Here is a 57,671-nt window from a genome sequence, read left to right as displayed (position 1 = left end):
CGCCATCGCCAGCAGGCAACAGGCGATGGCCAATAAACAGCGCCGGCCGCTCAGGTGCCTAGTTCGCCGTGTCATAACCCGCCAGGCTGGCCATGCGTGAAAACAGCTCGAAGATATCGGTGACCGACTCCGTGGCGGAGAACTCCCGGTACAGGCTGTCCACGTTCACAGCAATGCGCTCCGGGTCCGACCAGGCATCGAAGTCGCGCAGGTCGATATCCCGGGCGGCGTCGAAGGCGCTGAGCCCGGCATCATAGCGTTGCCTTGCCTCGTCCCTGATGTACTCAAGGTAGGCGCGTACCTGCCTGACACCGCGTTTGTCGGTCAGTGGCCCGTGCCCCGGCACGATGTGGTCTACATCCATGTCCTCGATCAGGCGGCAGGCCTTGATCCAGTTGCCGACCGGGCCCTGCCACATGATGGGGGTGCCTTCGATGAACAGGATATCGCCGGTAAACACCGTGCGATCCACAGGCGAGTACACCAGTACGTCGCCGCGCGTGTGTGCCGGGCCCACCTCCAGCAAGTGCACGGGCTTGTCGCCCACCTGCAGGTCGAGCTGCCCGTTGAATGTGCGCGTGGGCGGGGTCAGGGCAATGCCGTCGAAGCGAAACTGGCCAAAGCAGTCAGTGAAATAGCGACCCAGCTCGCCCATCTCCCCGGCCGAGGCGATCAGCGCTGCCATGGTTTCCGGCGGCAGTTCGCTCATTTCCAGGGCGGACGCAGCCGAGGCGATAATTTCAGCATCGCTCACCAACTCGTTACCGTGGCAGTGATCGCCATTGGCGTGGGTGTTGACCACGGTCTCAATATGCCGGGCACGCGGCTCCGCATCGCGCATGTGGCTGAGCATGTCACCGGTTAGCTGCAGGTCATAGAGCGTATCCACCAGCAGTGATTCCTCGCCGTCGACGATGAGGCCGGCATTGCTCCAGCCCCAGCTGTTGCTGTGTGCGAGCCACGCCCACACACCGTTGCCAAGATCATTCAATCCCTGCCTCATGAGACCTCCTTCACTGTCTTCCGGGATATGGTAACCGCGCGACCAGCTGCTGGGTAAGCAATTGTTTGGTTTTCAGCAACGCGTCGCTCTGGTTTAATGCACGGCTGGTTATTTCCGGAAGTCACTGATGAATGCCATTCGCTCGCTGCTGGTCTTTACCTGGATCGTGTTGTCCCTGATCCCTATGGGCTTGGGGCTGCTGCTGTGCTCACTGTTCCTGGACGACAAGAAGCTGTGGTGGTGGTTTGCCGTGCCCTGGCTGAAGGGTGTGATCGGTGCGGCGCGGCTGGTGGGCGGGGTCAAGTACCGGGTGCACGGAGAGGACAACCTGCCGGCGCAGCAGGATATGCGCCGCGTGATCCTGTGCCCCAAGCACCAGTCCACCTGGGAGACCTTTTTCTTCCCCAGCATGACTTCGCATCCACTGTCCTACGTATTCAAGCAGGAGTTGCTGCGTATCCCGGTTTTCGGCTGGGCTATGGCCCGTCTGCGCATGGTTCATATCGACAGGAGCAAGCGCTCCGAGGCATGGAACAAGGTGGCGGAACTGGGTCAGCAGCTGATGGATGAGGGCAAGTGGATCATCATGTTCCCCGAGGGCACGCGCACAGAACGTGGCAGTAAGGGGGATTACAAAACCGGTGCCAGCCGCCTGGCGATCACCACTGGCGCCTACATTATTCCGATCGCAGTGACCTCGGGCCGGTGCTGGCCGCGGCGCTCGTTTTCGTTTATACCGGGGACCATCGACGTTTCGATTGGCGAGCCGGTATACGCGGACGGACGCGAGCAGGGTGAACTGATGGATGAGATCGAACGCTGGATCGAGGCGGAAATGCACCGCCTGGATGCAGAAGCTTACCAATAACAACAACTGGAAAAAGGGGGGAGCCGTGTCTCCGATAAAAATTGCACTGCTGGTTGGCTATATCATTATCGCGGGCATAGGCGTGGTCTACAGCGGTACCGCTGCGGCAACCTGGGCGTGGTCATTCCTGGCCTTGCTGGCGGTGGCGCACCTGGTGGAAATGGCGGTTTTTTATAGCCGTTGCCGCCAGGCCGGGGGCTCCATGGCCGGGCATATGCTGAACGTGTTCCTGTTCGGTGTTTTCCACATGCGGGAACTGAAAGAGATTCCCTGAGCCGCGCTCACAGGGCTGCCACAGCGGGTCAGTACAGTGCCCGCTCCAGCGCCTTGCACAGCGTCTTGATGATTTTCACGCGCGCATAGTACTTGTCGTTTCCGGCGACCAGGGTCCATGGCGCGTGGCGGGTGCTGGTGTGTTCGACCATCTGGTTTACCGCTCGCTCATATTGCGGCCACTTTTCGCGGTTGCGCCAGTCTTCCGCGGTGATCTTGTGTTGCTTGTGGGGCTCGCGTTCCCTGGCCTGGAACCGGGCCAACTGCTCGTCCTGGTCGATATGAATAAAGAATTTGGCGAGCACGCAGCCGTGCGCGGCCAGTTCGCCCTCCATTTCATTGATCTCGGCGTAGGCGCGCTGCCATTCGTGTTGCGCTGCCAGGCCTTCCACCCGCTCCACCATCACCCTGCCGTACCAGGACCGATCGAACAGGGTGGAGCGCCCATCCCGTTGCAGTTGTCGCCAGAAGCGCCAGAGGTAATGATGCGACAGCTCTTCGTCACTGGGCGCAGCGATGGGCACCAGTTTGTACAGCCGCGGGTCGATCGCGCCGGTCACGCGGCGAATGGCCGAGCCCTTGCCGGCACCGTCCCAGCCTTCAAACACCGCAACCAGTGAGCGTTTCTGTCGATACGCCTCCCAGGCCAGGTCCTGCAGCTTCGCCTGGTACTTGCGTAGCTTGCGCTTGTAGTCCCGTTTCGACAGCGCTTTTTCCAGGTTTACCTCGGCCAGGAAATCACCGGGCGGCGGCAGTGCGGGTGGCTGGGGAGGTACCTCTGGCTGCTCCAGGCGGCGCGTAATGCTGTCCAGGATTATCTCCCCGGCCTTGATTTCGCGGTAGTGACGATCTTCGGCGTCAATGATATGCCAGGGGTTCTGCAGGGTCTGGGTATTGCGAATCAGCTGCTCCGACACGTCCAGTGCGCGCTGGTACTTGCCGGTGAGTTCATAGGGATGGTCGGTCACGCGCGGGTTTTGCTGTCGGCGTGGCGCCTTTTCTTCCAGCTGGCGACGTTGGGTCTCTTCCGAAACGTGAAGCCATAGCTTGATGATAATGGCGCCGTCATCCGCCAGCTGGCGCTCGAATATGCTGATGCGTTCGCAGGCCTGCTTGAACTCCGCTGTGCCGATCTTTCCCTCCACCAGTGCCTGTGTGGGGTGCGTATACCAGGAGCCGAGAAAAATGCCGATGTGCCCGCGAGCCGGCAGTTTGTTCCAGTAGCGCCAGAAGTAGGGGCGTGATTCCTCCTCATCGGAGTGCTCCCAGAAGGTATTGGTCTCGATGCCGCGCGGGTCCATCCATTCGTTGAGTCGGTGCACCAGCACCCCTTTGCCGGCGCCATCCAGACCGGCCACAACGATGATCACCGGGTCGCGGGTGTCTTCCACGGTGAATTGTGACTGCAGCAGCTGCTGGCGCAGGGTCAGTGCACGCGCCTCGAATGAGGCTTTGTCCAGAGGAGTACTGGCTTCGAACTGGTTGAACATCCTGTGGTCAGATCCTTGACGCCGGGCAGCTCACTTTAACGTATTTTTGCCCCCTTGAACGCATTATAATCAGCCGTTTAGCCAGTGGAGCCAGACATGGGTTTTTACGAGAAGTATGTGTTACCCCGCTTCATCAACTGCGCCTGCAGTACCAAGCCAATGATGAAACAGCGCGAGAAGGTTGTTCCCCTGGCCAGCGGCACCATCCTGGAGATCGGCATTGGCACCGGGCTCAACCTGCCTTATTACCGCAGCGAAAACGTGGAACGCCTGATAGGACTTGATCCATCGGAGGCGTCCTGGGAGCTGGCTGGCGAGCGCGCCGCCCACCTCGATTTCGACGTCGAGTTCATAGGACTACCGGGAGAAGAGATTCCCCTGGACGCCAATTCGGTGGATACCGTGCTGGTGACGTTTTCCCTCTGCACCATTCCCGACCCGATAGCTGCGCTGGAGGGTATGCGTCGCGTACTCAAGCCAGGGGGGCGGCTACTGTTCGCTGAACACGGGCAAGCTCCCGACCCGGGGGTAGTCAAGTGGCAGGACCGGCTCGATCCGCTGTGGGGCAAAATTGCCGGCGGCTGCCATCTAAACCGTCCGATCCCTGCGCTGCTGGAGCAGGGCGGTTTCGCCATTGCCGAGCTTGAGGAGGGGTACCTGCCGGGCACACCGCGTTTTGCCGGCTACAACTACTGGGGTGGTGCCCAGCAGATTTGAAAATCCGTTTGTTCAGGGCGCTGGCACTGTTGCCGCTGCTGTGTACGCCCTTCGCCTGGGCGCAGATACTGTCGGTAGAAATAACCGGCATCGACGGCGAACTGCGCGACAATGTCATGGCCTGGCTCGGCGACGAACCGATCACGCCGCAGGCGCGTTCCAATTACCTGCACGCGGCCCGCGAAAAAGTACAACTGGGCCTGGAGGCACTTGGCTACTACCGCGCCGATGTGGATATGGACCTGGATCGCAGGTCCTCGCCGTGGGCGCTGCGCATTGAGGTGGATCCGGGTGAGCCGGTACGACTGCGTACTGTGGATATACGCATAGACGGCGCTGGTCACGATGACGCGGCGCTGCAGAAACTGGTGCAGTCCACGGAGTTGCAAGCCGGAGACCCGCTCAACCACGGGACGTACGAACGCATGCGACGCCGGCTGGCGTCACTGGCCCAGCAGCGCGGGTATTTTGACGGCCGCTTCACTCAGGCCCGGGTAGAGGTGGAGACCATCGGCGGAACTGCTGACGTCATCCTGCATTACGACAGTGGCCAGCGCTATCAGTTTGGTGAGCTGGTATATGACCAGACCATCATCCGCGAAGACCTGCTGGCGCCCCTGCTGACGGTGGCGGAAGGCCAGCCGTACGAGCAGCGCAAGATCAGCGAGACCCAGGCGCAGCTGCAGCGCACTGGCTATTTCGCCACCGTGATCCTGCGCCCTGAACTGGACCAGGCCAGCGATGGCGCTGTGCCCATGAATCTCCAGCTGTTTCCGGCAAAGCGCCACAGCTTTGATCTTGGCGTGGGTTTCAGTACCGACACGGAGGAGCGCGTATCGGTGACATGGCGCACGCCCAAGCTGAATCGGCACGGCCACAGCCAGGAGACGCGCCTGCAGTACTCATCCGTGAATCCGAGTGGTCGCTTCACCTACACAATTCCGATGTCACACCCGCTTAACGATGTGCTGCAGTTCCGCGCCCGCGTGGAAAATAACGAATTCGGCGACCTCGACAGCAACCAGAGAGAACTGGGCGTGCGCCGTGAAATACGCAACGGCGACTGGGTCAGGAGCTACTCACTGCGCGGCCTGAACGAGGCCTGGGATGCCCAGGGGCTGGACCGTGAGAACGATTACCTGCTGCCCGGTTTCTCGATTTCGCACCGCCAGAGGGAGGGGCCGCTGGTAAATCCCAGTCACGCCTTCAGTCAGTGGTATCGCCTGGAAGGGGCGCACAGTGACCTGGGGTCTGATGTGGATCTGCTGCGCCTGACCGCCAACTATGGATACATCCGTTCGTTTGGCCTGAAACATCGCGCGGTGCTCGGTGCAGACCTTGGCGCGGCACTTATCAGTGACCGCGATCGCGACCAGTTGGCGCCGTCACTCAACTTTTTCGCCGGCGGCAGCCAGACCCTGCGTGGTTACAGTTACCAGTCGATCGGTAACGAAGTGACGATAAAAAATGATGATGGTGAAGACGTCAACCTGGTAGTGGGTGGCGACCGCCTGCTGACCACCAGCGTGGAATATCAGTACATTGTCAATGACAGCTGGCGCGCAGCCGTATTCGTGGACGCCGGCGATGCTTTCGACGAAGGCGAGTTCGAACTCAATGTCGGCGCCGGCGTCGGTGTGCACTATGTCACCCAGGTCGGTGCTATCCGGCTGGAGGTGGCCAATCCAGTGACCAAGGACAACCCGTCCTGGCGCGTGCACTTCGCCATAGGGGCAGAATTTTGAAGGTTTTCACCTACCTGTTTGCGGGGTTACTGCTGCTGGTTGCGGTGGCCCTGGCACTGCCATTCACCGCTGGCGGTACCCGCATCCTGGTGCAACTGGTGGAACGCACGGGTGTGGTGCGCGCGGAATACACAGGCGGTACCCTGTTTGGTGAATTGCAGCTTGCAGAGCTGGAGATCGAGACTGCCGCAGTGCAGCTCAAACTCACGCAAGTGGCATCGCGACTTGACCCCCGCTGTTTTCTCGCCAGTACCTTCTGCCTCGACGCTTTGGCAGCGGAGACCCTGTCTATACAGGTAGCCGCCACAGAGGCAAACGCAGAGCCGGCGTCGCCGCAGATGATCGACATACCGTATCGTTACGAAATCCCGAACCTGCGCCTGCAGAGTGCGCTCATCGAATGGCCTGGCGGACACTGGCAGCAGGGTGCGCTGGAAGCCAGCGTGACCATCGCCGGCAGCCGGATTAGCGTCGAACAGGCGAGCGTTGCAGAGCCGGAACTGGTACTGCAGGCGCAACCAGACACGGGCGATAGCTACCAGGGCTTTGCGCCAACGGATATTTTTATACCCGTGGAGCTGGAAGTATGGCGCTTGTTGCTGCAGCGACCCCGGGTGCGCAGTGGCAGCTTCACGCAGGCCCTGGAAAGCCTGGAGCTGGTCGCGAACTGGGGCGGTACGCTATTGACCTTGCAGCATGTGGCGTTGAGTGCCATGGATATTGGTGAGTTACAGGTCAGCGGATCGCTGCGCTTTGAGAAGCAGTGGCCGCTGCAATTGCTGGCCGATGTGGCGTTTGCCCCCGAGTTGGCGGCACCGCAACTCAGCGGGCGCAGTGCCCAGGCCACCCTGGAGGGTGACCTGGGCCAACTGTCTTTCGAGCTGGATTCCCCGGGTGTTCCCGCAGTGACCGGCAGCGGCAGCGTGGACGTTACCGCACCGGCACTGCCATACCAGGTCACAGCCACCCTGGCCTGGCCCGCAGGTGCCACGCTGGGAGACGCCCTGGCGGTGGAGGGCACGCTGGCGGAGCTGACGCTGCAGTCTCCATTGGCCGCCGAGGTACAGGGCACTCTCGCGCGGCACGATGCAACACTTTCCACACAGCTCGGTGGCCTGGGTTATGAGTCGCTATCCGCGACGGCGCAGGCAGACTGGCAGGCGCCACGCCTGGTTGTCCGTGAGCTCAGGCTACGCGATACCGCCACCGACAGCGCCCTGCTGGCAAGTGGCGAGGTGGTGCTGGACGATGCATGGTCGCTGCGGGGGCAAGTATCCAGCGATGGCATGCAGGTACCGCCGCTGATCACGTCGCAGACGGGTCGCTTGCAGGGCGAGCTCGAAGTAAAGGCGAAGGGTGCGGAGGGCAGCTGGCAGCTTGAGTTGCCGGCGGTGGATATTCGCGGCGAACTCAACGGGCTGCCGGCGACGGTTTCCGGCGCGGCCGGCCTGACCTCGGATTTACGCTTGTTGCCCGGCCGTCTGCAGGCGAACGTCAACGGCGCGCAGTTGCTGGTAGATGCTCCGGTAGAGACAGGCAGTGACGCGCAGCTGAGCCTGCAACTGGATGATCTCGGGCGCTGGCTGGCTGGCGCTCGCGGCAGCATCGAATTGCGCGGGCAGGGGGGGCTGCGCGCACAAACGTTGTCGATTAGCGGTAACGCGCGCCAGATCAGCCTGGGCGGAATGGCGGTGCCGGAGCTGACACTGGCGGCCGTCTATGCAGGTGCGACCCGGGAGGGCAGCCTCGAACTCTCGGCACCGGAAATAGAGGGAGGCGGTTACGCGTTCGATGACGTGTCGCTGTCCCTTGCGGGTACGCCGGCTGCCCATCGACTGCGGCTGGAAACCGGTGGCCGCCTGAACGGCGCACTGGACATACGCGGCAGCTGGCAGCAAGGAGCTTGGCAGGGAGCGCTGTTGCCGACGGAACTGGCGACGCGAACTGGCAGTTGGTCTCTCGGGGAGCAGGTGCCTGTTACCTGGTCACAGCAGCAAAATGCTTTCAGCATGGCGGCGCACTGCTGGCAGCATCCGGAATTCGAGTTGTGTGCGCAAAAGCTGCAGGCTGGTGCCGACGGCGACATCGATCTGCGCCTGCGCGGTGACGTGCGCGCGTTCAACGGTTTCCTGCCGCGAGGGCTGGAGGTTCGCGGGGCCCTGCAGTCACGTCTTGAACTGGCGTGGGAGCAGGGCAGTATCAACAGACTCGATGCCGCCGCCGGCGTGCGCAAGCTGAACGTCATTCGGCGTTACGGCATGGGTGAGCGTGCCAGCGTCACCTGGGAATCAGCAGACCTTACGCTGGTTCGCCAAGGTCAGGAGCTGATCGTCGATGGCGACGTCGTGCGCGACGGCAGGCGTGTACTCACAGTCGACGCGACCTTGCCGGCAACACTGGCAGGTGAGGTTGGCGGCGAGCTGAGGCTCGATGCATTGCAGCTGGCAACGTTCTCTCCCTGGGTAACGGAACTGTCCACCCTGCAGGGTGCTGTCACGGGCACCGTTGCGCTGGCGGGTACACCGAATGACCTGCGACCCCGGGGCACGCTCAGGCTCGCGGACGGCAAACTGGTCGTCGTCGGTAACCCGACGGAGCTGACGGACCTGAACCTGGCGCTGGAGCTGGATGGCGACAGCGGCCGGGTCAGCGGTAGCGGGCTGCTCGGCGGAGGTGAAGTGAACCTGCGTGGCAATATCCTGTCACGTCCGCAGCTGAGCATCGAACTGGCTATCAGCGGTTCCCGGCACGAGGTATTGCTGCCACCCGCCTCCGAGCTACTGGTATCGGAGGAGCTGTCGCTGTTGTTGACGGAAGAGGGACTGCTGGATGTGGCGGGCGATGTCACGGTACACAGCGGCGTGCTGCGTTACGAAAACCTGCCCGAGGGCAGTGTGGCGGTCTCGCGTGACGTGGTGCAGGTGGATGTCAGCGGCCAGGTGATTGCCGAGAGCAAGCCGTTCGACGTGCGCGCGGATATACTGCTGCACGTGAGCGATGGTTTCCGTGTCGAGGGTGACAGTTTCAAGGCCACGCTTGGCGGTGACCTGCAACTGCGCCAGCAGCCGGGCCAGTCTTTGCAGCTGTTTGGCAACCTGAACCTGCAGGGCGGCGAGTTGTTTGTCTATCGGCAGCACTTGCAGATACGCAGGGGCACCGTTGCATTTTCCGGGCCGCCGGCCAACCCGGAGCTGAATGTTGCTGCAGAGCGGCGAATTCGCGATGAAGGTGTGACCGTCGGTGCCAGGTTGATCGGCAGTCTTGAAGAGCCCTCACTGGAAGTGTACTCGGAGCCGGTAATGTCCCAGAGCGAGGCCATGTCCTATCTCGTACGCGGACGCGGGCTGGATACAGGGGCCGCTGCAGACGGTACCGCGCTGGCGCTGAGCCTGGGCGCGGACGTGGTCAATCGCAGCGGCATTGTCAGCGGCTTGAACCGCCTGCCACTGCTGAACAATGTCGCCTTCGGTGCGATGGGGGAGGCCGATGACACCGCCGCCACCGTCAGCGGCTACATCGGCGATCGCATCTACCTGTCCTACGGAATCGGCCTCTACGAACCCATCAACGTGCTGACCGCGCGGCTCTACCTGCAGAGCCGCCTGTGGCTGGAAGTGGTCAGCAGGTTGGAGAATTCTGTGGACCTGTACTACTCCTTCGACATCCCCTAGCGTTTCCGTCTCCGCTCAGCCTGCGCGGGGCAGGATGTAGAGTTCCACCCTGCGGTTGGTGGCGCGACCCTCAGCCGTGCCGTTGTCGGCAATAGGCTGGTCAAAGCCCATGCCCTGGACCAGCATGCGTTCGCGCGCTACCTGTCGCGTGGCCAGGTAATCGGCCACGCTGGCAGCGCGACGCTCGGAAAGCGTCTGGTTGTACTGGCGGCTGCCGGTATTGTCGGTGTGACCGGTGACGCGCAGGGTGGTGTCTGCATATTTCGCCAGCACCTCGCCAACAGAGTTCAGCGTCGGGTAGAAATTACTGCGCAAGTTGTAGGAGTCGGTCTGGAAGGTGATCTGGCCGGGCATGATCAGGCGGATGTTGTCGCCTTCGCGGACCACCTGTACGCCGGTTCCTTGCAACTGCTCGCGCAGCTTGGCTTCCTGTACGTCCATGTAGGCACCTACGCCGGCACCCACGATGCCACAGCCAAGGGCCGCATTGCGGGCATGTTTGCCCGAGTCAATGGCGCCCACGAGGCCGCAGACTGCGGCGGCACCGGCGCCATAGGTTGCCGCCTTGCTGGCCTGTTGTTCCCCGGTGTAGGGGTTGGTGGTACAGGCTGTCAGCGCCAACAGGGCACTGGCGGCGGCAAGAGGTTTGAGTTTTTGCATGTATTGGTCTCCTTCTGGTCTGGCCTGTTCGACCGCATCGAATGCTGCGCGTTCGGTTTCTGGCGATGAAAAATAATAACTGAGACACGGTGGCCGCAGGGAAGGGTTTTCTGTAACTTACTCGTGTTTTATTCCTGGGCAGGGCTATGGATCCGTTAACACAAGGTGCGCTGGGTGCGGCTCTACCGCAATCGGCGAGTTCCAGCAAGCAGGTCGGCAGCGCTGCGCTACTCGGCTTCCTGGCCGGTATGGCGGCGGACCTGGACGTGCTGATCCGCTCCAGTGAGGATCCGCTGCTGTTTCTGGAGTACCACCGTCAGTTCACCCATGCGCTGGTGTTCATCCCGATCGGTGGAGCGCTGTGCGCACTGGTCCTGCACGCATTGCTGGGGCGCCGGCGTGGCCTCGGTTTCCGGGAGACTTGGCTGTTCTGTACCCTCGGTTATGCCACCCATGCGCTGCTCGACGCCTGCACCACCTACGGCACCATGTTGCTGTGGCCATTCAGCGAGCAACGCTTCGCCTGGAATACGATCTCGATAATCGACCCGCTGTTTACCCTTCCTCTCCTGCTGGCAGTGGTGCTGGCAGTGCGCCTAAAGCGCCCGCAGATCGCGCGCCTGGGGCTGCTGTGGGCGGTGTGTTACATGGGGTTGGGGCTGGTGCAACGCGACGCGGCCGAGGAGATGGGCCGTGCGCTGGCGGCGGAGCGTGGCCACGCGCCGCTGCGGCTGGAGGCCAAGCCCAGTTTCGCCAACATCCTGGTGTGGAAAGTTGTGTATGAAACGAATGACCGCTTCCATGTAGATGCCGTGCGCGCCTCACTGTGGCCCCGGGTTTTCCCGGGTGACTCGGTACCGAAACTGGATATTGATCGTGACCTGCCCTGGTTGGACCGCAATTCACAGCAGGCCCAGGACATCGAGCGCTTCCGCTGGTTCAGCAACGGCTACATCGCCAGGGACCCGATCTACACCAACCGCATCATGGACATACGCTACTCCTTGCTGCCCAACGATATCTCGCCGCTGTGGAGTATTGAGCTACAGCCCGATGCGGGGCGCCGTGACCACGTCCGCTATCGTACCCATCGCGATGCAGAGGCGAACAGCGCGGCCACCCTGTGGCAGATGCTCACCCGGCGTTGAACACGGCTGCCGCTGCATTCAGGGCGGCGCCGGTGCGAATGTCCGCACCCTGGCGTGCGAGCACGGCCTCGAGTGCGGTCAGGCAGGAAAGCACATTGCGCTCATTGCTGGCGTAACCCATCAGGCCGATGCGCCAGGTCTTGCCTGCCAGCGCGCCGAGCCCGGCACCAATCTCCAGGTCAAAGTCGGAAAGCAGTGCGCTGCGCACCGCTGCATCATCAACCCCCGCCGGGATATTCACCGCGTTCAACTGTGGCAGGCGGTGGGCGGCAGCGACGGCCATCGACAGGCCCATCGCTTCCAGCCCGGCTACCAGCGCCTGGTGATTGCGCAGGTGGCGCGCAAAGGCGTTCTCCAGGCCTTCTTCCTGCAGCATCACCAGCGATTCGTGCAGGGCGTACAGGTCATTGACAGGTGCGGTATGGTGATAGGCGCGCTTGCTGTCGCCACCCCAGTACCCCATGACCAACTGCATATCGAGGAACCAGCTCTGGACCTTGTGCTGGCGCTGCTGGATACGTTCCACGGCCCGCGGGCTGAAGGTGATCGGTGATATGCCGGGGACACAGGACAGGCACTTCTGTGTGCCGGAGTAGACTGCGTCCGCGCCCCATTCATCGACCTTCAAGGGAATACCGCCGAGGGAGGTCACGGCGTCAACAATCGACAGCGCGCCATGTTCGCGGGCGAGGGCACACAGCGCCTGCGCATCCGAGCGTACCCCGGTTGAGGTTTCTGCATGGACAAATGCCAGGGTCTTTGCCTGCGGGTGCTCGGCAAAGGCCGCGGCGACCTTGTCGACGCTGACGGGCTCGCCCCAGTTGTCCTCGACCATCACGGCAGTCGCCCCGCAGCGCTCAACGTTCTCGCGCATGCGCCCGCCAAAGACACCGTTCTGGCAGACGATAACGGTATCGCCCGGGGACACCAGGTTGACGAAACAGGCCTCCATGCCGGCAGAGCCCGGCGCCGAAATCGGCAGCGTCAGCGCATTCCCGGTCTGGAAGGCGTACTGCAGCAGCACCTTGATCTCGTCCATCAGTTGCACGAACAGCGGGTCCAGATGGCCGATGGTCGGCCGCGACAGGGCCCCCAGCACACGCGGGGAGACATCAGACGGACCGGGGCCCATCAGGGTGCGTTGCGGGGGGAAGAAACTGCTGGTCATGGTGTTGTTCCGTGAGCTGGCCAAAAAATGAGGCGCAAAGGTACCAGTTTTTCTGCAGCAGCTTAAGGGGTGCCGACGAATATCCCCCATTTGCGCAGTTGATGAGCGGCAGCCAGCCAGCGGTTGAGTAGCGCGATGATCCGTGGTTCACTTCCCCGTCGTAGAACCACCAGTACAAACCCGATATAAGAGGATAAGATCGTGAATCGACCCGGAATCGAACCCAATTTCGCAGGCGTCATGTTGCGCCGTGCTGCGCTCAACCCCGAGCGCACCGCGCTGGTATTTGAAGGCCAGGAACGAAGCTACGCCGAGTTTGCCGACCGGGTGAGGCGACAGGCGCAGTTATTGCGCGAACAGGGCGTCTGTGTGGGCGATCGCGTGGGCTACCTGGGTTTCAACCACCCGGCGTTGCTGGAAACGCTGTTCGCGGCGCAGACCCTGGGTGCCATCTTCGTGCCCCTCAATTTCCGCCTCACCGCCGAGGAACTGACCTTCATTATCAATGATGCCGGGATCCATACCCTGGTGGTGGACGACGCGCTGCGTCCGGTGCTGGAGCCGGCACGCGATAAGCTGTGCTGCCAGCATTTCTTCAGTTCCGAGAGCGAGGCTGAGGGCTGGCGTCACCTGGACAGCGAACGCGATGCCGCAGAGCCGATCGCGGGACCGGTTTCCGTTGACCAGCACGATATCGCCGTGATCATGTATACCTCGGGTACCACCGGCCTCCCCAAGGGCGCGATGCTGACCCACGGCAACCTGCTGTGGAACAACATCAACGCCAGCATGGCCTTCGGTGGTACGCGCGATGACGTTGTGCTGACGGCGGCGCCACTGTTCCATATTGGTGGCCTCAACGTGATGACGCTGCATGCTTTCCACCTCGGTTCCAAACTGGTGCTGCTGCGCAATTTTGACCCGGCGCTGGTACTGGAGAATTTCGAGAAGTACAAAGTGACGCACATGTTCGGCGCCCCGGCGATGTTCCTGTTCATGTCACAGCATCCGCAGTTCGAAAACACGGACCTCAGCTCTATCCAGACACTGATCTGCGGCGCCGCGCCGGTTCCGGAGTCGCTGATCGAGCTTTACGGCAGTCGCGGCGTTGACTTCTGCCAGGGCTATGGGCTCACGGAGACGGCGCCATTCTCCGCCTTCCTGACACCGGAGTTTGCCATCAGCAAACTGGGGTCAGCAGGCCTGCCCCCCATTTACAGCGACACGCGGATAGTAGACCCGGATAACAAACCGCTTCCGGCGGGAGAAAAAGGCGAAATCTGCCTGTACGGTCCCAATATCATGAAGGGGTACTGGAATCGTCCCGACGCCACAGCTGCGGCGATAGACAGTGAGGGCTGGTTCCACTCGGGCGACATCGGTTACCTCGATGAAGAGGGCTTCCTGTTTATCTGTGACCGCCTCAAGGACATGGTGATTTCCGGCGGGGAAAACGTCTACCCGGCCGAGGTCGAGGGCGTGCTGTACAAGCACGAAGCCATTGCCGAAGTCGCCGTCATCGGCATGCCTGATGAAAAATGGGGCGAGGCGGTGACCGCGGTGGTGGCGCTGAACGAGGGCAAGTCACTCGACCTGGAAGGCTTGCGTGACTTCGCCAAGGACCACCTGGCCAAGTACAAACTACCGCTGCGCCTTGAAATCGTGGATGCACTGCCACGCAACCCGGCTGGCAAGGTGCTCAAGTTCGTGCTCAAGGAAGAACTGGAAAGCTGAGCCCGGGTTTTCACCACAGGAGCGCCCGCGGGCGCTCCTGCAGAAAACTCATTCCTCCTGCGCTTGTTCCACGTTGGCCTGTGCTGCGGCAATGCGCGCGATGGGCACGCGGAACGGGCTGCAGGATACGTAATCCAGGCCGAGGTTATGGCAGAAGCGAATTGACCTCGGGTCGCCGCCGTGCTCGCCACAGATTCCGTACTTGATGCCCTTTTTCACCCGGCGACTTTCATTGACAGCCATTTCCATCAGCCTGCCCACGGCCCGCTGGTCCAGCGAGACGAAAGGATCTGCATCGACCAGTTTTTTCTCAATGTAGCGGGGGATGAACTTGCCGGCATCGTCGCGGGAAAAGCCGTAGGTCATCTGGGTCAGGTCATTGGTGCCGAAACTCATGAATTCCACTTCCGGTGCCAGGCGATCGGCTCCCAGGGTTGCCCGTGGCGTTTCCATCATCGTACCGACCTTGTAGGGCACCGATACCAGGCGTTCGCGTAGCACCGCCTGCACGCCGCGGTCGATGATCTCGCTGATCAGTCGAATCTCGCGTACATTGACCACCAGCGGAATCATGATTTCCGGCAGCGGGCGGTAGCCCTGCTCCACGGCGTCTGCGGCCGCGCTCATGATGGCCTGCACCTGCATTTCGGTAATCTCGGGGTAGACGATAGACAGGCGACAGCCGCGGAAACCGAGCATCGGGTTGACTTCCGCAAGCCCCTCGGTGATCTCGCGCACCTTCTCCAGAGGCTTGCCGATGGCTTCAGCCAGCGCCTGCATGTCTGCTTCCTCATGGGGCAGGAATTCATGCAGGGGTGGATCCAGCAGGCGAATGGTAACCGGCAGCCCGTCCATGACCTTGAACAGTTCCAGCATGTCTGCACGCTGGAACTCCAGCAGTGCGTCCAGGTACTTCTGGCGTTCTTCCTGGCTCTCGGCGAGGATCATGGCGCGCATCTGCTCGATACGCCTGGCCTCGAAGAACATGTGCTCTGTGCGGCACAGGCCGATACCCTCGGCGCCCAGCTCCCTGGCCTTGGCGGCATCTTCCGGCGTCTCGGCGTTGGCCCGCACCTTGAGCCTGCGATGCTTGTCAGCCCAGGACAACAGCGTCTGGAAGTCGTCGGAGGAGGAGGCTTCTGTCTTCGGGATGTCTCCGAGCATGACTTCGCCTGAAGCGCCGTCGAGGGTGATGATATCGCCGCGCTTGAGTTGCACGCCATCGTCGGTATGCGCGGTGCCCTCAGCATAGTTGATGTTCAGGCTGCCGCAGCCGGTGATGGCGCAGACGCCCATACCCCGCGCGACCACCGCCGCATGCGAGGTCATACCGCCGAGTTCGGTGAGAATGCCTGCCGCCACCTTCATGCCGTGGATGTCCTCCGGCGTGGTTTCCCTGCGCACCAGTATCACCGATCTCCCCTGCGCCGAGACCTGCTCGGCCTCTTCGGCGGAGAACACGATCTCGCCGGTAGCGCCGCCTGGGCTGGCCGGTAGTCCGCTGGCGATAATGTCCTGCTTGGCGTCAGGGTCGACCGTCGGGTGCAGGAATGCCTCCACATGCTCCGGGGATACCCGCATCAGGGCTTCCCTTTCATCGATCAGGCCTTCGCCGACCATATCCACGGCGATTTTCACCGCGGCGCGGCCGGTGCGCTTGCCGCTGCGTGTCTGCAGCATGTAGAAGCGGCCTTCCTGTACAGTGAACTCCAGGTCCTGCATGTCGCGATAGTGCTTTTCCAGCAGCGCCTGGGTGCTGAACAATTCGTCGTAGACCTCGGGCTGGCGTTCACGCAGCGCCTCCACTGGCAGCGGTGTGCGAATACCTGCCACCACGTCTTCCCCCGCGGCATTGAACAGGAACTCGCCAAAGAAATGGTGCTCCCCGGTCGAGGGGTTGCGGGTGAAGGCCACCCCTGAGCCTGAGTCTTCGCCAAAATTGCCGAACACCATGGCCTGCACGTTGACCGCGGTGCCGAGGGTGTCGGGAATGTTGTTCATCTCGCGGTAAATGATGGCGCGTGGCGTGTGCCAGGACTGGAAAACGGCCTCCACCGCCATCTTCAGCTGCTCGAAGGGGTCCTCGGGGAAGTCCACCAGCGTCTTGTATATCTCGATAATGGCCTGCCAGTCCTCGGCATCCATCTCCACGTCGGTCTTCTTGTTGTTTGCCGCTTTGTATTTTTCGATCTCGTGCTCGAATTTTTCCCCCGGTACGCCCATGACCACGTCGGCGAACATGGAAATAAAACGGCGGTAGCAGTCGTAGGCGAAACGCGGGTTGTTTGTCTTCCTGGCCAGCCCCTCGGCAATTTCATCGTTGAGGCCGAGGTTGAGGATGGTATTCATCATGCCCGGCATCGACACCGGGGCCCCGGAACGCACGGAAAACAGCAGCGGGTCTTCCGGGTCGCCGAAACGGGCGTCCATCTTCTTCTCCACCAGGTCCAGTGCCACGCGGTACTCCTGCTCGAGCAGGCCGGGCAGCTTGTTGCCGGCCTGGAAATATTCGCGGCAGGTGGCGGTGGTGATAATGAAACCGAAGGGTACTGGCAGTCCGAGGGAGGTCATCTCGCAAAGGTTGGCGCCCTTGCCGCCAAGCAGTTCGCGGTCGTCCTTGTTGCCCTCGTTGAAAAGGTAAACTCGTTTGGCCATGTTGTTGTCTCGCGGTGGTGGGTTCTTATGGTTGATCCGGGAGGCGCAGTATACGCCAGTTCACCGGCCTGCTACGACCGCGGATTCACGCCTGCTTCAACCCCGGCTGTGGAGAATATCCGCGAGGCCCTGTATCTCCACCAGTTCCGCGGTAGCGGGAACCAGGAACACTTCTTCGCAGCCCGCTGCTTCCGCGTTGTCCAGCGCCTTGACCAACTCGTCGGCGCCACTGCGATGCACGCTTTCGGCCATCATCCTGGCGATCTCCGGTCCGGCGATTGCCAGGTATTCGTAAACATAGTCATACAGCTTGCGTTGGCCGTCCTCGGCCAGGGTGTACCAGAATCCGCCCAGGCGATAAGGCGAGGCACCGCGGCCGGCGCGTTCCCAGGCCGCATCGGCCATGGCAAAGGTGCGCTGCAGCTCTTCTTGCTCGCCGTTGCCCGACCAGGCGTACAGGCCGTCGGCCCACTGGGCGCAGCGCTCGATGCTCTTCGGCCCCATCGCGCCAGCGAGCAGGCGCGGAGCTTGCGACCACGTGGGGGTGGGCCCGATGGGACCGCAACCGTCGATGATTTCCTGGCCGCCCCAGATTTTCTGCATCTGTTCCACCTGCCGGTCCATGCGCCCATAGCGGCCGTGGAAGCGTGCACCAACGGCCTCGTAATCCTGCTCCCGCCCCCCGTAGCCCACGGCGATATTTTTCACCCGGTTGCCAGAAAGGATATCGAGTGTGGCGACTTCCTTGGCCACGTTGGTGGCGCTGTGCATAGGCAGCACATAGAGCGTGGGGGTGATTTCCACGCGCCGGGTCGCCGCTGCGGCAGCAGCGAGCAATACGCGCATATCGTAGGTGGGACCGTGAACGCGCTCACCACAGGAGATGGAGTGGAAGGGGCCTTCATCTACGGCCCGGAACCAGTCCATGTAGTCCTCGCGCGTGAGTCCTGCTTTCATGTAGGGCAGGCAAATACCTATTTTCATGGCGGATGTCCTTGTTCGGGCGTTTGTTGAGGTTTTGCGTCCAGTTGCCGTGCAGGGGTGTTGCTGGCGCGTGGCCGTTCATGCAGCTTCGTGCATTGTGAAGATTTGTAATCCATCTCTCAATCGCTGCATGCTGAGGTACACTATCGCGGTCATGCGTTTCTATCCTGTAGTTCAATTACTCAGCAGTCTCTCGCTGGCCGGCTTGTTGCTTGCCGGCTGCGCGCAGTCGCCTGAGCGCGCCGCGCCGCCAGCGACGCAGCCGGAGGTAAACTTGTCCGGCGCCTGGCAAGTGGATTACAGTGAGAGCGAGAACATTCGCGAGTCCTACGATGCACTGATTCGGGACTTGCAGCGCAGGGCATCACGCCAGCAGCGCGGTATGAGCCAGGGCGGGGGCACGCTGGCAGTGGGCGGCGGGTCCGCCAGCGCCGGCGCCAGCGTTTACGCGCTGGCCAGGATGGCCGAGATCGTCACCGAGCCGCAACTGCTGGATATCACACAGGGCGACGGGCGTATCAATATCAAGCGCGAGGGCAGCTTTGCGCTGGATTGTGAATACCACTCCGCACAAGCGGATCGACGGGTGTCGCCGCTGGGCAGTGAAATCTGCGCTTGGGACGGACACCAGCTGCTGTTCCAGATCAGCCTGCCCGAAGGGCTTACCATCCAGCATCGCTTTACGCTGGGACCGGACGGCGAACGCATCAAGGTGGCGACGACGCTGCACTCCAGCGGGGTGTCACAGCCTTTCACCCTGGACCGAGTGTACCGTCGCTATGATCCTGACGCCGACGGGATTCGCTGCACGCAAACTCTGAGTAGCGGGCGTGTCTGCACCACCGAGAAGCCGCAGCCGTGAGTTGGCGTTCCCTGTTATGCTGCTGCTGCTGCCTCGCGCTGGCATTTGCTGCTCACGCCGACACACACCTGGATGTGGGCGTGGTGGTGTTTGACCCCGGTATTCCCGCGGATGTTGCCACCCATACCGAGCTGCGCATCTTCCCGCGAATCCGCGAGGCCGAGGCGCAATACCTGCCGGTCAACCTGCAGCGTGCGCTGCAGGACGCCGGGCAATGGGGAGCCGTCCGTGTGGTGCCACGCCCCAATGCGCTGTATGAGTTGTTGCTGGAAGGGCGCATCGTTGAATCAACCGGGCAGCGCCTGCGCCTGCATCTGTCAGGGCGCGACGCAAGCGGTCGTGTCTGGCTGCAACGTGAGTACGTCGCCGAAGCTGCAGAGGACGACTATCCGGTGCCCCCTGGAGCTGACCCTTTTGCCGGGCTCTACCGGGAGATTGCCGCAGACCTGGATGCGGTTCGTCTGCAGCTGGATGCGGCAACGATCGCAGCCATCAGGCATATTGCGCTGATGCGCTATGCCGCAGCACTGGCGCCGGAAGCTTTCGCCAGTTACCTGGCAGGCGGTGAAGCGGAGCCCTACCGCCTGCTGGGCCTGCCCGCCGAGGGTGATCCAATGATCGAACGGGTACTGCGCATCCGCAACCAGGAGTACCAGTTCATTGACCACGTAGATGAACAGTACGGGCAGTTGCACGACCGCATGGCAGAAACCTACTCGCTCTGGCGTCAGTACGACCGCGAGCAGTCATTGTACAAGGAGGAGTACCTGCAGCGCGCGGCGACGCGTGACAGCGCCGGCCGGCGCGGCAGTTTCTCGGCGATGCAGCAGAGCTATTACGCCTACCGCGCCTACCGCTTGCAGGAGCAGGACCTGGCGGAGCTGGCCGGTGGCTTCAACAATGAAACGGCACCTACCCTGATCGAGGCGAGCGGCCAGGTGTACAGGCTGACGGGAACGCTGGATAACCAGTACCTGGAGTGGCAGGGGATATTGCGCGATATCTTTGCCATTGAGGTAGGACTGCCGCCGTCAGCCGGGGCAAGCAAGGATTTCGCGGTGCCCTCACAATAGGCTATCCTGTACCCATGGCAAAAGACGACCAAGACCACGACACGCTGATTGCTTCCCTGCGCCGACTCACCGGGCAGGTCGCGGGCAGCACCTTTGAACTGGCAAAGAACACGGCGACCATGACGGCGATGTTCGGCGAGACCTGGCTGCGCACCACTGTGCTCAACCAGCTGGAGCCGGAGCGGCTGGAGGCGATGGCGGAAGCCGGGCACTTCCTGCGCGACGCCCGCGAAACCGCTGGCCTGTCCATCAAGGAGCTGTCTGAGAGCCTGGGCCTGTCTGACAACACCGTGCTGGAGGATATCGAGCGCGGGCAGACCATCATGCCGCTGGAGCTCATGTTGCGGGCGGCCTCGCTGTTGGCCCGGCATGACCCGATCCCTTTCCTGATCAAGTTCATGCGCACCTACAATCCGGCCCTGGAGCAAACGCTGGAGCAGCTGGGTGTGTTGACCATCCCCAAGCAGTACGAGCGCGAGCGCCGGTTCGTCAACCTGTATCGCCAGCACGATGTGCTGCGCCAGTTCAGCGATGACGAATTTGCGCGCTACATTCACTACATGGAGAGTTCCAGCAACCTGGTGCTGGATGTAATGGCCAAGGAAAAGGCTGCCAATGAACCGCGCCGTTCTGCCGCGCGCAGTACCGCCGGCAAGAAGCGCACGACGCGCTCGAAGGCTGCGGCCCCGAAAAAAACACCGGCAAAGAAAAAAGCTGCACCCAAGCGCAAGCGCGCACCGGCCGCAAAGCGTAAAAAAGTGTGAGCCAGGCCGGTAACTCCCCGGCGGACCGCTGGTTCGCCGCCTGCCCGCGAGGGCTGGAAAACCTGCTGCTTGATGAGCTGCTGGCACTGGGCGCCGAGTCGGCCCGGGAGACGGTAGCGGGGGTATATTTCCATGGACCGCTGTCGATCGGTTACCGGGCCTGCCTCTGGTCGCGCCTGGCTAACCGCATCCTGCGGCCGCTGATGACGGTAGAGGCGACGGATGGCGACCAGCTTTACTCGCAGCTGAAAACCTTCGCCTGGTCGAGCCTGTTCAGCCCGCAGCAGAGTTTTGCTATCGATTTTTCCGGCCAGAGCGCCAGTATCCGCAATACCCAGTTCGGCGCGCAGCGCAGCAAGGACGCGGTGGTGGACTGGTTCAGTGAGCACGGCGGCCAGCGCCCCAATGTCGAGCGCCGCAATCCCGATGTCCGCCTCAATATTCGCCTGAGCAAGGGGCGCGCCGTAGTCGCCGTGGACTACTCTGGCGGCTCCCTGCACCAGCGCGGCTACCGCGCCAGGGCCGGTGCTGCGCCGCTGAAAGAAAATCTCGCGGCCGCCATCCTGCTGCGCGCTGACTGGCCGGGCATGGCGGCCCGGGGCGGGGCACTGATCGATCCCATGTGCGGTGCGGCGACGCTGTTGCTGGAGGGGGCCATGATGGCGGCGGATATCGCCCCCGGGCTTGGCCGCAAGCGCTTTGGTTTTGAGCGTTTGCGGGATTTCAATGCGCCACAATGGCAGGCCATGCTTACCGATGCCCGCAGCAGGGCGGAGCGCGGTCGAAACAGCCAGTTGCCCGAGATGCGCGGCTATGACGCCGACCCGAAAGTGATTCGCCGGGCGCAGGAAAATATTGCCGCGGCGGGGTTGGAAAAAGCCGTGCGCGTCAGTTGCAAGTCGCTGGGTGAGTTGAAGAAGCCCACCCACAGGCCGATGCCCTGTGGGCTGCTGGTTTGCAATCCGCCTTACGGTGAACGGCTGGGGGATAAAGAGAGTCTGGCTTACCTGTACCGCCAGCTCGGCGAGGCCATGGTGCGCGAGTTCCCTGACTGGGAAGCCGCGGTGCTGACCTCGGACCTCGATCTGGGCAAGGCCATCGGCTTGCGTAGCCATAAGCGTTATCGCCTGTTCAATGGCGCGCTGGAGGTGCAACTGTTGCTGTTCCAGCTGCAGGGCAATGTGCTGCGTGATAGCGGGCCGGGCGCTTCGCCGGCAAGCGCCGCGCTTTCAGCTACCGCGGCATCGGCCCCGGGTGAACTCAGTGATGGCGCCGTCATGTTTGCCAATCGCGTGCGCAAGAACCGCAAGCGCCTGGGCTCCTGGATCAAGCGCGAGCAGGTGCAGTGTTACCGCGTTTACGATGCCGATATGCCTGAGTACGCGGTAGCTGTCGATATCTACGGCGAGTGGGCACACGTGGCGGAATACCAGGCCCCAAAGGGCGTTGACCCGGAAGCCGCGAGCCGGCGCCTCGGCGAGGTGCGTGCCGCGCTGCCGGAAGCGCTGGGCATTGCAGCCTCCCACATCGTCTACAAGCAGCGGCGCAGGCAACGCGGCGAGGCGCAGTACGAAAAGCAGGACAGCAGGGGTGAATTTATCAGCGTCAATGAAGGCGCAGCGAAGCTGCTGGTGAACCTGCACGACTACCTGGACACCGGCCTGTTTCTCGATCACCGTCCCCTGCGCTTGCGCATCGGCGGCGAGGCCCGGGGCAAGGACTTTCTCAACCTGTTTTGTTATACCGGCAGCGCCACGGTGCAGGCGGCGCTGGGCGGTGCGCGCAGGACCACCAGTGTGGATATGTCCAATACCTACCTCGACTGGTTACGCAAGAACCTGGCCCACAATGGCCTGGGCGAGGACAAGCATCGCCGTATCCGCGCCAACTGCCTGCAATGGCTAGCGCAAGACAAGGAGGAATACGACCTCATCCTGCTCGACCCGCCCTCGTTTTCCAATTCCAAGGCCATGGAGGGGAGCTTTGACGTGCAGCGCGACCATGAGCAACTGGTACGGGATGCCATGGCCAGGCTGCGCCCCGACGGCACGCTGTACTTTTCCAACAATCGCCGGGGTTTCAAACTCGATGAATCCTTGCTGCAGGATTTTGACTGCACTGATATCACCGCGCAGACGCTGGACCCGGATTTCCAGCGCAACAAACGCATTCACTGCTGCTGGCAGATAGCCCATCTTTAAGTGCGCCTGGAACCGCGCACGAAGGCGCGAAAAATAGGAAACTTGCCAGCGGCGGGCTCTCAAAGGTGAGTAACTGCCAACCTTAGCCAGGGAATACTATCCACACAGGGCCGCAGACACCTGTATTTCAAGTGTTTCAGCCATGTGACAGGCCAAAAAGCCTATAAAAAAACCGTAAGTTATTGATTTAGGGATTTAAAACCCGCCCAGTCAGCGTCGCCGCGTTGCCGGTGGGCGCTTGCGGCGAGCCGGGGGCGGGGGACAGGGTCGACATCTGTCCCCATAGTTATCCACAGGATAAGCTGTGGATAACTATTCCGGGTCGGCCAGTTGCAGCAATTGCTTGCCCTGGTTGCGTCCGTCAAACAGGCGCTGCAATGTGGCCGGGATATTCTCGAAACCCGACTGGATATCTTCACGCCAGGCGATGTCACCCGCCATGACCCAGGTGGCCAGGTCGGCAAAGGCCTCGTCAGCGCGGTCGAGGTAATCCAGTACGATGAATCCCTGCATCCGAATCCGCCTGGCAACCAGGAGCATCAGGTTGCTGGGTCCCGGCTGCGGCGTGGCCTCGTTGTACTGGCTGATCGCCCCGCACAGCACGATGCGCCCGAAGTCAGCCATGTGGTTGATGGCAGTTTCCAGTGTTTCTCCGCCGACATTGTCGAAGAACACGTTGATGCCCTGCGGGCACAGTTCGGCCAGGCGCGCATCGATGTTCTCGCTTTTGTAGTCGATAACGCCGTCCAGGCCGCACTTCTCCTGCAGCCACTGGCACTTCTCGCTGCCACCGGCAATGCCGATTACGCGGCAGCCCTTGAGACGGGCAATCTGCGCCACAACCGAGCCGGTGGCGCCCGCTGCGCCGGACACCAGCACGGTCTCACCCTGTTGCGGCTGGCCCACATCGAGGAGGCCGAAGTAAGCGGTGAGACTGGTGGTGCCGAAAACACTCAGCGCCATCGACGGCGTGACGCCCTCCGGCAGCACACGCGGCGGAATTTCGCTTTTCGGGTCGCCGATGGAGTACTCCTGCCAGTTCAGCAAGCCCTGCACCAGGGCTCCTTCGGGGAGCTCGGGGTTGCGTGAGGCGACGATCTGGCCAATGCCGCTGGCGCGCATCGGGGCCCCAAGTTCCACGGGGGGCAGGTAGCTACGCACATCTTCCACCCAGCCGCGCATCGCCGGATCAAATCCCAGCATCAGGGTTTTTACCAGCACCTGCCCGGCATCGAGGTCAGGCTCGGGCAGGGGGCCTGCCCTGAGTTCGAAGTGTTCGGGGCCGATCATGCCGACGGGGCGCTGTTGCAGCAGCCACTGCCTGTTGGTTTCACCCATGTGATATCTCCGTTGGATTGCGGGGCGCTATTACAACAGAAAGGCGCTTGCGGCAGCAATGATCGTGGCGTGATACCGCCGCCTGTGTTCCAATTCGGCCTGATCATGCACGGAAACGGCTCCATGTCTCGCTTACTGGTTGTGTATCACACGCAGAGCGGCAACTGCGCGCGGCTGGCGCAGGCTGCGGTGGCAGGCGCCTCGCTCGAAGCAGGGGTGAGCGTCTCCCTGCGCCGCGCTTGCGACGCGGGGGTAGCAGACCTCGCCGAGAGCGATGCGCTGTTGTTGGTCGCTGCGGAGAACAGCGGTTCACTCAGCGGCGGCGCCAAGGACTTTCTGGACCGGGTGTTCTACCCTGCCATCGACCGCGACCTGGTGTTGCCCTACGCGCTGCTGATCAGTGCGGGCAATGACGGGCGTGGCGCGGTGCGACAGGCACAGCGCATACTGGCCGGCATTCCGTTCACAGAGGCCACAGAAGCGACCATCCTGCGCGGTGAGGTCAGTGCGCAGCATCGCGATGCAGCGCGGGACCTGGGCCAGGCGCTGGCCGCCGGCGTGGCGATGGGTATTTTCTAATGCGACGCAATCGAGACACAGTATGAGTGATGATGCGATGACTACAGCACCGGCGGGTTATGAATCGCTGCCGCTGGGTTACGGGTTTACCGACAACCTGAAGCCGCTTTACCGCAAGGCGGACGGAGAGGGGGTGGAGTTCGGCATTATTGTCGGCCCCCAGCACAGCAATACCATGGGAATCTGCCACGGCGGCGCACTGATGACGCTGGCGGATATCGCCGCAGCCTCATGGGCCAACATGGCGCGGGGAAAAATTGCCGGGGCCCCGACTATCAACCTGAGCATGGATTTCATTTCCGCTGCCAAGCAGGGGCAATGGATCGAAACCCGGCAGGAGGGCGTGGAGCTAAAGCGCCTGTTCGGTTTTGCGCGCGGCGTAATCCGTAACGAGCGTGGTGTAGTCGCCCGTTTCAACGCCACCTTCTACTTTCCTGATCACCCGGGTATGTCCCAGGACGGACTGGTTAAGCCGGTGACCCTGCAGGGGCTGCTGGAGGATGACAAACCCGCCTAGTCGGCAAACTCCAGCAGTGTATCGATGAATGCCTGCGCGGCCCGGGACAGGCTGCGGCCGCGGTGGTACACCAGACCGAGAGTGCGTTCGGCGGCCACGCCTGCCACGTCAATCGTCGACAGTGACTCGTCGCGCATACTGCGCGGCAGCATGGTCCAGCCCAGCCCCACCGTCGCCATCATGCGAATGGTCTCCAGGTAGTTGGTGGCCAGCGATACCTGCAGCGCGAGTTCGTGTGCGTCGAACAGGCGCTTGATGATCTGTCCCGTATAGGTGTTCAGGCCCGGGAGGATGGCAGGATGCTGGCTCAGTGCCGCGAGGTCCGGAACCCTGTCGCCGCGCAGCAGGGCATGGTCGCGAGCAATCATGATGTCCAGTGGGTCATGCCAGATCGGGTTCGCTACCAGGGTGCTTTCCTGGGTCGGCGCAAGCGTCACCACCGCCAGTTCTGATTTGCCCTGGGAGATCAGTTCATAGGCCTGCTCTGAGTCCATGAAATCGATATCGATGTGCACGCCTGGATAGTCGCGACTGAAGCGGCTGAGTACCGGTGGCAGCCGATGCAGTCCGATGTGGTGGCTGGTGGCGAGGCGCAGCTCACCGCCCACCTCACCGGAAAGGTCGCGCACGGCGCGCTCTGCTGCCGCCAGCTCCTGCTGCACCGCCTTGGCGTGGGGCAGCAGTGCCGTCCCGGCTTCGGTCAGGCTGACCTGCCGGCCGATACGGTCAAACAGCGGCGCGCCCAGTTGTTCCTCCAGCAGGGCAATGCGTTTGCTGACGGCGGGCTGGGTGAGGTGGAGCTTTTCCGCAGCCTGCGAGAAGGAGTTGTTCTCGGCAACCAGCATAAACGCCTGCAAGGTCTGCAGATCCATATGTATTCCTTTTGGTAATCCAGTGGATAAAAATAATAAATTTGAGTAATTGTTGTTGCAAGCCCATAATTCCCGCCCTGTAGCAGACCTGATGCGGAGGTAACTCATGGCCGGGCAAACCCTTTACGATAAATTGTGGCACAGCCACCTGGTGGAACAGCGCGAGGACGGCAGCGCGCTGATCTATATTGATCGCCAGTTGATTCACGAAGTGACCTCGCCGCAGGCATTTGAAGGCCTGCGCCTGGCGGGTCGCGCGCCTTGGCGCCGCGACGCCAACCTGGCGGTGCCGGATCACAACGTCCCCACGGAACGTCGCGAGCGCGCCGGGGGCGTGGCCGCGATCGAGGACCCGGTCTCCCGCCTGCAGGTGCAGACCCTCGATGAAAACTGCGATGAGTTCGAACTGGTCAAATTCGACATCAATGACGTGCGCCAGGGCATCGTGCATGTGGTGGGCCCGGAGCAGGGCGCCACGCTGCCGGGAATGACCGTGGTGTGTGGCGACTCCCACACCTCCACGCACGGTGCATTGGGCGCGCTGGCCCATGGCATCGGCACATCGGAAGTGGAACATGCACTGGCCACGCAGACACTGATTCAGCAGAAGATGAAGAACATGCTGGTGCGGGTCGACGGTAAGCTCCAGGCGGGCGTCTCCGCCAAGGACGTTGCCCTGGCGATCATCGGCAAGATCGGCACCGCCGGCGGTACCGGTTACGCGATCGAGTTTGGCGGCCAGGTGGTGCGGGACATGTCCATGGAGGGGCGCATGACCCTGTGTAACATGTCGATTGAGGCCGGTGCGCGCATGGGCATGGTGGCGGTGGATGACACCACGCTGGAATATGTCCAGGGGCGCCCCTATGCGCCGCAGGGCGAGATGTGGGAGCGGGCGGTCAGCGCCTGGCGCAATTTGCACTCGGATGACGATGCCCAGTTCGACGCAGTAGTCACCCTGCAGGGCGAGGACATCAAGCCACAGGTAACCTGGGGCACTTCTCCGGAGATGGTCCTGCCCGTGGATGGCGTACTGCCCGACCCGGCCGAGATCGAGGATGCCACGCAGAAAGCCGCGGTCACCCGCGCCCTCGAGTACATGGGTCTGGAAGCGGGCTCCAGCATTTCGGCGATTCGTCCGGATCGCGTGTTCATCGGCTCGTGTACCAATTCCCGGATCGAGGACTTGCGCGCAGCCGCTGAAGTGGTGCGGGGTCATCGCGTGGCGAGCAGTATCAAGCAGGCGCTGGTGGTGCCCGGCTCCGGTGAAGTCAAGAAACAGGCCGAGTCCGAGGGGCTGGATAAGGTATTTATCGAGGCGGGCATGGAGTGGCGCGAGCCCGGCTGCTCAATGTGCCTGGCCATGAACGCAGACAAGCTCGGCGCGGGTGAGCACTGCGCTTCCACCTCCAACCGGAACTTCGAGGGCCGGCAAGGCTTTGGTGGCCGCACGCACCTGGTGAGCCCGGCCATGGCCGCGGCGGCAGCGGTGGCAGGCCACTTTGTCGACGTGCGCAACTGGGAGGGGGCAGGACAATGAAGGCATTTACCGTGCACGAGGGCATTGCCGCGCCAATGGATCGCGCCAATGTCGACACCGACCTGATTATTCCCAAGCAGTTCCTGAAATCGATCAAGCGTTCGGGCTTTGGCCCCAACCTGTTTGATGAGCTGCGCTACCTCGACGAGGGCCAGCCGGGACAGGACTGCAGCGGCCGTCCACTGAACCAGGATTTCCCGTTGAACTTCCCGCGTTACCAGGGCGCTTCGATCCTGCTGGCAAGAGAGAACTTCGGCTGCGGCTCGAGCCGGGAGCACGCGCCCTGGGCGCTGGAAGACTACGGCTTCCGCTGCATCATCGCCCCCAGTTTCGCCGATATCTTTTACAACAACTGTTTCAAGAACGGCGTGCTGCCTATCGTGCTGTCAGAAGAGCAGGTGGAGCAGTTGTTTGCAGAAATGTATGCGCAGGAAGGCTATGCGCTGACGGTGGATCTGCAGGAGCAAAAGGTGCTTACGCCTTCGGGTGAAGTCATGCCTTTCCAGGTGGACGCGTTTCGTCGGCAGTGCCTGTTGCAGGGGCTCGATGATATCGGCCTGACGCTGCAGCGGGCGGATGCCATCCGTGCCTACGAAGAGAAATGGCGGCAACAGTCTCCCTGGCTGTTTGGCGCGATCAAGTAATGACTTGCGGGAGCTGCTGAATGGCTAGGAAAGTACTGGTTTTGCCGGGGGATTATATTGGCCCCGAGATTATGGAAGAGGCCGTCAAGGTGCTCAGGGCCGTCGACCGGCGTTTTGCGCTGGGCATCGAGTTGGAGCACGGCCTGCTGGGAGGCGCCGCGATTGATGCGTGCGGCGTGCCGCTCCCGGATGAGACCCTGGCGCAGGCTCGTGAGGCTGACGCCATCCTTCTGGGTGCCGTGGGCGGGCCCAAGTGGGACGGCGTGGAGCGCCACCTGCGCCCCGAACGGGGGCTGCTGGCGATTCGTTCGGAGCTGCAGCTGTTCGGCAACCTGAGGCCGGCGATCCTGTATCCACAGCTTGCGGATGCATCCAGCCTGAAGCCCGAACTGGTCGCAGGCCTGGACCTGTTGATCGTTCGCGAATTAACGGGCGGTATCTATTTTGGTGAGCCCAGGGGTATTCGTACCCTGGAGAACGGCGAGCGCGAGGGCTACAACACCTACAAGTACAGCGAGTCCGAAATCCGGCGCATCGGTCACCTGGCATTCTCGCTGGCGCGTAAGCGCGACCGGCGGGTCTGCAGCGTGGACAAGTCCAATGTGCTGGAAGCGACTGTGCTGTGGCGCGAAGTCATGGAGGAAGTGGCCAGGGACTACCCGGACGTGGAGCTCAGCCATATCTACGTGGACAACGCCGCCATGCAACTGGTGATGCGCCCCAAGCAGTTCGATGTGATGGTCACCGGCAACATGTTCGGCGACATTCTTTCCGATGCTGCCGCAATGCTGACCGGGTCTATCGGTATGCTGCCCTCGGCCTCTCTTGATAAGGACGGGCGCGGCATGTACGAACCCTGCCACGGCAGTGCGCCGGACATCGCCGGCCAGGGCAAGGCCAACCCGCTGGCGACGATACTTTCCGTGGCCATGATGTTGCGCTACACGCTCGGCAGTGCCGAGGCGGCCGATACGATAGAGCAGGCGGTCAGCGATGTGCTCGACCAGGGCTTGCGTACGCCGGACATCCACAGCGAGGGCACGCGCCTTGTGGGTACGGCAGAAATGGGTGACGCGGTGTTAGCGGCAGTCAGTGAGTAAACAGGGTAGGGAGATAAGACAATGAGTGATGTATACGATGTAGCCGTGGTAGGCGCTACCGGTGCCGTGGGCGAAGCGATGATCTCCATACTGGAGCAGCGAAACTTTCCCGTGGGTGAGCTCTACCCCCTGGCGAGCAGTCGCTCCGCCGGCAAGAGCATTTCCTTCCGCGGTAGCCAGGTGAAGGTCACCGACCTCGCCGAGTTTGATTTCAGCAAGGCGCGCATCGGGCTGTTTTCCGCCGGGGGCAGCATTTCGGAAAAGTATGCGCCGATAGCCGCCGCGGCCGGGTGCGTGGTGGTGGACAATACCTCACACTTTCGTCGTGACGAGGATATCCCGCTGATCGTGCCCGAGGTGAATCTCGAGGCGCTGTCCGGTTATACCACTCGCGGCATTATTGCCAACCCCAACTGTTCGACGATCCAGATGCTGGTGGCGCTGAAGCCGATCTATGACGCGGTGGGCATAGAGCGCATCAATGTCTGTACCTACCAGGCCGTATCGGGCACGGGTAAGGAGGCGATTGAGGAACTGGCCGGGCAGACGGCCCGCCTGCTCAATGGCCAGGAAGCCGAAAGCAAGGTCTATCCGAAGCAGATTGCCTTTAACGCGCTGCCCCATATCGACACCTTCCAGGACAATGGCTACACCCGGGAAGAGATGAAGATGGTCTGGGAAACCCAGAAAATCTTTGACGACCCGAGTATCCAGGTGAACCCCACCTGCGTGCGAGTGCCGGTGTTCTTCGGGCACTCGGAGGCGGTGCACATTGAGACCGTCGACAAGATTACGGCCGAGCAGGCCCGTGAACTGCTGAGCAGCGCGCCCGGGGTGCAGGTCATGGATGAGCGCGTCGATGGCGGCTATCCCACTGCTGTGAGCGAAAGTGCCGGCACTGATCCGGTATTCGTGGGCCGGATTCGTGAAGACATTTCCCATCCACGGGGCCTGGACATGTGGGTGGTGGCCGATAACGTGCGCAAGGGGGCCGCCCTTAATAGTGTGCAAATTGCCGAGGCATTGGTGGCAACTTACCTTGATTAAAGTGAGTAATTTATTGATACTCATGTGAAAAAGGGCGCGTCAGTGGTGCACGGAAGCACTCTCCAGAGAATCGAGAAAAGTGCAGAAAGTGCTTTCAGGGGCGGGCGTTATGGCGCACGATATGTGGTAGCCATTTGGGGAGGTCGCGCCAGGGGAGGCGGGCCTGATTAATTGCGGGAACTATAATAAGGCGTCGGAGTATGGCTCGTAAGTTTGCTGCTGCTGTGTTTTCTTTGGGGTGTATCCATGCGAGTTCCAGTTTCGCGTTGGGCCTGGGTGAACTGAAACTCGAATCTTTTCTCAATGAGCCGCTCAAGGCCGAAGTAGATTTGCTCAACACTGACGGCATGCACTCAGACGAGATTCGCATCCGTCTTGCCACGCGTGAGGATTTCCAGCGCATGGGGGTGGAGCGGGCGTACTTCCTGACCAGTCTCACCTTTGAAGTCAATGTCGATGCCACTGGGCGCGGCACTATCAGTATTACCTCGGAAGACCCGGTACTGGAGCCCTATCTCGATTTTATCGTGGAGGCCCGCTGGCCGTCCGGCCGCCTGCTGCGTGAGTACACGGTACTTGTCGACCCGCCGCTGTTTGACGGCAGCACACCCGTGGTTTCGGCAACGCAACGCGTTGCGGAAGTGGAGGGGACTCCGCTGCCAGATGAGAGTGGAAAAAAGCCCACTGACCCGGCTGCCAGCAGCGGCACCCGGGTGGATGTCCGCAAGTCCGACCTCGCACCCGGCGCCATGCCACAGCGTGATTTCAACGCCGAGACCTCTTCGACACCCCGTGCCGGCAGTCGTTACATGATTCATCGCGACGACACCCTGTGGCAGATCGCGGCATCAGCCAAACCTGCCGGGGCCTCGGTACACCAGACCATGCTGGATATCCAGCGCCTTAACCCCAACGCGTTTATCGACGGCAATATCAACCGCATCAAGGCCGGATACATCGTCTACCTGCCCAGTGAGGGCGATATCAGTTCACAGGACCTGTCTGCTGCGCTCGCCGAGGTCAGGAAACAGAATGAAGACTGGGAGGCCGGCCGTGCCAGCACGCCTGTCGCCAGCGGTCCCAAGCTGCGTATCTCCGCTGAGCCAGTCGAGCAGGCGGGTGCCGATGCCGGTACCGGTGCTGATGCCGGTGACTACACCGCCGGTGGCGCTGCAGCGGCTGAGCAGGCTGATGTCGCAGCGCGTGAAAACGCCGAAATGGCCAGCGAACTGGCCTCCGTGCAGCAGCAGGTAGAGACCCTGCAGCGAATCGTGGATGTGAAAGATGACCAGATTGCCGCGCTGCAGGCGGCCCTGCGCGAGGCGGGCGGCCAGGTAGAGGATAGTGACGGCGCAGCCGGTATCGACGATGACGGTGATGTCCTGGCCGGCGATGACGACGATATGGAAAGCGTCGCCTCAGGAATGGAAGAGACCACATCCCTGGCCACTGACGACGGCGACGATACAGTACAACAAGGTGCCCTGGACGAAACGGTTGCCGATGGTGAAGCCGCTGCGGCGGAGCCTGCGGCGAGCGCGGACACCGCCGACGCTGATGCCGCCGGGAGCGCAGCAGCGCCGGCACCCCAGCCCGAGGCCAAACCAAAGGCAGCGTCCGCTCCCGTCGAGGAACAGGGCGGGCTGCTCAGTAAGATCTTTTACGGTATAGGTGCGCTGATACTGGCCTTGCTCGCCCTCTTTTTCGTGCGCCGCCGCAAGGGCGATGACGACGCCGCACAAGGCGATGAGGATGATGCTTTTGCCAATGTCCAGGTCAAGGAAGAACGAGTCGAAGTGACGCCGGAGCCTGCTTACGATCCTGAGCCGGTAACAGAGTTCGAAGAAGAACAGGCAGAGGACATCGACAGCAAGGCTGACAGCCGCGGCTATGGCGAGCGCAAGCACGACGAATACGCCTCGGACGTGGATACTGGCGACGCGCTCGCCGAAGCGGACATCTATATCGCCTACGGTCGCTATCCGCAGGCCAAGGATCTGCTGCAGAATGCCCTGGCCAATGAGCCTGGCAATACCGCCTACCGCCTGAAGTTGCTGGAAACCGAACTGCAGATGGGTAACGACGCCGGTGCCCAGGAGCAGATGCGTGAGCTGGAAGCGATCGGTGATGCCGGCAGTATCGCCCGCGCCAGGGAATTGATCGGCGATAGCGGCAGCTACGATGAGCCGCCGGAAGGTCTCGCTGCAGAGATCGACAGCAATATGGAAGCGGACTTTGCCGGCCTTGAGATTGAAGGTGGCGAGGAAGCGCTGTCCGACGACCTCGACCTGTCGGCTGATTTTTCCGACGACACCCTGAGTGTTGATGACGACGGTGAAGACCTGGTCATCGCAGCCGAAGCCAACGGCATGTCCACCAAGCTGGACCTGGCTCGCGCGTACATGGATATGGGCGACGAAAACGGTGCCCGCCAGATTCTCGAGGAAGTCATCGCCGAGGGTTCGGAAGAGCAGAAGGCCGAGGCGGGAGCACTGCTGGACCGCATTGGCTGAGTCTTTCTCACCGATCAGTGCTGACCCGCTGCCCGCGGGCAGCCGCATCTGCTGCAGGGTTGAGTATGACGGCGCCGGCTACAACGGCTGGCAAAGCCAGCCCCATCCGGGTGTCAGTACCGTACAACAGGAACTCGAGGCGGCTTTGTCAAAGGTCGCCGACACCCCCATGCGAATACACTGCGCCGGGCGCACAGACACCGGTGTTCACGGCCATTGCCAGATCATTCATTTCGACGCGCCGGTGGCGCGCGCGCCCAAGGCCTGGGTCCTGGGGGCCAATGCGGGGCTGCCGCGGGATATTCGGCTGCATTGGGCCGTGCCGGTCCCGGAATCGTTCCACGCGCGTTTTTCCGCAAGCGCAAGGCGTTACCGCTACCTGATTGCCAATACGGCCATACGGCCCGCCCTGCACAACGGGCAATTGACGTGGCATCGCTTTCCATTGGACGCGCAACGCATGCACGAAGCCGCTGCAGCCCTGCTCGGTGAGCAGGATTTTTCTGCTTTCCGCGCCGCTGCCTGTCAGTCGACAACCCCCATGCGCGAGGTGCAGTCCGTGTCGGTGTTCAGGCGCGGCGACCTGGTGGTGATGGACATTCAGGCCAATGCCTTCCTGCACCATATGGTACGCAACATTGCCGGATCGCTGATGGCGGTGGGCAGTGGCCGCCAGTCGCCGGAGTGGATTGCAAAGTTGCTGCGAGACCGCGACCGCACCCGTGCCGCCGACACCGCGCCACCCAATGGGCTGTACCTGGTCGACGTCACCTATGCGCCTGCGTATGGCCTGCCGCCCACGCCGTATGGCCCGCTGCTGCTGGGCACGGGGCCATCTCGGGCATAAAGACACGGACCGGTGCTTCTGCTACCATCCGCGCTGGTTTTTTTGCTGTAATCAGGTCTGGAAGTGCCCCGAACGCGTATTAAAATTTGTGGCATCACACGTCCACAAGACGCCCTTGTGGCCGTGGCCCAGGGCGCCGACGCGCTTGGCCTGGTGTTTTATGCGCCCAGTCCCCGGGCCGTGACCCTCGAACAGGCGATGGAGATTGCAGACGCCGTGCCGCCCTTTGTGACCCTGGTTTCGTTGTTCGTGGATGAGGCCCCCGCCATGATCACGCAGGTCGTGGAGTCGCTGCCCATAGGTGCCATCCAGTTCCACGGGAAGGAAACAGCGGCATTCTGCCAGCAGTTCAAGCGCCCCTGGTTCAAGGCCGTGAGAATGAAAGACGGCGTGGATGCAGCCACCGCCAGCGCCGGGTGGCAAGGTGCGCGCGGTGTATTGCTGGACGCCTGGCAGGACGGGGTACCCGGCGGTACGGGGCATACCTTTGACTGGTCGCGCATTACGGGAGATCTGTCTCTGCCGCTGGTGCTGGCCGGTGGGCTCAACGCCGGCAATGTGGGGGCTGCCATTGGTGAGGTGCGGCCGTGGGCTGTTGATGTCAGCGGTGGTGTAGAGTCTGCGCCCGGTATCAAGGACGCAGGCAAAATTGAACAGTTTGTCGCGGCGGTGCGCCGCGCAGATCAGCAGTAACTGGATGTGAAAAATGAACGTGGATGTGACTAACAAGGACTACTCGACAGTGCCCGATGCAGAGGGGCGCTTTGGTATCTATGGTGGCAAGTTTGTTGCCGAGACATTGATGTCGGCACTGGACGAACTCGAACAACTTTACTGCCGCCTGCGCGCAGACGAGGCGTTCCAGCGCGAACTGGATGAGGACCTGGCGCACTATGTCGGTCGTCCGTCCCCCTTGTACGAAGCCACGCGCTGGTCGCGGCAGGTAGGGGGTGCCCGCATCCTGCTTAAGCGGGAGGACCTCAACCATACGGGCGCCCACAAGGTGAACAACACGGTGGGCCAGGCCCTGCTGGCCAAGCATATGGGCAAGAAGCGGGTGATCGCTGAAACCGGAGCCGGCCAGCACGGCGTCGCCACGGCCACCATCGCAGCCCGACTGGGGCTGGAGTGCCAGGTGTTCATGGGCGAGGAGGATGTCCGCCGCCAGGCATTGAATGTGTATCGCATGAAACTGCTGGGAGCGGAAGTGATCCCGGTGAAGTCCGGTTCACGCACGTTGAAAGACGCGATGAACGAAGCCATGCGTGACTGGGTAACCAACGTGGACGACACGTTTTACATTATCGGCACGGTTGCCGGGCCGCATCCCTATCCCATGCTGGTGCGGGATTTCCAGTGCGTGATTGGACGCGAAGCGCGGGCGCAGGCGCTGCAGCAGACCGGAAAGCTGCCCGATGCGCTGGTTGCCTGCGTGGGTGGCGGTTCCAACGCCATCGGCCTGTTTCACCCGTTCCTGGAAGATGAATCGGTGGCCATGTACGGCGTCGAGGCCGGTGGTCACGGTGTTTCAACCAACCAGCATGCCGCGCCGCTTACTGCGGGAACCCCCGGTGTTTTGCACGGCAATCGCACCTACCTGATGCAGGATGCCAATGGCCAGATCATGCATACGCACTCCGTATCCGCGGGGCTGGATTACCCGGGCGTAGGCCCCGAGCACAGCTGGCTGAAGGACATCGGCAGGGTTAACTACGTGGTGGCCAACGACGACGAAGCGCTGCAGGCGTTTCATACACTGACTCGCGTAGAAGGTATTATGCCAGCGCTGGAAAGCAGTCACGCACTGGCCTATGCGGAGAAACTGGCGGCGGAGATGGCGCCCGAGCAGACCATTGTGGTCAATCTCTCTGGTCGTGGTGACAAGGATATTCATACGGTGGCACAGATCGATGGCATCGAGTTTTAAGGGAGTAGGCGAGTGAGTCGTATAGCGGGGTGTTTTGAGCGCCTGAAGGAGCAAGGGCGCAAGGCGCTGGTGCCGTACATCGTGGTCGGGGACCCGAGCCTGGAGGCGACCGTGCCGCTGATGCACGAACTGGTGGCCAACGGGGCAGATATTATCGAGCTGGGCGTGCCGTTCTCGGACCCCATGTCAGAGGGCCCCGTGATCCAGCTCGCCCACGAGCGCGCGCTGGCAAATGGCGCGAGCCTGCGCGATGCGCTGGACGTGGTGCGCACGTTTCGCGAGCGCAATAACGAAACCCCGGTGTTGTTGATGGGCTACGCCAACCCGGTAGAGCACATGGGCTATGCCGCGTTTGCCGATGCCGCCGCTACAGCTGGCCTGGATGCGCTGCTGACAGTCGATATCCCGCCCGAGGAAGTAGCCGGTGTAAATGCCGAGTTGCATCGGGTGGGCATGGACAACATTTTCCTGGTCGCACCGACCACGCCGGACGCGCGTATCGACAGGATCGTGGATCAGGCCAGTGGCTTCATTTACTACGTGTCCCTCAAGGGCGTTACAGGGGCAGGGCACCTCGATATCGACGATGTGACCGCGCAGTTGGCCCGCATACGCTCACGCTCTAAATTGCCCGTCGCCGTGGGCTTCGGTATTCGCGATGCGGCGTCTGCAAGGTCGATCGCCGCCATCGCCGATGGAGTGGTTGTCGGCAGTGCGTTAATCAGCGCCATGGCCAGCAGTCTCGAAGCTGGCGCCGATCAACAGGCAGCGCAGGCTGCCGCGACGACCTTGCTCGCGGAAATCCGCAAGGGAGTTGACAGCGCCGCTTCCTAGCAGGCCCCGCTGGCGTTTATAATAATGCCTTCACCTGTGGGGAAAGCACATGAGCTGGATTGACAAGATTCTGCCCTCCGGCGTAAGCCGAAGCGAGAGCACCAAGCGTTCTAGCGTCCCGGAAGGGCTGTGGAAAAAGTGCGTCAAATGCGACGCGGTGCTGTACCGGCCGGATCTTGAGCGCAACGATGACGTCTGCCCCAAGTGCGATCATCACATGCGCATTGGCGCGCGCCGCCGCCTGGATACATTTCTCGATGCGGACGGGCGCGAAGAAATCTTCACCGACGTCGAACCCGTTGACCGTCTCAAATTCAAGGACAAGAAGCGTTATCGCGACCGTCTTGCCGCCGCGCAAAAAACCACTGGCGAGAAGGACGCGCTGATTGCCATGCGCGGTACGCTCAAGGGTATGCCCATCGTGGCAGTGGCCTTTGAGTTCGAATTTCACGGTGGTTCCATGGGCTACGCCGTGGGTGAAAAATTCACCCGTGCCGCGCAACTGGCGCTGGCCGAGGGAATTCCCCTGGTCTGCTTTGCGGCCTCGGGTGGAGCGCGCATGCAGGAGGCGCTGATATCGCTGATGCAGATGGCCAAGACCAGCGCCGTGATAGAGCGCATGAAAATGGCTGCAGTGCCGTACATCTCCGTTATGACCGATCCGATCTATGGTGGTGTTTCCGCCTCCCTGGCCCTGCTCGGTGATGTCAACGTGGCCGAGCCCGACGCCCGGGCGGGTTTTGCCGGCCCCAATATTATCGAGCAGACCATCCGCCAGAAGTTACCCAAAGGTTTCCAGCGCAGTGAATTCCTGCTGGAACACGGTGCCATAGACATGATCGTGCATCGCACCGAGATGCGCGATACGCTGGCGCGGCTGCTGGCCAAACTCGGCCACCTCCAGTTGGCGGAGGAAGCCGTAAACGAGGAAGTGGTGGAAGAAGAGCCGGAACCGGAAGTCAGTGACGAGGTAGAGATTCCCCTAGAATCACCCCGGGATGAGTAAACGCACCCTGGACGAATGGCTGCGGTACCTTGAGTCGCTGCATCCCAATGCCATGGATCTTGGCCTGGAAAGGGTCACCCAGGTAGCGCATTCCCTGTCCCTGTTGCCGCTGACAGTGCCCGCAGTAACGGTGGCCGGTACCAATGGCAAGGGCTCTACCGTGGCCGTGCTCGAGTCACTGTTGCGAGAGTGCGGGCACCGCGTGGGGACATTCACTTCTCCCCACTTCCTGCGCTTCAACGAGCGCATTCGTATCGACGGTGAAGACGCAGCAGACGACGATATTGTCGCCGCATTCACAGCCATTGAGCAGGCCCGTGGCGGCGTGTCATTGACGTATTTCGAGTTCGCCAACCTGGCCGCGTTGTGGCTGTTTCGGGAGCAGGGAGTAGATCGCGTGGTACTGGAAGTGGGCCTGGGCGGCCGCCTGGACTCCACCAATATGGTAGACGCAGATGTGGCGGTAATCACCAGCATCGACCTCGATCACCAGGAGTGGCTGGGCGATACGCGCGCTGCCATTGCACGCGAGAAGGCAGGTATCATGCGCCCCGGGAAACCGGTGGTGATCGCCGATCCCGAGCCGCCCGCGGAGTTGCTGGAGTGCGCGCAGCAGGTTGCCGCTGCGCCTGTTATGCAGCTTGGGCACGAGTTTGGCTACGGTGAGCCCGGGGCAAGCTGGCAGGGGTACCTGACAGGCGCCGACGCCGGGCGCCGGGAGCTGCCGTCTCTGGCGACGGAGGCCCTGTGGCCATCGAACATCTGCGCCGCGCTGCAGGCCGCCTGCTTGCTGGGTGAGACGTTCAGCGATGAGCAGGTGCGCCGGGCACTGGCGGGCGCGCACAGCACGGGCCGCTGCCAGCACCTGGATATCGCTGGCCGGCACTACCTGCTGGATGTGGCACATAATCCGGCAGCTATTGATAAGTTGCTGGAAAAAATAGACGCAACTCCTTGTAATGGAAAGGTTATTGCACTATTTTCCGCGATGAAAGACAAGCCGGTGGAGGCCATGTTGTCACGTTTTGGCGCTCGCTTTCAGGCCTGGTTTCTGGGCGAGCAGCCCGCCAATCCAAGAGCCATGGCGGCGACCGACATAGCCGATATACTGCACGCACAGGGCCAGCAGCGTGTCAGTGTCAGCAAAAACCTGCGGCAGGCGCTGAGGCGGGCCCAGGCGGTAATGCAAAGCGGAGACCTGCTGGTGGTGTTCGGTTCATTTTTCACCGTTGCGGCGGTACTGCCACAGCTGGAGAGAGACCAGGGGAAGACCGGGTTACATGAATGAAGTATTGAAACAGCGCCTGGTAGGTGCCCTGATTCTGGTTGCACTGGGTGTTGTCTTCTGGCCGATTATTTTTGTCGAACCCGGCGCGCAGGGCGGGGCCGAAGCAGCGCGTGTACCGCCGCGACCTGCCGTGGACACCTCGCCGATTGAGCCCCCCGATATAGCGGGTCTGCGCCCCTCCCGGGAGTTCAAGAAGGAAGTCGAGCCGGCTGGTGTGGATGACGAAATATTGACACTGTCCCCGGATGGCCCTCTGCCCACCGGCAGTGCAGCCTCTGCGGCGGGCGGTGATGGTAACCAGCCCGCGACAGCGCCCCCCCCATCGAAGCCAGAACCGAAATCGCAACCGGAGCCGGAACCGGAAGCCGCCCCCAGGCCGGAGCCACGTAGTGAGCCGCCAGTGAAGCCGGCCCTGGATGCCGAGGGCATTCCCATTACCTGGATATTGCGCGTTGCCAGCGTCAGCAGCGCGGAGAAAGCAGATGCCCTGCGCAAGGATTTACTTGGCATGGGGCACAAAGCCTACGTCAAGAAGGTCAATAGTGGAGGACGTACCCTCTACCGTGTCTATATCGGACCGAAAGTGGAGAAGGCCAAGCTTGAGCAGGTGCGCGGTGCCATTGACAGCCGTTTCGGCGTCAAATCGATGATTACACGGTACTACCCCTGATGCGTTGCGGCCGGATTGCCCGGGCTATGGCGCGCTCTGCTAGAATGAGCCCGCGGGTGGCACAGCATGGTTGATCTGTCCCAGTTCAATGGCGTCGACTGGATCATCATCGTGGTGATCAGTGTCTCGATCCTGTTGAGTCTGTGGCGGGGTTTCGTCCGCGAGGCCCTGTCACTGCTGGGCTGGGTGGCGGCTTTCGTGGTGGCGCATACGTTTGTCGATCGCCTGGCACTGGAATTGGCCGCTGTGATAGCCAACGTGACCGGCCGTTACGTTGCGGCCTATGCCATTCTGTTCGTCTCTACCCTGGTGGTGTTTACCCTGGTGGTGAAAGTGGCGACCGGCCTGGTGCGCGCTGTGGGTCTCAGCGTTCTCGATCGCCTGCTGGGAACCATTTTCGGCTTTGCACGCGGCGTGATCCTGATCCTGGTGGCGGCCTACGTTGTGCGCCAACTGGTGCCGCCCCAGGATCAACAGTGGTTGCACCAGTCCGTGTTGATGCCCCATTTGAATATGCTGGCAGACTGGGTGCAAACGGTATTCTCCAATACGGTGCCCAGCGCCGGTATAGCGACCTGAAGCAAGAGGTGAAAGCACAATGTGTGGTCTGGTAGGACTAGTGGGAAGCCATAACGTGGCCCCAGACATTTATGATGCCCTGACGGTGTTGCAACACCGTGGCCAGGATGCCGCCGGCATCATGACCTGCGAAGGCGGTCGCTTCAGCTTGCGCAAGAGCGAGGGGCTGGTGCGCGACGTGTTCAGGCAACAACACATGCAGCGGCTGGAGGGCAGTATCGGCATCGGCCATGTGCGCTACCCCACCGCGGGCAGTTCCGGCCCGGCCCTGGCCCAGCCCTTCTATGTGAATTCGCCTTACGGTATCGCCCTGGCGCATAACGGCAACCTTACCAATGCCGAGCAACTGGGCAAGGAGCTGTTCCAGGATGACCTGCGGCACCTGAATACGGACTCCGACTCGGAGGTCCTGCTCAATATATTTGCGCACGAGTTGCAGACACTGGGGAAATTGAGTCCCGGTGCCGACGACATTTTCCAGGCAGTGGAAGCGGTACACCGCCGCTGTCGCGGCGGCTACGCCGCGGTGGGACTTATTGTGAACTACGGCGTGCTGGGTTTCCGCGACCCCCTGGGCATCCGGCCCCTGGTTGTCGGCGAGCGACAGGGGCTCAATGGCCGCAAAGATTACATGATTGCCTCCGAGAGCGTGGCGCTGGACGTACTCGGCTTCAGCCTGCTCGGGGATGTCGCGCCCGGCGAGGCCGTGTTTATCGACATGGAAGGCACCCTGCACCGTCGCCAGTGCGCCGAAGCGCCGGTACTGCAACCGTGCATTTTTGAACATGTTTACTTCGCGCGTCCGGATTCCCTGATGGACGGCATCTCCGTTTACAAGACCCGGATGCGCCAGGGGGCTGCGCTGGCCAGCAAGATACGTCGCGAACGCCCGGACCTGGACATCGATGTCATCATCCCCATCCCGGATACCAGCCGGATTGCGGCGCAGTCCATGGCCCATGAACTCGGCATCAAGTTCCGCGAGGGCTTCATGAAGAATCGCTATATCGGCAGGACGTTTATCATGCCGGGCCAGAGCCAGCGCAAGAAGTCCGTGCGCCAGAAGCTCAACCCGGTACCACTGGAGTTCGAGGGCAAGAACGTGATGCTGGTGGACGATTCCATTGTGCGCGGTACCACCTGCAGGCAGATTATTGAAATGGCCCGGGATGCGGGCGCAAGCAATGTCTTTTTCGCCTCGGCAGCACCGCCGGTGCGGTTTCCCAATGTCTACGGTATCGACATGCCCTCGGCCTCGGAACTGATCGCGCACGGCCGCAGCGTTGAGGAAGTGTGCGAGCTGATTGGCGCTGACTGGCTGGTCTACCAGGACCTCGACGACCTCATCGAATGCTCCCGTGAAGGCAACGAACAGATTGATGCCTTCGACTGCTCCGTATTCAGCGGCGATTACATTACCGGCGATGTCGACCAGCACTACCTCGACCATATAGAGGCTCAGCGCAACGACGAAGCACAGAGTCGCAAACGCGCGGCACAGCAGGAGGAGGGCGCTGTTGTGGGCATCCACAACAATGCCTGAATGCGTATGAGTGACAATCACGACGACCCCCTCGCGGGAGCCGGGCTGGACACGCTGGCGGTACGTGCAGGCAACGCGCGCACCGGTGAGGGCGAACATTCCGAACCCATCTTCGCCACTTCGAGCTACGTTTTTGCCAATGCGGCGGAGGCTGCTGCGCGCTTTGCGGGCGAGTCACCGGGCAATGTCTATTCGCGCTACACCAATCCCACCGTGCGCACTTTCGAGCAACGCATCGCGGCCCTGGAGGGCGGTGAGGCTGCGGTCGGTACGGCCTCGGGCATGGCCGCCATACTGTCTACCGCCATGGCGCTGCTGCAAGCCGGCGATCACGTTGTCTGCTCGCGGGATGTGTTCGGTACCACGACCAACCTGTTCAGCAAGTATATGGCGCGGTTTGGCGTGCAGGTCAGTTTTGTGCCCCTGCTGGACCTGGCGGCCTGGCGCGACGCGATTCGCCCGGAAACGGCGATGCTGTTCCTGGAAACGCCGAGTAACCCGCTGTGCGAGGTGGCCGACATGGCGGCCCTGTCAACGCTGGCTCACGACAACAATTGCCTGCTGGTTGTCGATAATTGCTTCTGCACACCGGCCCTGCAGCGGCCGCTGGCACTGGGAGCGGATATTGTTGTGCATTCTGCGACCAAGTACCTTGATGGCCAGGGGCGCTGCGTCGGTGGTGCCGTTGTTGGCAGTGCCCGGCATATGCAGGAGGTGGAGACCTTCCTGCGCACCTGTGGCCCGACCATGAGCGCCTTCAACGCCTGGGTATTTCTCAAGGGGCTGGAAACCCTGCGCTTGCGCATGAACGCACACAGCGAATCGGCGCTGGCGCTGGCCACCTGGCTGCAACAGCAGGACGCGGTAGAGCGGGTGTATTACGCCGGGCTGACAACGCATCCGGGCCATGCACTGGCCAGCCGCCAACAGAGCGCCTATGGCGGCGTGCTGTCCTTCCAGATCAAGGGCGGCCAGGAAGAGGCCTGGAAGGTGATAGACGCCACCCGCATTATGTCGCTCACCGCTAACCTGGGTGACGCCAAAACCACGATTGTGCACCCGGCAACAACCACCCACGGTCGACTCAGTGACGAGCAGCGTGAACAGGCCGGTATCAGTCGTAACCTGATCCGTGTGTCTGTCGGTCTGGAAGACGTGGATGATCTCAAGGCTGACCTGCAGCGGGGCTTCGCCGCGTTGGCCTGAAACCGATAACCGGGGCGCAGTTATGCAGTTACAGGAAGCTATCGATGCCGCCGTTGCCGAGGTCGGCACGGTCCTGCTGGGCAAGGAGCCGCAAATACGTCTCGCGCTGTGCTGCCTGTTTGCTCGCGGCCACCTGCTGATCGAAGACCTGCCCGGTATGGGCAAGACCACGTTGTCACATGCCCTGGCTGATGTCCTCGGCCTGTCGTGGAAACGCGTGCAGTTTACCAGCGACCTGCTGCCAGCGGACATCCTCGGGGTGTCGGTTTACGACCGCAATGATGCCAGTTTCAGCTTTCATCCCGGCCCCATATTTACCCAGCTGCTGCTCGCTGATGAGATCAATCGCACCACGCCGCGCACGCAGAGCGCACTGCTTGAAGCGATGGCAGAAGGGCAGGTGACGGTCGAGGGGGAGACACGGCCACTCCCGGATCCGTTTTTCGTCGTCGCCACCCAGAACCCGATACACCAGTCCGGCACTTATCCCTTGCCGGAATCGCAGTTGGATCGTTTCCTGATGCGACTGCAGCTCGGCTACCCGCATCCGCAGGCCGAGCGTGAGATGTTCCAGCGCCAGCAAAGCAACCAGACCGAGCGCCGTCCACTGCGCCAGTTGCTCAGCCACGAACAGTTGCAGCAGATTCGCACTGCGGTAGGGCAGGTGCATGCCTCGGACAATATTCTCGATTACCTGCAACGCCTGGTGGCCTATACCCGCAACAGCCCCGAGTTCGAAGTCGGACTCTCGCCGCGAGGCGGCCTCGCCCTGCTGGACTGCGCCCGCACCTGGGCGGTGATGAACAGTCGCGGGCATATCGTGCCCGAGGATCTGCAAACTGTGCTGCCCACCGTGGCGGCGCATCGCCTGGTGCCCAGCGGCGACTACGCCGGCGATGGCGCCGCCCTGGTCACGTTGTTGCAGCGCAATGTCGACGTTATCCGTCCCTGACGCCGGGTAGATGGTCGCGGCGACTGGATCGATTGACAGGGCGGGCTTGAGGGCCCGCTTGCGCAGCCGTTTCCGCAACTGGGTGGATCGGCGTATTCCGCCTGCCAGGATGGTGACACTCGATCAGCGGCGTATTTTTATTTTCCCCAGCAGGGTCGGCCTGTTCTTCGGCCTGTGCCTGTTGGTGATGTTGCTGGCCGCGATCAACTTCCAGAACAACCTGAGCTATGGCCTGACCTTCCTGCTGTTCACGCTGTTTGTCGTCGCCATCCTGCATACCTATGCGAACATGTCCGGGCTGACTATCCGCGCGGTGCACGCGCGCCCGGCATTTCCCGGCCAACAGGCCGAATTTGCGCTGCAGCTGGAGCGCAGTCGGCGCAAGGAGCATATCGCTATTCGCCTGGGCTGGCCTGGCGGCGTGGAAGTCACCGCCAACCTGGCCGAATGTGACAGCCTGCGCCAACAGCTTTACCTGCCAGTGGGCCAGCAGCGCGGCTGGTATAGCCCCGGTCGCCTGCGCATGGAATCCAGTTATCCCCTGGGCCTGTTGCGCTGTTGGAGTTGGGTGGACCTGGAACTGTATGCACTGGTTTACCCGCGGCCACTGGCGTCTGCCGAACTACCGGGGCTGGCGGCGGAGTCACCGGATGGCGCCGCGGTGCCGATTGAGGGCAGCGACGATTTCTACGGTTTCAGGAATTACCGCGAGGGCGATTCCCTGCGCCAGATCTACTGGAAAGGGCTGGCGCGCGGACAGAACCTGCAGGTCAAGCAATATGCAGCTTACGCTGACCGCAGCGTATGGCTGGACTGGGAACTGTTTCCCGGCCTGCCTACCGAGCAGCGCCTGTCGCACCTGTGCTATTGGGCACTGGCATTTGATGCGCAGGGCGACGAGTACGGTTTGCGTCTGCCCGGTGTGACCATAGCGCCGGACTGCGGCGAACTGCATCGCGAGCGGGTCCTGCGCGCGCTGGCCTTGCACGGGCTTGAGGATCCCGGGCTGTGAAGGCCCCGCAACAGATACCGCGCAATGCGCTGGTGTGGATTATCCTGGCCCTGTTCACCCTGGTGCTACCGCATCTGGCGCGCGTCCCCACCTGGGTGCTCGCGGTGTACCTGCTGGCAGCGACCTGGCGTGTCATGGTATATCGCGGCAGCTGGTCGTTCCCGCGTTGGCCGATAAAACTGGCGTTGATCGCCAGCGCGTTTGTGGGGATTCTGCTCAGTTACACCAGCCTGATCGGTCTCGAGCCGATGGTGGCGCTGCTGCTGGCGGCCTTTGCTTTCAAGTTGCTGGAGCTGGCGGAGCGCAAGGACGCCTACGTGCTGCTGTTCCTCGGGTACTTCGTCATTCTCACCGAATTCCTGTTCAGCCAGGACCTGCTCATTGTCTTGCTGTGCCTGTTGAATGTGGTGCTGGTGACCACCGCGCTGGTGGCATTGCATCGGCCGGGCGACGATCGATTCAATGCCCGGCCCGCCAGGAAAGCAACGGCCATGGTGCTGCAGGCACTGCCGTTAATGCTGGTGCTGTTCTTCCTGTTTCCGCGCATAGGCCCATTGTGGACAGTGCCGCTGAAAAGCCAGCAGGCTAAGACCGGTATGAGTGAGTTCATGAGCCCGGGCGATGTATCCCGACTGAGCCGCTCCGGAGAGGTGGCGTTCAGGGTGAAGTTTGAGGGTGAAATACCGCCCCAGTCGCAGCTTTACTGGCGCGGCCTGGTGATGAGTCGTTTGCGCCAGAATACCTGGAGTGCACTGAATTACTACGAGGTGCCGGCTACGGAGCGACGCCCGGCGCCGGTGCTGTCGGGTGAGCCGCTGTCTTATTCGGTTATCATGGAACCGACCCAGCAGCGTTGGCTGTACAGCCTGCGCTACGCCAGCTCCCCTGATGCGGGTATTCTTGGCGCGTCGGATTATCGCCTGTTCCGGCCGCTGCCAATAGAAGACGATTTTCTGTACCAGGTGCGGTCCTGGCCCGAAGCCAAGCTGGATCCAGCGCTCTCGGCCTGGCGTCGGCGCGCCGAACTGGCGTTGCCTGCGGAGGCGAACCCGCGGGCGCGGGCCCTGGCGGGGTCGATTGCCGCAGACGCCGCCAACCCCCGGCAGATCGTGGCGCGCGTTCTGGCTCTGTTCAACGAGCAACCCTTTGTCTATACACTTGAACCGCCGCTGCTGCCGATCGACAACCCGATGGATGCCTTCCTGTTCGAGACCCGCCGGGGGTTTTGTGAGCACTATGCCTCCGCCTTCGTCATTATGATGCGCGCTGCCGGGGTGCCGGCGAGAGTCGTCGCCGGCTACCAGGGTGGCGAGGTCAACCCGGTCAACCGGACCGTGATCGTGCACCAGTTCGACGCGCATGCCTGGGCCGAGGTCTGGCTGGAGGGCGAAGGCTGGATTCGCGTTGACCCGACATCGGCCGTGGCACCGGAACGCATTGAACGCGGCCTGGAACAGGCCATCGCGGAGGAGGGCACCTTCCTCGCTGATTCACCGCTGTCACCACTGCGCTATCGCAGTATCAATCTCGTCAACCAGTTGCGCCTGCGCTACGACGCCCTGACCTATCGCTGGCAAAGCTGGGTTGTCGGCTTCAACGCTGAAACCCAGTTTGAGCTGCTGCAGCGCTGGTTCGGCGGAGTCGATGCACGCAAATTTGCGCTGTTTATCCTGGGCAGTTTTGCGCTGGTGCTGGTGCCGGTGGCGCTGTCACTGTTGCTGCGTCGCCGGACCAACGCGTTGAGCAAGCTCGATCGCCTTTACCTGCAGTTCTGCGCACGCCTGGCCAGAATGGGCGTTACCCGCGAACCGGGTGAGTCGCCGGCGGCTTACGCGCGCCGAGCACAGCGCAGCGTGCCCCGACTCGCCGACAGGATTGACGCGATAACCGGTGATTACCAGCGCCTGGCCTACGCCGGCGAGGCGCAGGACAAGGCGGCACTGGCGCGGTTTGCGCGCGCAGTCAGGGAGGTAGGCTGATGATCAGGACAGTGCGCGCAGAAGACGCGCCCGCGCTGGCGGAGATTTACAATCATTACATTGTTAACAGTCCGGCGACGTTCGAAGAGCGGGTTCTCGAAGTGGATGAGCTGCGCCAGCGCATAGAGACGGTGACGGGCATGGGTCTACCCTGGCTGGTGGCGGAAGCCGCCTCACGGGTGGTTGGCTATGCCTATGCGAATCGCTGGCGCGATCGCAGTGCCTATCGTTACTCCGTCGAGAGCACGGTCTACCTGGATCCGCAACATATCGGCGAGGGTTGGGGCGCCGCGCTGTATTCGTCCCTCTTTGACGGGCTGCGTACCAGCGGTGTGCATGCGGTGCTGGCGGGGATCACCTTACCCAATCCGGCTAGCGTCGCGCTGCACGAGAAGATGGGCATGCGCAAGGTCGCGCATTTACACGAGGTGGGGTACAAGCAGGGGCAGTGGCTGGATGTGGGCTACTGGCAGCTGGTTCTTGATGGCAGCGTCCCCGGTAGTCCGGAATAGATAATCGGTCTTTGCGATCAAACAAAAAAAACCCGCCGAGGCGGGTTTTTTTATTTGCGTTGCCGGTCGGCTGGTCAGGCGCTGAGCTCCTGGATTTCCACGGCGGCGATACGCTTGCCTTCTTCGGCGCTCTTCTGGAAATCAGAGATCTGGTCGAAGTTAAGGTACCGGTAGATATCCTCAGCCATGGCGTCGAGGTTCTTGGCGTACTCCATGTACTCGGCCGGCGTGGGCAGCTTGCCGAGGATGGCACCGACAGCGGCCAGTTCGGCCGAGGTCAGGTACACGTTGGCGCCATCACCGAGTCGGTTGGGGAAGTTCCGCGTGCTGGTGGACAGCACCGTGCTGTTGGCTGCCACGCGGGCCTGGTTGCCCATGCACAGGGAGCATCCCGGCATCTCGGTGCGCGCACCGGCGGCGCCAAAGATGTTGTAGTAGCCTTCTTCCATCAACTGGTGCTCGTCCATCTTGGTGGGCGGTGCCAGCCACATGCGGGTGGAGATGCCGCCCTTGTGCTGCTGCAGCAGTTTGCCCGCCGCGCGGAAATGGCCGATGTTGGTCATGCACGAGCCGATGAATACCTCGTCGACTTTGTCGCCGGCGACGGAAGACAGCAGGCGTGCATCGTCGGGGTCGTTCGGGCAGCAAACGATAGGCTCGTTGACTTCTGCCAGGTCGATCTCGATGACCGCACTGTATTCGGCGTCCGCGTCGGCTTGCATCAGGCTGGGATTTTCCAGCCACTCTTCCATCTTGCGTGCGCGACGTTCCAGCGTGCGCGGGTCGCCGTAACCGTCGGCGATCATGGAGCGCAGCAGTACGATGTTGGAGCGCAGGTACTCGGCTACAGAATCTTCGGAGAGCTTGATGGTGCAGCCGGCCGCTGAGCGTTCAGCGGAGGCATCCGACAGCTCAAATGCCTGTTCAACGGTGAGGTCGTCGAGGCCTTCAATTTCCAGGATGCGGCCGGAGAAGATGTTCTTCTTACCCTTCTTTTCAACGGTCAGCAGGCCTTCCTGGATCGCGTAGTAGGGGATGGCGTGTACCAGGTCGCGCAGGGTAATGCCGGGCTGCATCTCGCCCTTGAAGCGCACCAGCACCGACTCGGGCATGTCCAGCGGCATGACGCCCGTGGCGGCAGCGAAGGCCACCAGCCCGGAACCCGCCGGGAAAGATATGCCCATGGGGAAACGCGTGTGTGAGTCACCACCGGTGCCCACGGTGTCGGGCAGCAGCATGCGGTTCAGCCACGAGTGGATGACGCCATCGCCGGGACGCAGTGATACACCGCCGCGGGTCATGATGAAGTCCGGCAGGGTGTGCTGGGTATCGATGTCCACGGGCTTGGGGTAGGCCGCGGTGTGGCAGAAAGACTGCATGGTCAGGTCTGCAGAGAAACCCAGGCAGGCCAGGTCCTTGAGTTCGTCACGGGTCATCGGGCCAGTGGTGTCCTGGGAGCCCACGGTGGTCATGCGCGGCTCACAGTAGGTGCCGGGGCGGATGCCGTCGGTGCCGCAGGCCTTGCCGACCATTTTCTGTGCCAGGGTAAAGCCTTTGCCGGTGTCTTCCGGCTGCTCGGGCTTGCGGAACAGGTCGGACTCGGGGAGGCCGAGGGCTTCGCGGGCGCGAGTGGTGAGGCCGCGGCCGATGATCAGGTTGATGCGGCCGCCGGCGCGAACTTCGTCCAGCAGGACATCTGACTTGAGTTCGAATTCCGAGATCACATCACCGGCTTCCGAGAGGATCTTGCCCTCGTAGGGACGGATTTCGATCACGTCGCCCATGCCCAGGTCGTCAACCGGTGCTTCAAAAACCAGTGCACCGGCATCTTCCATGGTGTTGTAGAAAATCGGGGCTACCTTGCCGCCGATGCAGATGCCGCCGCCCTTCTTGTTGGGTACACCGTCGATCTCATCGCCAAAGAACCACAGCACCGAGTTGGTGGCGGATTTGCGCGAGGAGCCGGTACCGACAACATCGCCGACGAAAGCCACGGGCAGGCCCTTGGACTGGATTTCCTCGATCTGCTTCATCGGGCCGGTTACACCGTGTTCTTCAGGTTCCAGGCCGTCGCGGGTCATCTTGTACATGGCCAGCGCGTGCAGGGGAATGTCGGGTCGTGACCAGGCATCGGGAGCGGGGGAGAGGTCATCCGTGTTGGTTTCACCGGTGACCTTGAACACGGCCACCTTGATGGACTCGGGCACGGCATCCTGGCTGGTAAACCATTCGGCATCCGCCCAGGATTGCATGACCGCCCTGGCGTTTTCATTGCCTTTCTCGGCCAGCTCGGCGACGTCGTGGAATGCGTCGAACATCAGCAGCGTGTGCTTGAGTTCTGCAGCGGCTTGCGCGCCGAGATCGCTATCAGGCAGCAGGCCCACCAGCGTTTCAATGTTGTAACCACCGTGCATATTGCCCAGCAGCTTGACCGCTGCCAGCCTGTCGATCAGCGGGCACTCGGTCTCGCCTTTGGCGACGGCGGACAGGAAGCCCGCCTTGACGTAGGCGGCCTCATCGACACCGGGGGGTACGCGATTGGTGACCAGGTCCAGCAGGTAGGCTTCTTCGCCTGCGGGAGGGTTTTTCAGCAGCTCAACCAGCCCGGCGACCTGCTCGGCGTTCAGGGGTTTTGGGGGAATATTCTGAGCGGCACGTTCGGCCACATGTTCGCGATACGCTTCTAGCACGGTAGAGCTCCTTTAGCTTGAAAGAAGTCCCCCGGCAGAGGGTAGCGCCGGCGGCTCCTGTGGAGAAAAATCGCCGCGAAGTATAGCCCACAAGCAAAATAAGATAAATGAATCGCACCCTATATCGTGCATTCACCGTGGTGATATTCTAAACTTTGTCCCCTGCCTGTAATCCCGCCTGGACATGTTCGATTTATCCGTCAAAACACCCTGTATCGGCGTCTGTTCCACCGGCATCGGCGACACGGTCTGTCGCGGTTGCAAGCGCTTCAGTCACGAGGTGATTGACTGGAACAGTTACACACCGGAGCAGAAGCGTATTATCGATGGCCGGCTCTCCGGCTTTCTATCGCAGTGTGTCAGTAACAAATTGCAGGTCCATGATGCGGCGCTATTGCGGTGGCAACTGGAAACCCAGAACGTGCGTTTCGTTGCGCACCACGATGCCTACTGCTGGGTGTTCAGCCTGCTCAAGGCCGGTGCCGGGCAGATCGACAGTACGCGCGACTTCGGTTTTGAAGTTGACCTGCGCTATCGTGACCTGACACTGGCGCAATTGCGCGAACGGATCGACAGCGAGTTCCTGCTGTTGTCCCAGGCGCACTACGACCGCTACATAGCGATGCCCGACCTGTTTGGTGACAATTTTGGTGACAATGTTCCATGAGCACAGCCCCCGATATAAGCCACATTCTCGAGTTCCTTGCCTGTCCGACACCACGCGCCTGGGTGGACTGGGCACTGCAGAACCAGGATGTTCTCCTGGTCGATCACGCCAACTGCGAAAAAAAGGCGGCGTCCACTGCGCTCAACCTGATGTACCGTTACGTGGATCATCACGATCTGCTCAACAAGCTGTCGCGATTGGCGCGGGAGGAACTGCGCCACTTTGAGCAGGTGATTGCCATCATGCAACGTCGGGGAGTGGCCTACCCGCAACTTACCGCGGCACGCTATGCCGGTGCGCTGCGCAAAGAGGTGCGCACAGAGGAGCCGGGCCGGCTGGTAGACACGCTGCTGGTCGGTGCCATCATTGAAGCGCGTTCCTGCGAGCGCTTTGCCGCGCTGGCGCCGGAACTCGATGAGGAGTTGCAGGCTTTCTACCTGTCGCTGCTGAAGTCGGAGTCACGGCATTTCCGGGACTACCTCAAACTGGCGGAAGCGGTGAGTTCCAGGGCAGAAGTCGATACGCGCCTGGCGGCGCTGTTGCAGTGTGAGCGGGAATTGATCGAGTCGCCCGACGAAGAGTTTCGTTTTCACAGCGGGGTGCCGGCATAGTCACGCCGGGCAGATTACGCCCCTGCCTTCCCGTTTGAGCCCTGCGTCGGGGCGCGCCGAGTACAGTATCGAGCAGGCAGAAAGGTGCGATAATTGACTTGATGAAAAGTCAGTAACGCATTGTTAAATATCGAATTTAACCAAATCAATATGATCCGGGCCAGCGTCGATATACCAGCCATGCCGCTCCCAGTCTCCCAGCACAATACGTTCGCCCAGGGGGACCTGGTGCCGCGCCGGACGGTGGGTGTGACCGTGAATCATGCGGCTGACACCGGCTTCCCGCATCACCCGATCGACCTCTGCAGGAGTGACATCCATGATGTCTTCTGCCTTGTTCGAGTTGGCCTCTTTGCTCATGCTGCGCAACTGCTCGGCCAGGGCCCGGCGCTCGGCGAGGGGTTTGGCCAGCAGTTCGGCCTGCCACTGTGGGCTGCGGGCGCTGCTGCGAAAGCGCATGTACTCTGCGTCGCCGGTGCAGAGACTGTCTCCGTGCATCAGCAGGGTGGGGGTGCCATAGAGGTCAATAGTGCTTGGGTCGGGCAGCAGTGTTGCGCCGATGCGATTGCAAAAGTCCTCCCCCAGCAGGAAATCCCGGTTGCCCTGCATCAGCATCAGCCCGGGGCCCTGTGCGGAGAAGTCAGCGAACAGTGCAGCCACCGAGGCGACGAAGGCTGAATCGTCGTCGTCGCCTACCCAGGCCTCGAACAGATCGCCGAGGACATAGAGTGTCGAACAGTCGCTGTGGTCGTTGAGAAAGGCCGCCAGTGCCCAGGTAATCTCGGGCCTGGCGGGATCCAGGTGCAGATCAGATATGAAGAGTGTACGCGACACTTACTCTTCGACGATTACCACGGTTTCGATGATCACCGGGTCAGTGGGGACGTCCTGGTGGCCACCGCGTGAGGTGGTCGGCACCGCCCTGATCTTGTCCAGGACTTCTTCGCCTTCGGTAACCTTGCCGAACACGGTGTAGCCCCAGCCTTGCATGTTCTTGCCGGAGTGATTCAGGAAATCATTGTCCTTGACGTTGATGAAAAACTGGGCCGTGGCAGAGTGAGGATCCATGGTCCTGGCCATGGCAATGGTGCCAAAGTCGTTCTTGAGGCCATTATCTGCCTCGTTTTCAATCGGTTCGCTGGTCGGCTTCTGGTTCATGTCGGTGTCGAAGCCGCCACCCTGGATCATGAAGTTGTCGATCACGCGATGGAAGATGGTGCCGTCGTAAAAGCCATCCCGGGCGTACGACAGGAAGTTTTCCACGGTTTTGGGCGCTTTGTCGGCGTCCAGTGCCAGCTTGATTTCACCGAAAGTGGTGCGAATGATAACCATGTTGCTCGTCCCTGTGAGTTTGATTCTGGTGAGGGGAGGCAATGATACGGGCTTTTCCGCCACAGGAAAACAACGGGAGCGGATGAATAAGCCGTTATTTTACTGTGGAAACAGGGTCTGGCGGCTTAAAGCGTGGCGCGTTCGCCGCTATAATACGCGCCCTTTGCCCCACCCAGGCCACTTCAAACTATGGAAAACACGCCCGCCAGTAACTTCTTGCAGACCATCATCAGTGATGATCTGGCTTCCGGCAAAGTAACGGAAATTGTCACCCGCTTCCCGCCGGAGCCCAATGGCTACCTGCACATTGGTCATGCCAAGTCGATCTGTGTCAACTTCGGGCTTGCCGAAGCCAATGGTGGCCGCTGCAATCTCCGTTTCGACGACACCAACCCGGAAAAGGAGAGTCAGGAGTTTATCGAGTCCATCCAGCAGGATGTGCGCTGGCTCGGCTTTACCTGGGACGGGGAGGTGCGGTTCGCGTCCTCGTACTTTCAGCAGTTCTACGAGTGGGCGGTGTACCTGGTGGAGCAGGGCAAGGCTTATGTGTGCGACCTGAATGCGGAGCAGGCGCGTGAGTATCGCGGCACGCTCAAGGAGCCTGGCCGCAATAGCCCCTATCGCGACCGCCCGGTCGCGGAAAATCTGGACCTGCTGGCCCGTATGAAGGCCGGGGAGTTCGGCGAGGGAGAGCGCGTACTGCGCGCCAGGATCGATATGGCGTCACCCAATATGAACATGCGCGACCCGATCCTTTATCGTATCCGCAAGATGCCGCATCACCAGACCGGCACGGAGTGGGCTATCTATCCCACCTACGATTTCGCCCATGGGCAGGAGGATGCCATCGAGGGCATTACGCACTCGATCTGCACACTGGAGTTCGAGGACCACCGCCCCCTCTACGACTGGTTCCTGGACAACCTGCCGGTACCAAGCCGACCCCGGCAGTACGAGTTCGGGCGCCTGAACCCGAGTTACACCATCACCAGCAAGCGCAAACTCAAGCAGCTGGTTGACGAGGCCGTGGTGGCCGGCTGGGACGACCCGCGTATGCCCACCGTATCCGGTATGCGCCGTCGCGGTTATACGCCCGCCGCCATCCGCAAGTTCTGCGATATGATCGGTACTACCCGCTCCGACGGCGTGGTTGACGTGGCCATGCTGGAATTCGCTATCAGGGAGGATCTCAATGCCAATGCGCCGCGCGCCATGGCGGTGCTCAAGCCCCTGAAAGTCGTGCTCACGGATTACCCGGAAGACAAGACCGAAATGCTGGCGGCACCAAACCACCCGACGCGCGAAGATCTCGGCCAGCGTCAGCTGCCCTTTACCCGCGAGGTCTATATTGATGCCGAGGACTTCCGCGAGGAAGCCAATAAAAAGTACAAGCGCCTGGTGCTTGGCAAGCGCGTGCGACTGCGCAATGCGTATGTGATCGAGGCCGACGCGGTGGTCAAGAACGACGCCGGGGAGATCGTCGAGGTGCATGCGCACACTATCCCCAACACGATTGGCGAAAACCCCGAAGATGGTGTGAAACCCAAGGGTGTGATTCAGTGGGTGTCGGCTAGCGCCGGCAAGCGCGCCGAAATCAGGCTGTATGACCGTCTGTTCAATCACGAGGCGCCGGACCGTGGCGACAACGACTTTATGGCGCACATCAACCCTGAATCACTGCAAATCGTCAATAACGCATGGATAGAGCCTTCCCTGCTAGAGGCGCTGCCGGAGCAGGGCTTCCAGTTCGAACGCGAGGGTTACTTTGTGGCTGATCGATACGATCACAGCAGTGAAATGCCCGTATTCAACAAGACCATCGGCCTGCGTGATACCTGGAACGATTAGCGGTTAGCGCGGAATAGACAAGGAGCAATCATGAGTCTCAAGGTTTACAACACCATGAGCGGAGAAAAGGAAGTATTCGAGCCGCTGGTCCCCGATACGGTCACCATGTACGTATGCGGCCCCACAGTTTACAACCTGGCGCATATCGGCAATGCGCGCCCGGTGGTCGTGTTCGATACGCTGTTTCGCCTGTTACAGACGCAATATGCCAACGTGACCTACGCCCGCAATATTACCGATGTCGATGACAAGATCATTGCCGCGGCAAAGGCCAGCCAGCGCAGTATCGAGGCGGTTACGGATGAATACACAGCCAAGTATCGCGAGGATATGGCAGCACTGAATGCCCTGCCGCCGACCCTTGAGCCGCACGCCACCCACAATATCGACGCCATGATTGAACTGACATCAACGCTGGTAAGCAAGGGCAATGCCTACGAGTCACAGGGGCACGTCCTGTTCGCCGTCGAGTCCATGGCGGATTACGGCAAGCTGTCGCGGCGAGCGCTGGACGACATGCTCGCTGGTGCGCGGGTGGAAGTGGCTGACTACAAGCGTCATCCCGGGGACTTTGTGCTATGGAAGCCCGCTGCGGAGGAAGACCCCGGCTGGGATAGCCCCTGGGGGCGTGGTCGACCGGGCTGGCACCTGGAGTGTTCCGCCATGATTCGCGCGCATCTGGGTGAAACCATCGATATTCATGGCGGTGGTCGGGACCTGATTTTTCCGCACCATGAAAACGAAATAGCCCAGAGCCGTTGTGCCCACGGCGGTGACTACGTGCGCTACTGGATGCACAACGCCTACCTCGATATCGACGGCGAAAAAATGTCCAAGTCGATGGGCAACTTTCGCACCGTGCGCGATCTGCTGCAGAGCTATCGCGGCGAGGTCCTGCGCTTTGCTTTGCTGAGCGCACACTATCGGTCCCCGCTCAATTTTTCTGCTGAACTGCTGGAGCAGGCCCAGGCCACGCTGGACAGCCTTTACAGCACACTGCGGGATGTGCAGGACATCGAACTGGATACCGAGGTTCGACTGGCTGAGGAGCCTTTTTACAACGCGCTCAATGATGATCTCAATACGCCGGTTGCCATCGCCGAGATACACGCGCTGGCGCACCAGTTGCACAAGGCGGATGCGGCGGAAAAACCTGCGCTGAAGGCGCGCATACTGGCGGCGGGCAACCTGCTTGGCATCCTCGGGCAGGACCCGGAAGCCTGGTTACAGGGAACCTCGTCGGAGGATGCGATCTCAGCGGATCAGATTGAGGCGCAAATTGCAGCACGCCAGGAAGCCAAGGCGGCGAAGGATTTTGCCCGGGCAGACGAAATCCGGGACGCACTGGCTGCCCAGGGGGTGATCCTGGAGGATTCCCGCGAAGGGACCAAATGGAAGCGCGGCTGACCCGGCCTGGCGCCGGCGCCATTAGTGCACAGCGCCGACGGCGTGCGCCGCGGTGCATGGGGCAGGCAGTTCGCTTCCCGGGGCAGGGTGCCTAGCCCAGGCTTTTCTCGCCGGACTCCACGCTCTGCATAATGAGCGTATTGATGGTCATCGGGCCCACGCCGCCCGGCACCGGTGTATAGGCGGAGGCCTTCTCCACCAGCGGCGCCAATTCGATATCGCCAACCCCGCCCGGGTGATAACCCGCATCCACAACGACGGCGCCTTCTTTCACCCAGTCCGCCTTGATGAATTCCGGCTTGCCGACAGCCCCGACCAGGATGTCTGCTTGTGCTACCAGGGAGGGCAGGTCCTGTGTGCGGGAATGACAGATGGTGACCGTGGCGTTCTTCTGTAACAGCATCATCGCCATCGGTTTGCCGAGAATAGGGGAGCGCCCAACCACCACGGCATGCTTGCCTTCGATATCAATGTTGTAGTGATCGAGTATGCGCATGATGCCCTGGGGGGTGGCGCAGCCGTAGGCGTCCTCGCCCATGGCCATGCGGCCGAAGCCAAGGCAGGTGACGCCATCGACATCCTTGCCCAGGGCGATTGCATCGAAGCAGGCGCGTTCGTCAATCTGGGGAGGTACGGGATGTTGCAGCAGGATGCCGTGCACGTCGGGATTACTGTTGAGTTCTTCGATCTTGGCCAGCAACTCTTCTGTGCTGGTCGATGCCGGCATTTCCACCGCCATGGAATCCATGCCCACGCGCCGACAGGCGTTGCCCTTCATTTTTACATAGGTGGCGGAGGCGGGGTCATCACCGACCAGGATGGTCGCCAGTATGGGCGTCTTGCCTGCAGACTTCTCCTTGAGCGATTCCACTCGGGCGAGTAACTCGGCCTCGGTTTGGGCTGCCAGGGTTTTGCCATCCAGTACCAGTGCGGACATCGGTCAGGTTCCTCTCAAACGGTGAAAAAGCGGCAGGATAAGGCCCCCGCGGAAAGCCGCGCATTGTCCCATAACGGGGGCGGGCAGTGGAAGGGCGCGAAGTGAAAATAGCGTGCCGCGGCGTTGACGCTCCGCCCACTGATGAGTATTATGCGCGCTCCTGAAAGGGAGGCCGGTCAAGGCTTCCAACTGATTATCGGGGTATAGCGCAGTCTGGTAGCGCGCCTGCTTTGGGAGCAGGATGTCGGGAGTTCGAATCTCTCTACCCCGACCAACTCTCCAGCCACAACCTGGTGAGGGTGATAGTTCAGTCAGGAACGGCGATGGTGGCCGTAGCTCATCAGGTAGAGCACCGGATTGTGGCTCCGGAGGTGGCGGGTTCGAGACCCGTCGGCCACCCCATCCCATTCGTTGTAAGATCAAACCTTCCCCGGGGGTATAGCTCAGTTGGATAGAGCAACGGCCTTCTAAGCCGTGGGTCGAGGGTTCGAATCCTTCTACCCCCGCCACTAATCCTCAGGTGTATCCCGGACACATGGTTTACACCTTATACCGGAGACATGGTTTACACTTCCGGTAAAAAAGGATTGGCGGCGGGTTCGACCCGCCCCACATCCTCATCAAAGAATCCTAGATCATATTCCATAAAGCTGACCAG

General features: G+C 61.6%; 49 protein-coding genes and 3 tRNA genes (1 of these 52 running past the window's edge). 39 read left to right on the top strand and 13 right to left on the bottom strand.

Annotated elements, in window-relative coordinates; all coding sequences use genetic code 11:
• Positions 1–33: the 5' portion of a M61 family metallopeptidase gene (locus F0M18_RS00260; RefSeq protein ID WP_188109526.1), read on the bottom strand. 888 nt of this gene lie to the left of the window's left edge; only the first 33 of its 921 coding nucleotides appear in the window; it begins with the start codon at positions 31–33; its stop codon lies off the left edge, out of view.
• 25 nt (positions 34–58) lie between these two features.
• Entirely contained in the window at positions 59–1,003 is a 945-nt protein-coding gene (locus tag F0M18_RS00255; RefSeq protein WP_149609384.1) for an MBL fold metallo-hydrolase, read from the bottom strand.
• 127 nt (positions 1,004–1,130) lie between these two features.
• Here F0M18_RS00255 and F0M18_RS00250 point away from each other — a divergent pair, with 127 nt between their 5' ends.
• The gene (locus F0M18_RS00250; protein ID WP_149609383.1) at positions 1,131–1,871 is read left to right on the top strand and encodes a lysophospholipid acyltransferase family protein; all 741 of its coding nucleotides are present in this window, start codon (positions 1,131–1,133) and stop codon (positions 1,869–1,871) included.
• Positions 1,872–1,896: 25 nt separating this feature from the next.
• On the top strand, positions 1,897–2,145 hold the full coding sequence (locus tag F0M18_RS00245; protein WP_149609382.1) for a hypothetical protein: 249 nt from the start codon (positions 1,897–1,899) through the stop codon (positions 2,143–2,145).
• A gap of 28 nt (positions 2,146–2,173) precedes the next feature.
• On the opposite strand, the gene pap is transcribed toward F0M18_RS00245, so the two are convergent.
• The gene (gene pap / locus F0M18_RS00240) at positions 2,174–3,634 is read right to left on the bottom strand and encodes a polyphosphate:AMP phosphotransferase (RefSeq protein ID WP_149609381.1); all 1,461 of its coding nucleotides are present in this window, start codon (positions 3,632–3,634) and stop codon (positions 2,174–2,176) included.
• 96 nt (positions 3,635–3,730) lie between these two features.
• Between pap and F0M18_RS00235 the strand changes: the two genes are divergently transcribed.
• From F0M18_RS00235 to F0M18_RS00225, 3 genes are read left to right on the top strand one after another with little or no spacing between them, the layout of a single operon-like run.
• Entirely contained in the window at positions 3,731–4,351 is a 621-nt protein-coding gene (locus F0M18_RS00235; protein ID WP_149609380.1) for a class I SAM-dependent methyltransferase, read from the top strand.
• A complete protein-coding gene (locus F0M18_RS00230; protein WP_149609379.1) occupies positions 4,348–6,096 on the top strand; it encodes an autotransporter assembly complex protein TamA in 1,749 nt (582 codons plus the stop codon). Before F0M18_RS00235 ends, F0M18_RS00230 begins: the two co-directional genes overlap by 4 nt.
• A complete protein-coding gene (locus F0M18_RS00225; protein WP_149609378.1) occupies positions 6,093–9,767 on the top strand; it encodes a translocation/assembly module TamB domain-containing protein in 3,675 nt (1,224 codons plus the stop codon). Before F0M18_RS00230 ends, F0M18_RS00225 begins: the two co-directional genes overlap by 4 nt.
• A 15-nt stretch (positions 9,768–9,782) precedes the next feature.
• On the opposite strand, the gene F0M18_RS00220 is transcribed toward F0M18_RS00225, so the two are convergent.
• On the bottom strand, positions 9,783–10,427 hold the full coding sequence (locus tag F0M18_RS00220) for an OmpA family protein (RefSeq protein ID WP_149609377.1): 645 nt from the start codon (positions 10,425–10,427) through the stop codon (positions 9,783–9,785).
• Positions 10,428–10,573: 146 nt separating this feature from the next.
• On the opposite strand from F0M18_RS00220, the gene F0M18_RS00215 reads away from it, so the two are divergent.
• Positions 10,574–11,575, top strand: a complete 1,002-nt coding sequence (locus tag F0M18_RS00215) for a metal-dependent hydrolase (RefSeq protein ID WP_149609376.1) — start codon at positions 10,574–10,576, stop codon at positions 11,573–11,575.
• Here the strand turns inward: F0M18_RS00215 and F0M18_RS00210 are convergent.
• Positions 11,562–12,743: a pyridoxal-phosphate-dependent aminotransferase family protein gene (locus F0M18_RS00210; RefSeq protein ID WP_149609375.1), complete on the bottom strand. Its 1,182-nt coding sequence runs from the start codon at positions 12,741–12,743 to the stop codon at positions 11,562–11,564. The genes F0M18_RS00215 and F0M18_RS00210 overlap by 14 nt on opposite strands.
• 201 nt (positions 12,744–12,944) lie before the next feature.
• Here F0M18_RS00210 and F0M18_RS00205 point away from each other — a divergent pair, with 201 nt between their 5' ends.
• Positions 12,945–14,477, top strand: coding sequence for an acyl-CoA synthetase (locus F0M18_RS00205; RefSeq protein ID WP_223177875.1), 1,533 nt, complete (start codon positions 12,945–12,947; stop codon positions 14,475–14,477).
• A gap of 48 nt (positions 14,478–14,525) precedes the next feature.
• Here F0M18_RS00205 and ppdK read toward each other — a convergent pair whose 3' ends face one another.
• Both ppdK and F0M18_RS00195 read right to left on the bottom strand, forming a co-directional pair.
• Complete coding sequence (gene ppdK / locus F0M18_RS00200) at positions 14,526–17,132, bottom strand: pyruvate, phosphate dikinase (RefSeq protein WP_149609374.1); 2,607 nt, start codon at positions 17,130–17,132, stop codon at positions 14,526–14,528.
• 96 nt (positions 17,133–17,228) lie between these two features.
• A complete protein-coding gene (locus tag F0M18_RS00195; protein ID WP_149609373.1) occupies positions 17,229–18,116 on the bottom strand; it encodes an LLM class flavin-dependent oxidoreductase in 888 nt (295 codons plus the stop codon).
• Positions 18,117–18,270: 154 nt separating this feature from the next.
• Here F0M18_RS00195 and F0M18_RS00190 point away from each other — a divergent pair, with 154 nt between their 5' ends.
• From F0M18_RS00190 to rlmKL, 4 genes are read left to right on the top strand one after another with little or no spacing between them, the layout of a single operon-like run.
• Positions 18,271–18,978, top strand: a complete 708-nt coding sequence (locus F0M18_RS00190) for a hypothetical protein (protein ID WP_149609372.1) — start codon at positions 18,271–18,273, stop codon at positions 18,976–18,978.
• Positions 18,975–20,051 (top strand): hypothetical protein, encoded by a 1,077-nt coding sequence (locus tag F0M18_RS00185; protein WP_149609371.1) that lies wholly within the window; start codon positions 18,975–18,977, stop codon positions 20,049–20,051. Before F0M18_RS00190 ends, F0M18_RS00185 begins: the two co-directional genes overlap by 4 nt.
• Before the next feature lie 14 nt (positions 20,052–20,065).
• Positions 20,066–20,815, top strand: a complete 750-nt coding sequence (locus tag F0M18_RS00180; protein ID WP_149609370.1) for a helix-turn-helix domain-containing protein — start codon at positions 20,066–20,068, stop codon at positions 20,813–20,815.
• Positions 20,812–23,016, top strand: a complete 2,205-nt coding sequence (rlmKL, locus tag F0M18_RS00175; protein WP_149609369.1) for a bifunctional 23S rRNA (guanine(2069)-N(7))-methyltransferase RlmK/23S rRNA (guanine(2445)-N(2))-methyltransferase RlmL — start codon at positions 20,812–20,814, stop codon at positions 23,014–23,016. Before F0M18_RS00180 ends, rlmKL begins: the two co-directional genes overlap by 4 nt.
• A gap of 312 nt (positions 23,017–23,328) precedes the next feature.
• On the opposite strand, the gene F0M18_RS00170 is transcribed toward rlmKL, so the two are convergent.
• A complete protein-coding gene (locus F0M18_RS00170) occupies positions 23,329–24,354 on the bottom strand; it encodes an NADP-dependent oxidoreductase (RefSeq protein WP_149609368.1) in 1,026 nt (341 codons plus the stop codon).
• 123 nt (positions 24,355–24,477) lie between these two features.
• On the opposite strand from F0M18_RS00170, the gene F0M18_RS00165 reads away from it, so the two are divergent.
• Both F0M18_RS00165 and F0M18_RS00160 read left to right on the top strand, forming a co-directional pair.
• Positions 24,478–24,933 carry a flavodoxin family protein gene (locus F0M18_RS00165; RefSeq protein ID WP_149609367.1) on the top strand — a complete coding sequence of 152 codons (456 nt, stop codon included), beginning with the start codon at positions 24,478–24,480 and terminating at the stop codon, positions 24,931–24,933.
• A gap of 22 nt (positions 24,934–24,955) precedes the next feature.
• Positions 24,956–25,450 carry a PaaI family thioesterase gene (locus F0M18_RS00160; RefSeq protein WP_149609366.1) on the top strand — a complete coding sequence of 165 codons (495 nt, stop codon included), beginning with the start codon at positions 24,956–24,958 and terminating at the stop codon, positions 25,448–25,450.
• Here the strand turns inward: F0M18_RS00160 and F0M18_RS00155 are convergent.
• Positions 25,447–26,322 (bottom strand): LysR family transcriptional regulator, encoded by an 876-nt coding sequence (locus F0M18_RS00155; protein WP_149609365.1) that lies wholly within the window; start codon positions 26,320–26,322, stop codon positions 25,447–25,449. The genes F0M18_RS00160 and F0M18_RS00155 overlap by 4 nt on opposite strands.
• Before the next feature lie 106 nt (positions 26,323–26,428).
• Between F0M18_RS00155 and leuC the strand changes: the two genes are divergently transcribed.
• The 19 genes from leuC to F0M18_RS00060 all read left to right on the top strand — a co-directional run bounded on the left by leuC (position 26,429) and on the right by F0M18_RS00060 (position 47,521).
• Positions 26,429–27,862 (top strand): 3-isopropylmalate dehydratase large subunit, encoded by a 1,434-nt coding sequence (gene leuC / locus F0M18_RS00150; protein ID WP_149609364.1) that lies wholly within the window; start codon positions 26,429–26,431, stop codon positions 27,860–27,862.
• Positions 27,859–28,506, top strand: coding sequence for a 3-isopropylmalate dehydratase small subunit (leuD, locus tag F0M18_RS00145; protein WP_149609363.1), 648 nt, complete (start codon positions 27,859–27,861; stop codon positions 28,504–28,506). Before leuC ends, leuD begins: the two co-directional genes overlap by 4 nt.
• Before the next feature lie 20 nt (positions 28,507–28,526).
• Positions 28,527–29,606: a 3-isopropylmalate dehydrogenase gene (leuB, locus tag F0M18_RS00140; RefSeq protein WP_149609362.1), complete on the top strand. Its 1,080-nt coding sequence runs from the start codon at positions 28,527–28,529 to the stop codon at positions 29,604–29,606.
• 21 nt (positions 29,607–29,627) lie between these two features.
• Positions 29,628–30,653, top strand: coding sequence for an aspartate-semialdehyde dehydrogenase (locus tag F0M18_RS00135; RefSeq protein WP_149609361.1), 1,026 nt, complete (start codon positions 29,628–29,630; stop codon positions 30,651–30,653).
• A 200-nt stretch (positions 30,654–30,853) separates the two neighbouring features.
• Positions 30,854–33,166 carry a FimV/HubP family polar landmark protein gene (locus F0M18_RS00130; RefSeq protein ID WP_149609360.1) on the top strand — a complete coding sequence of 771 codons (2,313 nt, stop codon included), beginning with the start codon at positions 30,854–30,856 and terminating at the stop codon, positions 33,164–33,166.
• A complete protein-coding gene (gene truA, locus F0M18_RS00125) occupies positions 33,159–34,013 on the top strand; it encodes a tRNA pseudouridine(38-40) synthase TruA (protein ID WP_262500781.1) in 855 nt (284 codons plus the stop codon). Before F0M18_RS00130 ends, truA begins: the two co-directional genes overlap by 8 nt.
• Before the next feature lie 63 nt (positions 34,014–34,076).
• Positions 34,077–34,706, top strand: coding sequence for a phosphoribosylanthranilate isomerase (locus F0M18_RS00120; protein ID WP_223177874.1), 630 nt, complete (start codon positions 34,077–34,079; stop codon positions 34,704–34,706).
• A gap of 13 nt (positions 34,707–34,719) precedes the next feature.
• Positions 34,720–35,940 carry a tryptophan synthase subunit beta gene (gene trpB / locus F0M18_RS00115; protein WP_149609359.1) on the top strand — a complete coding sequence of 407 codons (1,221 nt, stop codon included), beginning with the start codon at positions 34,720–34,722 and terminating at the stop codon, positions 35,938–35,940.
• Positions 35,941–35,952: 12 nt separating this feature from the next.
• Positions 35,953–36,774 carry a tryptophan synthase subunit alpha gene (gene trpA / locus F0M18_RS00110; RefSeq protein WP_149609358.1) on the top strand — a complete coding sequence of 274 codons (822 nt, stop codon included), beginning with the start codon at positions 35,953–35,955 and terminating at the stop codon, positions 36,772–36,774.
• Between the two features lie 49 nt (positions 36,775–36,823).
• Positions 36,824–37,780 (top strand): acetyl-CoA carboxylase, carboxyltransferase subunit beta, encoded by a 957-nt coding sequence (gene accD / locus F0M18_RS00105; protein WP_149609357.1) that lies wholly within the window; start codon positions 36,824–36,826, stop codon positions 37,778–37,780.
• On the top strand, positions 37,773–39,068 hold the full coding sequence (locus F0M18_RS00100) for a bifunctional folylpolyglutamate synthase/dihydrofolate synthase (RefSeq protein WP_149609356.1): 1,296 nt from the start codon (positions 37,773–37,775) through the stop codon (positions 39,066–39,068). Before accD ends, F0M18_RS00100 begins: the two co-directional genes overlap by 8 nt.
• Positions 39,061–39,738, top strand: coding sequence for an SPOR domain-containing protein (locus tag F0M18_RS00095; protein WP_149609355.1), 678 nt, complete (start codon positions 39,061–39,063; stop codon positions 39,736–39,738). Before F0M18_RS00100 ends, F0M18_RS00095 begins: the two co-directional genes overlap by 8 nt.
• 66 nt (positions 39,739–39,804) lie before the next feature.
• The gene (locus tag F0M18_RS00090) at positions 39,805–40,317 is read left to right on the top strand and encodes a CvpA family protein (protein WP_149609354.1); all 513 of its coding nucleotides are present in this window, start codon (positions 39,805–39,807) and stop codon (positions 40,315–40,317) included.
• A 19-nt stretch (positions 40,318–40,336) separates the two neighbouring features.
• Positions 40,337–41,860, top strand: a complete 1,524-nt coding sequence (purF, locus tag F0M18_RS00085; protein ID WP_149609353.1) for an amidophosphoribosyltransferase — start codon at positions 40,337–40,339, stop codon at positions 41,858–41,860.
• Between the two features lie 6 nt (positions 41,861–41,866).
• Complete coding sequence (locus F0M18_RS00080; protein WP_149609352.1) at positions 41,867–43,066, top strand: O-succinylhomoserine sulfhydrylase; 1,200 nt, start codon at positions 41,867–41,869, stop codon at positions 43,064–43,066.
• Positions 43,067–43,088: 22 nt separating this feature from the next.
• Positions 43,089–44,018, top strand: coding sequence for an AAA family ATPase (locus F0M18_RS00075; RefSeq protein WP_149609351.1), 930 nt, complete (start codon positions 43,089–43,091; stop codon positions 44,016–44,018).
• Between the two features lie 58 nt (positions 44,019–44,076).
• The gene (locus F0M18_RS00070; protein ID WP_262500780.1) at positions 44,077–45,030 is read left to right on the top strand and encodes a DUF58 domain-containing protein; all 954 of its coding nucleotides are present in this window, start codon (positions 44,077–44,079) and stop codon (positions 45,028–45,030) included.
• A complete protein-coding gene (locus F0M18_RS00065) occupies positions 45,027–47,009 on the top strand; it encodes a transglutaminase TgpA family protein (RefSeq protein WP_149609349.1) in 1,983 nt (660 codons plus the stop codon). Before F0M18_RS00070 ends, F0M18_RS00065 begins: the two co-directional genes overlap by 4 nt.
• Positions 47,009–47,521 carry a GNAT family N-acetyltransferase gene (locus F0M18_RS00060; protein WP_149609348.1) on the top strand — a complete coding sequence of 171 codons (513 nt, stop codon included), beginning with the start codon at positions 47,009–47,011 and terminating at the stop codon, positions 47,519–47,521. Before F0M18_RS00065 ends, F0M18_RS00060 begins: the two co-directional genes overlap by 1 nt.
• A 74-nt stretch (positions 47,522–47,595) precedes the next feature.
• Here the strand turns inward: F0M18_RS00060 and acnB are convergent, their stop codons facing one another.
• The gene (acnB, locus tag F0M18_RS00055) at positions 47,596–50,211 is read right to left on the bottom strand and encodes a bifunctional aconitate hydratase 2/2-methylisocitrate dehydratase (RefSeq protein WP_149609347.1); all 2,616 of its coding nucleotides are present in this window, start codon (positions 50,209–50,211) and stop codon (positions 47,596–47,598) included.
• Positions 50,212–50,395: 184 nt separating this feature from the next.
• On the opposite strand from acnB, the gene F0M18_RS00050 reads away from it, so the two are divergent.
• Positions 50,396–50,878, top strand: coding sequence for a DUF1289 domain-containing protein (locus tag F0M18_RS00050; RefSeq protein WP_149609346.1), 483 nt, complete (start codon positions 50,396–50,398; stop codon positions 50,876–50,878).
• On the top strand, positions 50,875–51,489 hold the full coding sequence (gene miaE / locus F0M18_RS00045; RefSeq protein ID WP_149609345.1) for a tRNA-(ms[2]io[6]A)-hydroxylase: 615 nt from the start codon (positions 50,875–50,877) through the stop codon (positions 51,487–51,489). The genes F0M18_RS00050 and miaE overlap by 4 nt, the downstream gene beginning before the upstream one ends.
• Positions 51,490–51,612: 123 nt before the next feature.
• Here the strand turns inward: miaE and F0M18_RS00040 are convergent, their stop codons facing one another.
• Both F0M18_RS00040 and F0M18_RS00035 read right to left on the bottom strand, forming a co-directional pair.
• Entirely contained in the window at positions 51,613–52,323 is a 711-nt protein-coding gene (locus F0M18_RS00040) for a UDP-2,3-diacylglucosamine diphosphatase (RefSeq protein WP_149609344.1), read from the bottom strand.
• Positions 52,324–52,821, bottom strand: a complete 498-nt coding sequence (locus F0M18_RS00035) for a peptidylprolyl isomerase (RefSeq protein WP_149609343.1) — start codon at positions 52,819–52,821, stop codon at positions 52,324–52,326. It abuts the gene before it with no gap.
• 189 nt (positions 52,822–53,010) lie between these two features.
• On the opposite strand from F0M18_RS00035, the gene F0M18_RS00030 reads away from it, so the two are divergent.
• Both F0M18_RS00030 and cysS read left to right on the top strand, forming a co-directional pair.
• Positions 53,011–54,669 (top strand): glutamine--tRNA ligase/YqeY domain fusion protein, encoded by a 1,659-nt coding sequence (locus tag F0M18_RS00030; RefSeq protein ID WP_149609342.1) that lies wholly within the window; start codon positions 53,011–53,013, stop codon positions 54,667–54,669.
• Between the two features lie 30 nt (positions 54,670–54,699).
• Complete coding sequence (gene cysS, locus F0M18_RS00025) at positions 54,700–56,076, top strand: cysteine--tRNA ligase (protein WP_149609341.1); 1,377 nt, start codon at positions 54,700–54,702, stop codon at positions 56,074–56,076.
• 91 nt (positions 56,077–56,167) lie between these two features.
• On the opposite strand, the gene folD is transcribed toward cysS, so the two are convergent.
• Positions 56,168–57,013, bottom strand: a complete 846-nt coding sequence (gene folD / locus F0M18_RS00020) for a bifunctional methylenetetrahydrofolate dehydrogenase/methenyltetrahydrofolate cyclohydrolase FolD (RefSeq protein ID WP_149609340.1) — start codon at positions 57,011–57,013, stop codon at positions 56,168–56,170.
• A gap of 197 nt (positions 57,014–57,210) precedes the next feature.
• Here folD and F0M18_RS00015 point away from each other — a divergent pair.
• From F0M18_RS00015 to F0M18_RS00005, 3 genes are all read left to right on the top strand, one after another.
• Positions 57,211–57,287, top strand: a tRNA-Pro gene (locus tag F0M18_RS00015).
• Between the two features lie 52 nt (positions 57,288–57,339).
• Positions 57,340–57,415, top strand: a tRNA-His gene (locus F0M18_RS00010).
• Positions 57,416–57,445: 30 nt separating this feature from the next.
• Positions 57,446–57,522 (top strand) — tRNA-Arg (locus tag F0M18_RS00005).
• The last annotated feature ends 149 nt before the right edge of the window (positions 57,523–57,671 follow it).

The organism is Pseudohalioglobus sediminis, from assembly GCF_008370495.1.
In the GTDB taxonomy this organism is placed as follows: Bacteria; Pseudomonadota; Gammaproteobacteria; order Pseudomonadales; family Halieaceae; genus Halioglobus.
Note: the sequence above shows the minus strand (reverse complement) of the source record. Positions and strands in the feature narration are given on the sequence as shown.

Excerpts from the sequence above, each read along its gene's own strand:
- F0M18_RS00255 (WP_149609384.1), bottom strand. The coding sequence starts at position 1,003 with ATGAGGCAGGGATTGAATGATCTTGGCAACGGTGTGTGGGCGTGGCTC.
- F0M18_RS00250 (WP_149609383.1), top strand. The coding sequence starts at position 1,131 with ATGAATGCCATTCGCTCGCTGCTGGTCTTTACCTGGATCGTGTTGTCC.
- pap (WP_149609381.1), bottom strand. The coding sequence starts at position 3,634 with ATGTTCAACCAGTTCGAAGCCAGTACTCCTCTGGACAAAGCCTCATTC.
- F0M18_RS00235 (WP_149609380.1), top strand. The coding sequence starts at position 3,731 with ATGGGTTTTTACGAGAAGTATGTGTTACCCCGCTTCATCAACTGCGCC.
- F0M18_RS00220 (WP_149609377.1), bottom strand. The coding sequence starts at position 10,427 with ATGCAAAAACTCAAACCTCTTGCCGCCGCCAGTGCCCTGTTGGCGCTG.
- F0M18_RS00215 (WP_149609376.1), top strand. The coding sequence starts at position 10,574 with ATGGATCCGTTAACACAAGGTGCGCTGGGTGCGGCTCTACCGCAATCG.
- F0M18_RS00210 (WP_149609375.1), bottom strand. The coding sequence starts at position 12,743 with ATGACCAGCAGTTTCTTCCCCCCGCAACGCACCCTGATGGGCCCCGGT.
- ppdK (WP_149609374.1), bottom strand. The coding sequence starts at position 17,132 with ATGGCCAAACGAGTTTACCTTTTCAACGAGGGCAACAAGGACGACCGC.
- F0M18_RS00195 (WP_149609373.1), bottom strand. The coding sequence starts at position 18,116 with ATGAAAATAGGTATTTGCCTGCCCTACATGAAAGCAGGACTCACGCGC.
- F0M18_RS00190 (WP_149609372.1), top strand. The coding sequence starts at position 18,271 with ATGCGTTTCTATCCTGTAGTTCAATTACTCAGCAGTCTCTCGCTGGCC.
- F0M18_RS00180 (WP_149609370.1), top strand. The coding sequence starts at position 20,066 with ATGGCAAAAGACGACCAAGACCACGACACGCTGATTGCTTCCCTGCGC.
- F0M18_RS00170 (WP_149609368.1), bottom strand. The coding sequence starts at position 24,354 with ATGGGTGAAACCAACAGGCAGTGGCTGCTGCAACAGCGCCCCGTCGGC.
- F0M18_RS00165 (WP_149609367.1), top strand. The coding sequence starts at position 24,478 with ATGTCTCGCTTACTGGTTGTGTATCACACGCAGAGCGGCAACTGCGCG.
- F0M18_RS00160 (WP_149609366.1), top strand. The coding sequence starts at position 24,956 with ATGAGTGATGATGCGATGACTACAGCACCGGCGGGTTATGAATCGCTG.
- F0M18_RS00155 (WP_149609365.1), bottom strand. The coding sequence starts at position 26,322 with ATGGATCTGCAGACCTTGCAGGCGTTTATGCTGGTTGCCGAGAACAAC.
- leuC (WP_149609364.1), top strand. The coding sequence starts at position 26,429 with ATGGCCGGGCAAACCCTTTACGATAAATTGTGGCACAGCCACCTGGTG.
- leuD (WP_149609363.1), top strand. The coding sequence starts at position 27,859 with ATGAAGGCATTTACCGTGCACGAGGGCATTGCCGCGCCAATGGATCGC.
- leuB (WP_149609362.1), top strand. The coding sequence starts at position 28,527 with ATGGCTAGGAAAGTACTGGTTTTGCCGGGGGATTATATTGGCCCCGAG.
- F0M18_RS00135 (WP_149609361.1), top strand. The coding sequence starts at position 29,628 with ATGAGTGATGTATACGATGTAGCCGTGGTAGGCGCTACCGGTGCCGTG.
- F0M18_RS00130 (WP_149609360.1), top strand. The coding sequence starts at position 30,854 with ATGGCTCGTAAGTTTGCTGCTGCTGTGTTTTCTTTGGGGTGTATCCAT.
- trpB (WP_149609359.1), top strand. The coding sequence starts at position 34,720 with ATGAACGTGGATGTGACTAACAAGGACTACTCGACAGTGCCCGATGCA.
- accD (WP_149609357.1), top strand. The coding sequence starts at position 36,824 with ATGAGCTGGATTGACAAGATTCTGCCCTCCGGCGTAAGCCGAAGCGAG.
- F0M18_RS00100 (WP_149609356.1), top strand. The coding sequence starts at position 37,773 with ATGAGTAAACGCACCCTGGACGAATGGCTGCGGTACCTTGAGTCGCTG.
- F0M18_RS00095 (WP_149609355.1), top strand. The coding sequence starts at position 39,061 with ATGAATGAAGTATTGAAACAGCGCCTGGTAGGTGCCCTGATTCTGGTT.
- F0M18_RS00090 (WP_149609354.1), top strand. The coding sequence starts at position 39,805 with ATGGTTGATCTGTCCCAGTTCAATGGCGTCGACTGGATCATCATCGTG.
- purF (WP_149609353.1), top strand. The coding sequence starts at position 40,337 with ATGTGTGGTCTGGTAGGACTAGTGGGAAGCCATAACGTGGCCCCAGAC.
- F0M18_RS00080 (WP_149609352.1), top strand. The coding sequence starts at position 41,867 with ATGAGTGACAATCACGACGACCCCCTCGCGGGAGCCGGGCTGGACACG.
- F0M18_RS00075 (WP_149609351.1), top strand. The coding sequence starts at position 43,089 with ATGCAGTTACAGGAAGCTATCGATGCCGCCGTTGCCGAGGTCGGCACG.
- F0M18_RS00060 (WP_149609348.1), top strand. The coding sequence starts at position 47,009 with ATGATCAGGACAGTGCGCGCAGAAGACGCGCCCGCGCTGGCGGAGATT.
- F0M18_RS00050 (WP_149609346.1), top strand. The coding sequence starts at position 50,396 with ATGTTCGATTTATCCGTCAAAACACCCTGTATCGGCGTCTGTTCCACC.
- miaE (WP_149609345.1), top strand. The coding sequence starts at position 50,875 with ATGAGCACAGCCCCCGATATAAGCCACATTCTCGAGTTCCTTGCCTGT.
- F0M18_RS00035 (WP_149609343.1), bottom strand. The coding sequence starts at position 52,821 with ATGGTTATCATTCGCACCACTTTCGGTGAAATCAAGCTGGCACTGGAC.
- F0M18_RS00030 (WP_149609342.1), top strand. The coding sequence starts at position 53,011 with ATGGAAAACACGCCCGCCAGTAACTTCTTGCAGACCATCATCAGTGAT.
- cysS (WP_149609341.1), top strand. The coding sequence starts at position 54,700 with ATGAGTCTCAAGGTTTACAACACCATGAGCGGAGAAAAGGAAGTATTC.
- folD (WP_149609340.1), bottom strand. The coding sequence starts at position 57,013 with ATGTCCGCACTGGTACTGGATGGCAAAACCCTGGCAGCCCAAACCGAG.